56 protein-coding genes are annotated in these 55,599 nt (G+C 63.6%); 25 read left to right on the forward strand and 31 right to left on the reverse strand.

The window, feature by feature from the left end; genetic code table 11:
* Positions 1 to 238: 238 nt before the first annotated feature.
* The gene (locus PVW51_RS19715; protein ID WP_274576998.1) at positions 239 to 1,063 is read right to left on the reverse strand and encodes a zinc-ribbon domain-containing protein; all 825 of its coding nucleotides are present in this window, start codon (positions 1,061 to 1,063) and stop codon (positions 239 to 241) included.
* Positions 1,064 to 1,235: 172 nt separating this feature from the next.
* Between PVW51_RS19715 and PVW51_RS19720 the strand changes: the two genes are divergently transcribed.
* From PVW51_RS19720 to PVW51_RS19735, 4 genes are read left to right on the forward strand one after another with little or no spacing between them, the layout of a single operon-like run.
* Positions 1,236 to 1,913 carry a cell division ATP-binding protein FtsE gene (locus PVW51_RS19720; protein WP_269362252.1) on the forward strand — a complete coding sequence of 226 codons (678 nt, stop codon included), beginning with the start codon at positions 1,236 to 1,238 and terminating at the stop codon, positions 1,911 to 1,913.
* Positions 1,910 to 2,815, forward strand: coding sequence for a cell division protein FtsX (locus tag PVW51_RS19725; protein WP_274576999.1), 906 nt, complete (start codon positions 1,910 to 1,912; stop codon positions 2,813 to 2,815). Before PVW51_RS19720 ends, PVW51_RS19725 begins: the two co-directional genes overlap by 4 nt.
* Complete coding sequence (locus PVW51_RS19730) at positions 2,815 to 3,540, forward strand: lysophospholipid acyltransferase family protein (protein ID WP_269362248.1); 726 nt, start codon at positions 2,815 to 2,817, stop codon at positions 3,538 to 3,540. The genes PVW51_RS19725 and PVW51_RS19730 overlap by 1 nt, the downstream gene beginning before the upstream one ends.
* Positions 3,527 to 4,132, forward strand: coding sequence for a pyridoxamine 5'-phosphate oxidase family protein (locus PVW51_RS19735; protein WP_274577000.1), 606 nt, complete (start codon positions 3,527 to 3,529; stop codon positions 4,130 to 4,132). Before PVW51_RS19730 ends, PVW51_RS19735 begins: the two co-directional genes overlap by 14 nt.
* 104 nt (positions 4,133 to 4,236) lie before the next feature.
* On the opposite strand, the gene lpdA is transcribed toward PVW51_RS19735, so the two are convergent.
* The 17 genes from lpdA to PVW51_RS19820 form a co-directional block, all read right to left on the reverse strand.
* Positions 4,237 to 5,625, reverse strand: coding sequence for a dihydrolipoyl dehydrogenase (gene lpdA / locus PVW51_RS19740; protein WP_274577001.1), 1,389 nt, complete (start codon positions 5,623 to 5,625; stop codon positions 4,237 to 4,239).
* Between the two features lie 101 nt (positions 5,626 to 5,726).
* Entirely contained in the window at positions 5,727 to 6,122 is a 396-nt protein-coding gene (locus PVW51_RS19745) for an MAPEG family protein (protein ID WP_269362244.1), read from the reverse strand.
* Positions 6,119 to 6,382 carry a hypothetical protein gene (locus PVW51_RS19750; protein ID WP_269362242.1) on the reverse strand — a complete coding sequence of 88 codons (264 nt, stop codon included), beginning with the start codon at positions 6,380 to 6,382 and terminating at the stop codon, positions 6,119 to 6,121. The genes PVW51_RS19745 and PVW51_RS19750 overlap by 4 nt, the downstream gene beginning before the upstream one ends.
* An 11-nt stretch (positions 6,383 to 6,393) precedes the next feature.
* Positions 6,394 to 6,777, reverse strand: a complete 384-nt coding sequence (locus tag PVW51_RS19755) for an MAPEG family protein (RefSeq protein ID WP_269362240.1) — start codon at positions 6,775 to 6,777, stop codon at positions 6,394 to 6,396.
* A 67-nt stretch (positions 6,778 to 6,844) separates the two neighbouring features.
* A complete protein-coding gene (odhB, locus tag PVW51_RS19760) occupies positions 6,845 to 8,377 on the reverse strand; it encodes a 2-oxoglutarate dehydrogenase complex dihydrolipoyllysine-residue succinyltransferase (RefSeq protein ID WP_274577002.1) in 1,533 nt (510 codons plus the stop codon).
* A 3-nt stretch (positions 8,378 to 8,380) separates the two neighbouring features.
* Positions 8,381 to 11,344: a 2-oxoglutarate dehydrogenase E1 component gene (locus tag PVW51_RS19765; RefSeq protein WP_274577003.1), complete on the reverse strand. Its 2,964-nt coding sequence runs from the start codon at positions 11,342 to 11,344 to the stop codon at positions 8,381 to 8,383.
* 43 nt (positions 11,345 to 11,387) lie between these two features.
* A complete protein-coding gene (locus tag PVW51_RS19770; protein ID WP_274577005.1) occupies positions 11,388 to 12,614 on the reverse strand; it encodes a hypothetical protein in 1,227 nt (408 codons plus the stop codon).
* 122 nt (positions 12,615 to 12,736) lie between these two features.
* Complete coding sequence (gene sucD, locus PVW51_RS19775) at positions 12,737 to 13,624, reverse strand: succinate--CoA ligase subunit alpha (protein WP_269362231.1); 888 nt, start codon at positions 13,622 to 13,624, stop codon at positions 12,737 to 12,739.
* Between the two features lie 42 nt (positions 13,625 to 13,666).
* Positions 13,667 to 14,299 (reverse strand): hypothetical protein, encoded by a 633-nt coding sequence (locus PVW51_RS19780; RefSeq protein WP_274577007.1) that lies wholly within the window; start codon positions 14,297 to 14,299, stop codon positions 13,667 to 13,669.
* A gap of 16 nt (positions 14,300 to 14,315) precedes the next feature.
* Positions 14,316 to 15,110, reverse strand: a complete 795-nt coding sequence (locus tag PVW51_RS19785; protein WP_274577008.1) for a class I SAM-dependent methyltransferase — start codon at positions 15,108 to 15,110, stop codon at positions 14,316 to 14,318.
* The gene (locus PVW51_RS19790) at positions 15,107 to 15,628 is read right to left on the reverse strand and encodes a hypothetical protein (RefSeq protein WP_274577010.1); all 522 of its coding nucleotides are present in this window, start codon (positions 15,626 to 15,628) and stop codon (positions 15,107 to 15,109) included. The genes PVW51_RS19785 and PVW51_RS19790 overlap by 4 nt, the downstream gene beginning before the upstream one ends.
* Positions 15,629 to 15,650: 22 nt before the next feature.
* Positions 15,651 to 16,844 carry an ADP-forming succinate--CoA ligase subunit beta gene (gene sucC / locus PVW51_RS19795; protein WP_269362226.1) on the reverse strand — a complete coding sequence of 398 codons (1,194 nt, stop codon included), beginning with the start codon at positions 16,842 to 16,844 and terminating at the stop codon, positions 15,651 to 15,653.
* Between the two features lie 272 nt (positions 16,845 to 17,116).
* On the reverse strand, positions 17,117 to 18,004 hold the full coding sequence (locus PVW51_RS19800; RefSeq protein WP_274577013.1) for a sulfotransferase domain-containing protein: 888 nt from the start codon (positions 18,002 to 18,004) through the stop codon (positions 17,117 to 17,119).
* A 286-nt stretch (positions 18,005 to 18,290) separates the two neighbouring features.
* Positions 18,291 to 19,322: a MaoC family dehydratase gene (locus PVW51_RS19805; protein WP_274577016.1), complete on the reverse strand. Its 1,032-nt coding sequence runs from the start codon at positions 19,320 to 19,322 to the stop codon at positions 18,291 to 18,293.
* Entirely contained in the window at positions 19,322 to 19,525 is a 204-nt protein-coding gene (locus PVW51_RS19810; protein WP_269362222.1) for a DUF1737 domain-containing protein, read from the reverse strand. The genes PVW51_RS19805 and PVW51_RS19810 overlap by 1 nt, the downstream gene beginning before the upstream one ends.
* A 17-nt stretch (positions 19,526 to 19,542) precedes the next feature.
* Complete coding sequence (locus PVW51_RS19815; protein ID WP_269362219.1) at positions 19,543 to 20,100, reverse strand: NnrU family protein; 558 nt, start codon at positions 20,098 to 20,100, stop codon at positions 19,543 to 19,545.
* 4 nt (positions 20,101 to 20,104) lie between these two features.
* Positions 20,105 to 20,962: an HpcH/HpaI aldolase/citrate lyase family protein gene (locus PVW51_RS19820; RefSeq protein ID WP_269362217.1), complete on the reverse strand. Its 858-nt coding sequence runs from the start codon at positions 20,960 to 20,962 to the stop codon at positions 20,105 to 20,107.
* 348 nt (positions 20,963 to 21,310) lie between these two features.
* On the opposite strand from PVW51_RS19820, the gene PVW51_RS19825 reads away from it, so the two are divergent.
* The gene (locus PVW51_RS19825) at positions 21,311 to 21,631 is read left to right on the forward strand and encodes a hypothetical protein (protein WP_443288490.1); all 321 of its coding nucleotides are present in this window, start codon (positions 21,311 to 21,313) and stop codon (positions 21,629 to 21,631) included.
* Between the two features lie 60 nt (positions 21,632 to 21,691).
* Here the strand turns inward: PVW51_RS19825 and PVW51_RS19830 are convergent, their stop codons facing one another.
* Positions 21,692 to 22,447, reverse strand: a complete 756-nt coding sequence (locus PVW51_RS19830) for a sulfite exporter TauE/SafE family protein (RefSeq protein WP_269362215.1) — start codon at positions 22,445 to 22,447, stop codon at positions 21,692 to 21,694.
* 114 nt (positions 22,448 to 22,561) lie between these two features.
* Between PVW51_RS19830 and PVW51_RS19835 the strand changes: the two genes are divergently transcribed.
* The 11 genes from PVW51_RS19835 to PVW51_RS19885 all read left to right on the forward strand — a co-directional run bounded on the left by PVW51_RS19835 (position 22,562) and on the right by PVW51_RS19885 (position 32,626).
* Complete coding sequence (locus tag PVW51_RS19835) at positions 22,562 to 23,488, forward strand: PRC-barrel domain-containing protein (RefSeq protein WP_274577022.1); 927 nt, start codon at positions 22,562 to 22,564, stop codon at positions 23,486 to 23,488.
* Positions 23,489 to 23,657: 169 nt separating this feature from the next.
* Positions 23,658 to 24,620: a malate dehydrogenase gene (mdh, locus tag PVW51_RS19840; protein WP_114274756.1), complete on the forward strand. Its 963-nt coding sequence runs from the start codon at positions 23,658 to 23,660 to the stop codon at positions 24,618 to 24,620.
* 690 nt (positions 24,621 to 25,310) lie between these two features.
* A complete protein-coding gene (sdhC, locus tag PVW51_RS19845) occupies positions 25,311 to 25,694 on the forward strand; it encodes a succinate dehydrogenase, cytochrome b556 subunit (RefSeq protein ID WP_274577025.1) in 384 nt (127 codons plus the stop codon).
* Positions 25,695 to 25,704: 10 nt separating this feature from the next.
* A complete protein-coding gene (sdhD, locus tag PVW51_RS19850; RefSeq protein ID WP_269362208.1) occupies positions 25,705 to 26,076 on the forward strand; it encodes a succinate dehydrogenase, hydrophobic membrane anchor protein in 372 nt (123 codons plus the stop codon).
* A 28-nt stretch (positions 26,077 to 26,104) separates the two neighbouring features.
* Positions 26,105 to 27,910 (forward strand): succinate dehydrogenase flavoprotein subunit, encoded by a 1,806-nt coding sequence (gene sdhA / locus PVW51_RS19855; protein WP_269362206.1) that lies wholly within the window; start codon positions 26,105 to 26,107, stop codon positions 27,908 to 27,910.
* Position 27,911: 1 nt separating this feature from the next.
* Complete coding sequence (locus PVW51_RS19860; RefSeq protein WP_274577027.1) at positions 27,912 to 28,241, forward strand: hypothetical protein; 330 nt, start codon at positions 27,912 to 27,914, stop codon at positions 28,239 to 28,241.
* Between the two features lie 3 nt (positions 28,242 to 28,244).
* Positions 28,245 to 29,045 (forward strand): FkbM family methyltransferase, encoded by an 801-nt coding sequence (locus PVW51_RS19865; protein WP_274577028.1) that lies wholly within the window; start codon positions 28,245 to 28,247, stop codon positions 29,043 to 29,045.
* 73 nt (positions 29,046 to 29,118) lie between these two features.
* Positions 29,119 to 29,898 carry a succinate dehydrogenase iron-sulfur subunit gene (locus PVW51_RS19870; protein WP_274577029.1) on the forward strand — a complete coding sequence of 260 codons (780 nt, stop codon included), beginning with the start codon at positions 29,119 to 29,121 and terminating at the stop codon, positions 29,896 to 29,898.
* Positions 29,899 to 29,966: 68 nt separating this feature from the next.
* Entirely contained in the window at positions 29,967 to 30,182 is a 216-nt protein-coding gene (locus PVW51_RS19875) for a hypothetical protein (protein ID WP_274577030.1), read from the forward strand.
* 41 nt (positions 30,183 to 30,223) lie between these two features.
* A complete protein-coding gene (locus PVW51_RS19880; RefSeq protein ID WP_274577031.1) occupies positions 30,224 to 30,943 on the forward strand; it encodes a hypothetical protein in 720 nt (239 codons plus the stop codon).
* 30 nt (positions 30,944 to 30,973) lie between these two features.
* Complete coding sequence (locus PVW51_RS19885; RefSeq protein WP_274577033.1) at positions 30,974 to 32,626, forward strand: FAD-binding dehydrogenase; 1,653 nt, start codon at positions 30,974 to 30,976, stop codon at positions 32,624 to 32,626.
* A 2-nt stretch (positions 32,627 to 32,628) separates the two neighbouring features.
* Here the strand turns inward: PVW51_RS19885 and PVW51_RS19890 are convergent, their stop codons facing one another.
* The gene (locus tag PVW51_RS19890; RefSeq protein WP_274577034.1) at positions 32,629 to 33,099 is read right to left on the reverse strand and encodes a hypothetical protein; all 471 of its coding nucleotides are present in this window, start codon (positions 33,097 to 33,099) and stop codon (positions 32,629 to 32,631) included.
* Between the two features lie 126 nt (positions 33,100 to 33,225).
* Here PVW51_RS19890 and PVW51_RS19895 point away from each other — a divergent pair, with 126 nt between their 5' ends.
* Positions 33,226 to 34,071, forward strand: coding sequence for an urea carboxylase-associated family protein (locus PVW51_RS19895; RefSeq protein ID WP_274577036.1), 846 nt, complete (start codon positions 33,226 to 33,228; stop codon positions 34,069 to 34,071).
* 724 nt (positions 34,072 to 34,795) lie between these two features.
* On the opposite strand, the gene PVW51_RS19900 is transcribed toward PVW51_RS19895, so the two are convergent.
* Entirely contained in the window at positions 34,796 to 35,137 is a 342-nt protein-coding gene (locus tag PVW51_RS19900; protein ID WP_269362192.1) for a winged helix-turn-helix transcriptional regulator, read from the reverse strand.
* Between the two features lie 91 nt (positions 35,138 to 35,228).
* On the opposite strand from PVW51_RS19900, the gene PVW51_RS19905 reads away from it, so the two are divergent.
* Complete coding sequence (locus PVW51_RS19905; protein WP_274577037.1) at positions 35,229 to 35,945, forward strand: MBL fold metallo-hydrolase; 717 nt, start codon at positions 35,229 to 35,231, stop codon at positions 35,943 to 35,945.
* A gap of 263 nt (positions 35,946 to 36,208) precedes the next feature.
* Here the strand turns inward: PVW51_RS19905 and deoD are convergent, their stop codons facing one another.
* The 4 genes from deoD to PVW51_RS19925 form a co-directional block, all read right to left on the reverse strand.
* Positions 36,209 to 36,919: a purine-nucleoside phosphorylase gene (gene deoD / locus PVW51_RS19910; RefSeq protein WP_274577038.1), complete on the reverse strand. Its 711-nt coding sequence runs from the start codon at positions 36,917 to 36,919 to the stop codon at positions 36,209 to 36,211.
* Positions 36,920 to 37,084: 165 nt separating this feature from the next.
* Positions 37,085 to 37,423 (reverse strand): H-NS histone family protein, encoded by a 339-nt coding sequence (locus PVW51_RS19915; protein WP_274577039.1) that lies wholly within the window; start codon positions 37,421 to 37,423, stop codon positions 37,085 to 37,087.
* 80 nt (positions 37,424 to 37,503) lie between these two features.
* Positions 37,504 to 39,498 (reverse strand): protein meaA, encoded by a 1,995-nt coding sequence (locus tag PVW51_RS19920; RefSeq protein ID WP_274577040.1) that lies wholly within the window; start codon positions 39,496 to 39,498, stop codon positions 37,504 to 37,506.
* A gap of 99 nt (positions 39,499 to 39,597) precedes the next feature.
* Positions 39,598 to 40,182, reverse strand: coding sequence for a GNAT family N-acetyltransferase (locus PVW51_RS19925; RefSeq protein WP_274577041.1), 585 nt, complete (start codon positions 40,180 to 40,182; stop codon positions 39,598 to 39,600).
* A gap of 66 nt (positions 40,183 to 40,248) precedes the next feature.
* Between PVW51_RS19925 and PVW51_RS19930 the strand changes: the two genes are divergently transcribed.
* The 6 genes from PVW51_RS19930 to PVW51_RS19955 all read left to right on the forward strand — a co-directional run bounded on the left by PVW51_RS19930 (position 40,249) and on the right by PVW51_RS19955 (position 47,223).
* Positions 40,249 to 41,643, forward strand: coding sequence for a 1-acyl-sn-glycerol-3-phosphate acyltransferase (locus PVW51_RS19930; RefSeq protein WP_274577043.1), 1,395 nt, complete (start codon positions 40,249 to 40,251; stop codon positions 41,641 to 41,643).
* Positions 41,644 to 41,756: 113 nt separating this feature from the next.
* The gene (gene ccrA, locus PVW51_RS19935; RefSeq protein ID WP_274577044.1) at positions 41,757 to 43,037 is read left to right on the forward strand and encodes a crotonyl-CoA carboxylase/reductase; all 1,281 of its coding nucleotides are present in this window, start codon (positions 41,757 to 41,759) and stop codon (positions 43,035 to 43,037) included.
* A gap of 370 nt (positions 43,038 to 43,407) precedes the next feature.
* Positions 43,408 to 44,127, forward strand: a complete 720-nt coding sequence (locus PVW51_RS19940; protein ID WP_269362178.1) for a helix-turn-helix transcriptional regulator — start codon at positions 43,408 to 43,410, stop codon at positions 44,125 to 44,127.
* Between the two features lie 185 nt (positions 44,128 to 44,312).
* Entirely contained in the window at positions 44,313 to 44,948 is a 636-nt protein-coding gene (locus PVW51_RS19945; protein WP_274577046.1) for an acyl-homoserine-lactone synthase, read from the forward strand.
* A 41-nt stretch (positions 44,949 to 44,989) separates the two neighbouring features.
* Complete coding sequence (locus tag PVW51_RS19950; protein WP_269362175.1) at positions 44,990 to 46,531, forward strand: ATP-dependent DNA helicase; 1,542 nt, start codon at positions 44,990 to 44,992, stop codon at positions 46,529 to 46,531.
* Positions 46,528 to 47,223, forward strand: a complete 696-nt coding sequence (locus tag PVW51_RS19955) for an SDR family oxidoreductase (RefSeq protein ID WP_274577047.1) — start codon at positions 46,528 to 46,530, stop codon at positions 47,221 to 47,223. Before PVW51_RS19950 ends, PVW51_RS19955 begins: the two co-directional genes overlap by 4 nt.
* Before the next feature lie 349 nt (positions 47,224 to 47,572).
* Here the strand turns inward: PVW51_RS19955 and PVW51_RS19960 are convergent, their stop codons facing one another.
* Both PVW51_RS19960 and PVW51_RS19965 read right to left on the reverse strand, forming a co-directional pair.
* Positions 47,573 to 48,340 carry a TIGR02186 family protein gene (locus tag PVW51_RS19960; protein ID WP_274577048.1) on the reverse strand — a complete coding sequence of 256 codons (768 nt, stop codon included), beginning with the start codon at positions 48,338 to 48,340 and terminating at the stop codon, positions 47,573 to 47,575.
* Positions 48,337 to 49,251: a sulfite exporter TauE/SafE family protein gene (locus tag PVW51_RS19965; RefSeq protein ID WP_269362169.1), complete on the reverse strand. Its 915-nt coding sequence runs from the start codon at positions 49,249 to 49,251 to the stop codon at positions 48,337 to 48,339. Before PVW51_RS19965 ends, PVW51_RS19960 begins: the two co-directional genes overlap by 4 nt.
* Positions 49,252 to 49,423: 172 nt before the next feature.
* Here PVW51_RS19965 and PVW51_RS19970 point away from each other — a divergent pair, with 172 nt between their 5' ends.
* Entirely contained in the window at positions 49,424 to 50,563 is a 1,140-nt protein-coding gene (locus tag PVW51_RS19970; RefSeq protein ID WP_274577050.1) for an endonuclease/exonuclease/phosphatase family protein, read from the forward strand.
* A 121-nt stretch (positions 50,564 to 50,684) separates the two neighbouring features.
* Here the strand turns inward: PVW51_RS19970 and PVW51_RS19975 are convergent, their stop codons facing one another.
* The 4 genes from PVW51_RS19975 to PVW51_RS19990 are packed head-to-tail and all read right to left on the reverse strand — an operon-like array spanning position 50,685 to position 55,410.
* Positions 50,685 to 51,653, reverse strand: a complete 969-nt coding sequence (locus PVW51_RS19975) for an ABC transporter permease (protein ID WP_274577051.1) — start codon at positions 51,651 to 51,653, stop codon at positions 50,685 to 50,687.
* Positions 51,653 to 52,783: an ABC transporter permease gene (locus PVW51_RS19980; RefSeq protein WP_274577052.1), complete on the reverse strand. Its 1,131-nt coding sequence runs from the start codon at positions 52,781 to 52,783 to the stop codon at positions 51,653 to 51,655. Before PVW51_RS19980 ends, PVW51_RS19975 begins: the two co-directional genes overlap by 1 nt.
* A gap of 1 nt (position 52,784) precedes the next feature.
* Entirely contained in the window at positions 52,785 to 54,410 is a 1,626-nt protein-coding gene (locus tag PVW51_RS19985; protein ID WP_274577053.1) for an ABC transporter ATP-binding protein, read from the reverse strand.
* Positions 54,411 to 54,414: 4 nt separating this feature from the next.
* Complete coding sequence (locus tag PVW51_RS19990) at positions 54,415 to 55,410, reverse strand: BMP family lipoprotein (RefSeq protein ID WP_274577055.1); 996 nt, start codon at positions 55,408 to 55,410, stop codon at positions 54,415 to 54,417.
* Positions 55,411 to 55,599 lie beyond the last annotated feature (189 nt).

Here is a 55,599-nt window from a genome sequence, read left to right on the forward strand (position 1 = left end):
GCACTCTGATGAAGGCACTCTGATGAAGGCACTCTGATGAAGGCACTCTGATGAAGGCACTCTGATGAAGGCACTCTGATGAAGGCAGGCTGCGCGTCACCCCAAAACCCGGTGGCCCGCGCCCGGAACATTGCCCGTACCCGGAACAATGGTTCGCAGCTGCGCTAAGTGTTTGAGCCGGCCCGCAGACACCGGCCCCGTCATGGGCGTTATTCAGGCCGGGGACCGGGAAACACCCTCAGGGTGTGGATTGCGCCGCCAGTGAATCCAGCCAGATCAGCAGGTCCTGAACATTCCGGTCAAGCCAGAGCCGGAGCTGGTCAATGCCGCTGACATAGGAGGACAGATAGGGGTCCACCTGCGGCACCGCGCGGGCGATCTGCGGGGCAAAGACATAGATGGCAATCAGGATTGCCGCGCAGAGGATCACCAGCACGAAGCCACGGCCGAAACCGCCCCCGCGCGCGGTGACCGGCAGATCACCCTCGCCCGGCGCGCTCTGGGGGGTGCCGCGCTCATGATCGCTGCGCAGGGTGGAGTTGATCTCTTCGATGTCGGGCAGCAGTTCCCGGCGCGAGGACATGGCGGCGGCGCGGGCCTCTTCCTCTGACAGCGGTTCGGGCTCGCCCCGCATCCGCGCCATCCGGCGGCGGGCCTCCAGCGCGCGGCGTTCGCGGTCGTCTTCGGGGTCGGCCACATCCAGCCCCAGATCGGGCTGGCTTTCCAGCGGCTGCGCCTGCTCCTGGCGGCGTTTGCGCGCCTCATGCTCGGCTTCCGCTTCCTGGCGCAGGATGTCGGCCACCGCCGGATCCAGCTTGCGCCGCTCCGGCGCCGGGGCGGGCCGGGCAGGTGGCGGCGGGGGTGCGGTTTCCTCGTCCGGTGCCGGGGCATCGGGCGGCGGCACCTCGACGGCGTCTTCACTTACCTCTTCGGGGGCATGGTCCGGGTGATGCTGAAACCAGGTCTGGCCGCAATTGGAACATTGCACATCCCGCCCGGTTGCCGGCATGACGTCATCGGGCACTTCATATTGTGCATCGCAATTCGGACAGGTCAGCCTCATTGATGTTCCCGCTGCTCTCCATGGTCCCGTTTCGGGCCGTTAACCATTTTCGACCAGCATAGTGCAAGATTTCCGCAGGAAAAGTGCAATCTCGACGCTGGACCCCGATGTGGTGCATTGAATCCCCGGCGGTGCTCAGGCACAACAGGTCGACAAAACCCGGGGAACCTGCGTGATCGAGCTGGAAAATGTGGCCTACAGCTATGGCGGCGGCGAATTGCTGTCGGACATAACGCTGAAACTCGCGCCCGGGTCCTTTCATTTCCTGACCGGCCCCTCGGGTGCGGGCAAGACAACCCTGATGAAGCTGTGCTACGGTGCGCTCTTGCCCACGGCGGGCCATGTGCGCCTGTTCGGGGCGGATGTGCGCGGGCTGGGCCGGGATGACATTGCCATGGTGCGCCGCCGGGTCGGCGTGGTGCATCAGGATGTGCAGTTTCTGGACCATCTGGATGTGTCGGAAAACGTCAACCTGCCGCTGACCGTCTCGGGTCGCAACGCCGAGGCCGCGGGCGGTGACCTGGCCGAGCTGATGTCCTGGGTCGGGCTGACCAACCGGGCCAATGCGCTGCCGCCGGAGCTGTCGGGCGGCGAACGCCAGCGCGCCGCCCTGGCGCGGGCCGTCATCATGTCGCCCGACGTGGTGCTGGCGGATGAGCCCACCGGCAACATCGACTGGGACATGTCGCAACGCCTGCTGCGGCTGCTGATCGAGCTGAACAAGATGGGCAAGACCGTGCTGATTGCCACCCATGACCTGAGCCTGATCCGCGCCACCAAGGCGCATGTACAGGCCCGCGTGCTGCGCATCGCAAACCGCCGCGTCCAGCTGGCGGGGGCGGACCTGTGAAGCCGGGGGCAGGCAGCCTGCGCGCCCTTTTGGCGGGAGACCGGCAGGCGGACCGGGTGGTGCCGCCTTCGGGCTTCACCGCGCAGCTGACCCTTTTCGCGGCCGGTGCCATGGCGTTTCTTGCGGTCTTTGCGCTGGCGCTGTCGCTGGCGGCGGGCCGTCTGGCGGAACGCTGGGGGTCGGAGCTTGCCCGCACCGCCACCGTGCGCATCGTGGCCCCGCTTGACCAGCGCGCGGCCCAGACCGAGGCGGCGCTGCGCATTCTGGAAACCACCAGGGGGGTGGCAACCGCCCGCGCCCTGACGGATGCGGAACAACAGGCGCTGCTGGCCCCCTGGTTCGGCCCGGACCTGGCGCTGGACGCGCTGCCGGTGCCGCGGCTGATCGAGGTGATCGAGGACAGTGACGGCATGGATGCCGCCGGCCTGCGCCTGCGGCTGGCCGCCGAGGTGCCCGGTGCGGTGCTGGACGATCACGGGCGCTGGCGCGAACCGCTGGTGCAGGCGGCCTCGCGGCTGCGGCTGATCGGCTGGGTCTCGATCGCGCTGATCGCGGCGGCGGTGGCGGCGATGATCACCCTTGCCGCACAGGCCGCTCTTGCCGCCAATGCGCAGGTGATCGCGGTGCTGCGTCTGGTGGGGGCGACCGATGATTACATTGCCCAGGCCTTTGTCCGCCGGTTCACCCTGCGGGCACTCTCGGGGGCGGCGGCCGGCACGGTTGTGGGCCTGATCGCCGTGGTGCTGCTGCCCAGCGCCTCCGAAACCGGCGGCTTCCTGACCGGGCTGGGCTTTCGCGGGCTGCACTGGCTGCTGCCCGTCCTGATTCCGCTGCTGGCGGGGGGCGTCGCCTTTGCCGCGACGCGGGCCGCGGCACGGCGCACCTTGAGAGGGCTTTCGTGATGCTGCAATGGATACGGTCGATCCTTTACGTGGTGCAGGTGACCTTGGCGATGCCGCTTGTCGGCCTGGCCTTCGCCCCCTGGGCCATGTTCTCCAAACGCGGCGCCTATACCGCCTGCAAGACCTATGCCGCCTGGTGCATGTGGTCGGCGCGCTGGCTGATCGGGCTGCGCTGCGAAGTGCGCGGCCCGGTGCCGCAGGGAGAGGTGCTGATCGCGGCCAAGCACCAGTCCTTCCTCGACATCATCATGATCTTTCACGCCCTGCCGCGGGCCAAGTTCATCATGAAGCGCGAGATCCTCTGGACCCCGGTGATCGGGCAATACACCAGGCGGATGCAGATGATCGCGGTGGACCGGGGCAAGCGCGGCAAGGCGATAGCCAAGATGATCGCGGATGTGGAGGCGGGCAAGATCGAGCCGGGGCAGATCGTGATCTATTCCCAGGGCACCCGGGTGGCGCCGGGCAAGCGCATTCCCTACAAGATCGGCAGCGCCGCGCTCTACGAGCAGTTGCAGCAGACCTGCATCCCGGCGGCGACCAACGCGGGCTATTTCTGGCCGCGCCGGGGGCTGTACCGGCGGCCGGGGGTCGCGGTGGTCGAATTCCTCGACCCGATTGCGCCGGGGCTGGACCGGGCCAGCTTCATGCAGCGGCTTGAAGAGGTGGTGGAACGCCGGTCGGACGCGCTGTTGCAGGAGGCGGGCTGGCGTGCGGCGGATTGAGAATATCGCGGCGCTTGAGGCGCTTTACGGCAGACCCGGCGCGCCGTCGCTGCGCAAGGTGGCGGACCGGCTGACGCCGCTCTACCGCAAATGGATCATGGCGTCGAAGCTTTGCATTCTGACCACGGTGGGGCCTGACGGCACCGATGGCAGCCCGCGCGGCGACGATGGCCCGGTGGTGCTGGAACTGGATCCGCAGCGGCTGGCGCTGCCCGACTGGCGCGGCAACAACCGGCTGGATTCACTGCGCAACATCGTGGTGGATGGCCGGGTGTCGCTGATGTTCCTGGTGCCGGGGTCAAACAACGTGGTGCGGGTGAACGGCACCGCGATCCTGACCGACGATGCCGATCTGCGCGCGCGCTTCGACAAGTCCGGCCGCCAGCCCGCCACGGTGATCGTGATCACCTCCACCGAGATCTATACCCAATGCGCCCGCGCGCTGATGCGGGCAGGCACCTGGGCCGGTGTGGACGAAAGCACCGGGTTGCCCAGCGTGGGAGAGATCCTGGCGGAGATGACCAGCGGCGAAGAGGGCGGCGCGCCCTATGACGATGCCTGGGGCGCACGGGCCGCCAGGACGATGTGGTAATGGCAACCTCTGCCCCATAGCAAAAGGGGGCCTGTATCGCGACACGCCCCCCTCTCTTTTTGGCTCTTAAATATCCCTGCGCAACGCGTGCCGCGCCCGCCACCTCACATGTGGATCGGGCCATCCCCGCAGGCCAGCGCGGCTTCGCGGACCGCTTCGGAATAGGTCGGATGCGCGTGGCATGTCATCGCGAGGTCCTGCGCCGAGGCGCCGAATTCCATCGCCACGCAGACCTCGTGGATCAGATCGCCGGCGCCGGGGCCGATGATATGGGCGCCCAGGATGCGGTCGGTCTCCTTGTCCACGATGATCTTGACGAAACCGTCGCCTGCAAAAACCGCCTTGGCCCGGGCGTTGCCCATGAAGGAGAACTTGCCCACCTTATAGGCGCGGCCCGCTTCCTTGAGGGTGGCTTCCGTCTCGCCCACCGATGCGACCTCGGGGTGGGTGTAGATCACGCCGGGGATCACGCCATAGTTCACATGGCCGTGCTTGCCCGCGATCACCTCGGCCACGGCCATGCCCTCGTCCTCGGCCTTGTGGGCCAGCATCGGGCCTTCGATCACGTCGCCGATGGCATAGATGCCCTTGACGGAAGTGGCCCAGTGGTCATCGACCGCGATCTGGCCGCGCTTGGTCAGCGCGATGCCCAGGGCATCGAGGCCGACGCCGTCGTGATAGGGTTTGCGCCCGGTGGCGACCAGCACCACATCGGCGTCGATCACATGTTCGCTGTCGTCCTTGCGCAGCTTGTAATGCACCTTGGCCTTGGTCTTGGTCGCCTCTGTCTTCTGCACGGCGGCCCCCATGATGAAGTCCAGCCCCTGCTTTTTCAGCATCCGCTGGAAGGTCTTCTGCACCTCGGGGTCCATGCCCGGTGTGATCGCATCGAGGAATTCCACCACGGTGACGTCCGATCCCAGGCGCGCATAGACGCTGCCCAGCTCCAGCCCGATCACCCCGGCGCCGATGACCACCATCTTCTTGGGCACCTTGCCCAGTTCCAGCGCGCCGGTGGAGGTGACGACGACTTTCTCGTCGACCTCGACGCCGGGCAGGGACGCCGCCTCGGACCCGGTGGCGATGATGATGTTTTTCGCCTCATGCACCTCGTCGCCGACCTTGACCTTGCCGGCCTCGGGGATGCTGCCCCAGCCTTTCAGCCAGTCGATCTTGTTCTTCTTGAACAGGAATTCGATGCCCTTGGTATTGGTGTCGATGGTGGATTGCTTGTAGCTCAGCATCTGTTTCCAGTCGACCGAGGGGCTTTTGCCCTTCAGGCCCATCTCGGTAAAGTTGTGCTCTGCCTCATGCAGCATATGGGAGGCATGCAGCAGCGCCTTGGAGGGGATGCAGCCGACGTTCAGGCAGGTGCCGCCCAGGGTGTCGCGCCCCTCGACGCAGGCGGTCTTCAGGCCCAGCTGCGCACAGCGGATGGCGGCGACATAGCCGCCAGGGCCGGAGCCGATTATGATAACATCATAGGTGGACATGTGTGTCTCCTTGGGTGTTGAGCGTGTTGACAGCGAGGGTAGGGGGGCCAGCCCCCCGGCGCAAGCGCCTCCCCCCGGTGGTATTTACTGGAACAATGAAATCAAAAGAGCGCCACCAGCAGCATCAGCAGGGTGGCAATGAAACCGGCAAACCAGATCAGCGACCGCCAGGGCCGCCAGCCCAGCGCATAGGCAGGCACATAGAGCAGCCGCGCGATCAGGTAGACCCAGCCGCAGAGCGCGGTCAGCGCATTGTTCTGCCCCGACATCTGGATCACGCCCACGGCGATGGCAAACAGGATCAGCCCCTCGAAGTGGTTGTCAAAGGCGCGGCCCAGACGCGCGGTGCGGTCGGTCAGCGTGTTGTTGGGCGGCCGGTCGCGGGCGGACATGGTGAAGCCGGGCCCGAGCTCGCGGTTGGCGGGCACCGCGTAGAGCGCGAATTGCAGGTATTGCAGGATCGCGGCGAGGGTGAGGGCGGTGAGTTCCGGGGTCATTTGGTGTCCAGAAAATACGCCGAAGAGGAGGTGACCGTGCCGCCATCGTCCGAGGCCAGGGCGTTGGACCTTTCGATCCAGGCCTGCGCCTTGTCGCGGTCATTGACCTTGAGCAGGAAGAAGGCATGGGTGTCGCTGTCGGCGTCCTTCCAGACCTGCAGCACGGTCAGCCCCGCGTTGCGCCGCGCCTCGTCATCCTTGTCGAAGGCGGCTTTCCAGTCGGCGAAGGAGGTGACGTGCTGGTGGACGATCATCTGCATGGCAAGTCCTTTCAAAGCGCCTGGAGATAGAGGACGGCAGTGGCGATGAAACCCGCCAGCCAGGCCAGCGTGCGCACCGCAGGCACGCCAAGGGCATAGACCGGCAGGTAGATGATCCGCGCGATCATGAAGACCTGTGCGGCCAGCAGGGTGGTGGCATTGGTCTTGTTCAGGACCTCAAGGATCAGCACGGCAGGAGCAAAGAGGGTCATTGCGACGAGGGAGTTGTTCAGCGCCCGTTCGATGCGCGCCACCATGCCCCGGGTGCCGCGGTTGTCGTCGCGCGAGGACATGATGTAGCCCATGGAAAGCTGGTTCATGGCGCCCATCACCTGCAACAGGATGGTGATCATGACCAGCAGGCCATAGGCGATGAGGATGGTGATTTCGGTCATTGGATGCGATCCTTGATTAGGACATGTGGTGGATCGGTAGGGTGGGGTTTTCCCCCACCCTGTCGGTTTACAGATCCATCAGCAAGCGGCGCGGGTCTTCCAGCGCTTCCTTGACGCGCACGAGGAAGGTCACCGCCCCCTTGCCGTCGACGATGCGGTGGTCGTAGCTGAGGGCGAGGTACATCATCGGGCGCACCACGATTTCGCCGTTCACCACCATCGCGCGGTCCTGGATCTTGTGCATGCCCAGGATGCCCGATTGCGGCGGGTTCAGGATCGGCGAGGACATCAGCGAGCCATAGACGCCGCCGTTGGAGATGGTGAAGGTGCCGCCCTGCATGTCGGCCATGCTGAGCTTGCCGTCGCGCGCCTTGACGCCCAGGGTGTTGATTGTTTTCTCAATCTCGGCAAAGGACATGGCGTCGGCGTTGCGCACCACCGGCACCACAAGGCCGGTGGGTGTGCCCACGGCGATGCCCATGTGGACATAGTTCTTGTAGACCACATCGGTGCCGTCGATCTCTGCGTTCACGTCCGGCACTTCGTTCAGGGCGTGGCAGCAGGCCTTGGTGAAGAAGGACATGAAGCCCAGCTTCACCCCATGTTTCTTTTCGAAGAGCACCTTGTATTCGTTGCGCAGGTCCATCACCGCGGTCATGTCGACCTCGTTGTAGGTGGTCAGCATCGCGGCGGTGTTCTGCGATTCCTTGAGACGGCGGGCGATGGTCTGGCGCAGGCGGGTCATCTTGACGCGTTCCTCGCGGGCGGCGTCATCGGCGCTGGAGGGCGCGCGGGGGGCGGATTTCGCCTCCGGTGCCGAAGCGGCGGAGGTGCCTGCGGCGATGGCCTTGAGAACATCCTCTTTCATCACCCGGCCATCGCGGCCGGTGCCGGTGACGGCATCGCGGCTGATGTTGTTTTCCGCCATCGCCTTTTTCGCGGAAGGCGCGTCTTCGACATCCTTGCCGCCCTTGCTTTCGACGGCGGGGGCTGGTGCGCTTTGCTTTGCGGGGGCGGCGGCGCCGGCGCCTTCGCCACCGGAGATCACCGCGAGCTTTCCATTGGCCTCGACGGTGCTGCCTTCCTCGGCCAGGATCTGGGTCAGGGTGCCTGCGGCGGGGGCCGGGACCTCGACGCTGACCTTGTCGGTTTCCAGCTCGCAGAGCATTTCATCCTGCGCGACGGTATCGCCGACCTGTTTGAACCAGGTGCTGACGGTGGCCTCTGTCACGCTTTCGCCCAGGGTGGGGACCATGACATCGACATCATCGGCGGGGTCGCGGGGTTTCATTTCCTCGGCCCCGGCATCGACGGATTTCGGTGCCTCCTTGCCGGAGTCAGCCGCCTTGCCCCTGGGCGCTTCATCCCCGGCGGAGATATTGGCCAGCAGGGCATCGACGCCCACGGTTTCGCCTTCGGCGGCGACGATGTCGGCCAGGGTGCCTGCCACCGGGCTGGGCACTTCGACGGTGACCTTGTCGGTTTCCAGCTCGCAGAGCATTTCATCGACCGCCACGCTGTCGCCGGGTTTCTTGAACCAGGTGGCGACGGTTGCTTCGGTCACGGATTCGCCCAGGGTGGGCACACGTACTTCGGTCATGGGTTACTTTCCTTTGATGGTCAGCGCTTCGTCAACGAGAGCGGCTTGTTGTGCTTTGTGCTGGCTCGCCAGGCCCGTGGCGGGAGAGGCGGCGGTGGCGCGGCCGGCATAGGCCGGGCGGCCGTGTTTTGCACCGATGCGGCCCAGGACCCATTCGATGTTCGGTTCGATAAAGCTCCAGGCACCCTGGTTCTTGGGTTCTTCCTGGCACCAGACCATTTCGGCATTCTTGAAGCGTTCCAGCTCCTTCACCGCGGATTGCGCGGGGAAGGGGTAGAATTGTTCGAAACGCAGGATGTAGATATCGTCGATCCCGCGGTTGTCGCGTTCTTCCAGCAGGTCGTAATAGACCTTGCCGGAGCACATGACGACGCGCTTGATCTTGTCATCGGCGACCAGCTTGGTCTCTGAATTGCCCTTTTCCGCGTCGTCCCACAGGACCCGGTGGAAGCTGCTGCCGGTGGTGAATTCCTCGGCCTCGCTGACCGCCATCTTGTGGCGCAGCAGGGATTTGGGCGTCATCAGCATGAGCGGCTTGCGGTAGCTGCGGTGCAGCTGGCGGCGCAGCAGGTGGAAGTAGTTGGCGGGCGTGGTGCAATTGGCCACGATCCAGTTGTCGCCGCCGCACATGGTCAGGAAGCGTTCCAGCCGGGCGGAGGAATGTTCCGGCCCTTGCCCTTCGTAGCCGTGGGGCATCAGGCAGACGAGGCCGGACATGCGCAGCCATTTGCTTTCGCCCGAGCTGATGAATTGGTCGAACATGATCTGCGCGCCGTTTGCAAAGTCGCCGAACTGTGCTTCCCACAGGGTCAGGGCGTTGGGTTCGGCCAGCGAATAGCCGTATTCGAAACCCAGCACCGCATATTCCGACAGCATGGAATCGATGACCTCGTATTCCGCCTGCCCCTCGCGGATGTGGTTGAGGGGGTAATAGCGGTCTTCGGTCTCCTGGTTGATCAGGGCGGAATGGCGCTGGCTGAAGGTGCCGCGGGCGCTGTCCTGACCGGCAAGGCGGACCTTGTAGCCTTCGGTCAGCAGGGAGCCAAAGGCAATCGCCTCGGCGGTGGCCCAGTCAAAACCCTTGCCATCCTTGAACATCGCCGCTTTCGCCTCAAGCAGACGGCCCACTGTCTTGTGCAGGGGGAAATCCTCGGGCGCGGTGGTCAGCGCCTTGCCGACTTCGGCCAGGGTTTCGCGGGAAATGGCAGTCTTGCCGCGCTGGTATTTCTTTTCCTTGGACTTATCGAGATGGGACCATTTGCCATCCAGCCAGTCGGCCTTGTTGGGGCGGTAATCCTTGCCCGCCTCGAATTCCTCGTTCATCTTTTTCTGGAAATCGGCCTTCATGTCCTCGATCTCGCCCTCGGGGACAAGGCCGTCCTTGACCAGCCGGTCGGAGTAGAGGCTGAGCGTGGTCTTCTGGCCCTTGATCTTCTTGTACATGATCGGGTTGGTGAACATCGGCTCGTCGCCTTCGTTGTGACCGAAGCGGCGGTAGCAGATGATGTCGATCACCACATCCTTGTGGAACTTCTGGCGGAATTCCGTGGCGACGCGGGCGGCGTGAACCACTGCCTCCGGGTCATCGCCGTTGACGTGGAAGATGGGCGCCTCGACCACCAGGGCATTGTCGGTGGGATAGGGCGAGGAGCGCGAGAAATGCGGCGCGGTGGTAAAGCCGATCTGGTTGTTCACCACGATATGCATGGTGCCGCCGGTCTTGTGACCGCGCAGGCCCGAGAGGGCGAAACATTCCGCCACCACGCCCTGACCGGCAAAGGCCGCATCGCCGTGCAGCAGGATCGGCATCACCTTGGTCCGCTCGCGGTCGTGCAGCTGGTCCTGCTTGGCGCGCGCCTTGCCCAGGACAACGGGGTTCACCGCCTCCAGGTGGCTGGGGTTGGCGGTCAGGCTCAGGTGGACGATGTTGCCGTCGAAATCGCGGTCGGACGAGGCCCCGAGGTGGTATTTCACGTCGCCCGAGCCATCCACGTCTTCGGGTTTGAAGCTGCCGCCCTGGAATTCGTTGAAGATCGCGCGGTAGGGTTTCTGCATCACATTGGCCAGCACCGACAACCGGCCCCGGTGGGGCATCCCGATGACGATGTCCTTGACCCCCAGCTGGCCGCCCCGCTTGATGATCTGTTCCATCGCGGGGATCAGGCTTTCTCCGCCATCCAGGCCGAAGCGTTTGGTGCCCATGTATTTGACATGCAGGAACTTCTCAAAGCCCTCGGCCTCGACCAGCTTGTTCAGGATCGCCTTGCGGCCGTTTTGGGTAAAGGAGATTTCCTTGCCATAGCCTTCGATCCGTTCCTTGAGCCAGCCGGCCTCTTCGGGGTTGGAAATATGCATGTATTGCAGCGCAAAGGTGCCGCAATAGGTGCGTTTCACGATGTCCACGATCTGGGCCATGGTGGCCACTTCGAGGCCCAGCACGTTGTCGATGAAGATCGGGCGGTCCATGTCGGCCTTTTCAAAGCCATAGGCCCTGGGGTCCAGTTCGGCATGGGTGCCGGTGTCGCGCATGCCCAGCGGGTCCAGGTCGGCGGCGAGGTGCCCGCGGATCCGGTAGGCGCGGATCAGCATCAGGGCGCGGACCGAATCCAGCACCGCGCTGCGCACCTGCTCCTCGGTGATCTGCGCGCCTTGTTCGGCGGCTTTTTCCTTGATCTTGCGGCCTGCGGCCTCAGCCTCGACCGGTTCGGGCCAGATGCCTGTCAGCGCGCCGATGTTGTCGCCCATGGGTGCCGGGGGCCAGTCGCTGCGCGCCCAGGAGGGGCCTGCCGCCTCTGCCTTGACGGCTTCGCCGTCGTCGCCCATGGCCTTGAAGAAGGCCGCCCATGCCGCGTCCACCGCATTGGGGTCGTTGGCGTATCTGGCATACATCTGTTCAAGGTATTCTGCGTTTTCACCTTCCATGAAGGATGACGCGTGGAACTGTTCGTTTCCGGGTTGTTCGGTCATGATGTGGCCTCGTTCGGGCGGGGGTTATGGTCAAATTCGGTTTCTAGAGGGCTTGCCTCAACGGCCTTCGTCCGTCGGGTGCGGCTGCGGCCCAGGTGCCCCCAAGGCAGGGGGCGGTCTGCTGCGGCGCGCTGTGCACCCCTGGCGGGGAGGCGTCAAGGTCACTCAGCGTGGCGGGGTCGATCAACTGGCGCAGGCGGTTGTCGCGCTGAACCTGGGCGGCGATGCCGCGCAGCCATTGGTCGATGCGGTGACGCTCATGCGTGCCAAGATCGTTGCGCGACAGGGGTGACTGGGCGCGATGCGCGGGAAAGCTGCCTGCGATGTCGGCGGCGGTCAGCCCCTGCGCCCAGGGTTCGATGCCGTCCAGATGGCGGCGCTGACGGGCGGCAATTGCGGCGGCCTGATCCGGGGCGAACAGGGTCAGCGGGCCGTCACCTTCGACATTTGCGGCGCGGGTGATCGCAAAGAGACGCCGCCGCAGCTGGTCCGCCTCGGCGGCATCCGGTGTCGGGGAAAGGGTTTCGAGGTGCCAGAACACATGGCCCAGGCCGATCGTTGTCAGATAGCCCGGTGATACATTCACGCGCGGGACATCACAGGTCACGCGGCCCTTGAGCGGGCCGTCAAAGCCGGCCATCGCCATCAGGCGTTCGGGCAGCGCAAGTGCGCGGTCCGGGCTGTGGTAGGGGGCGGCGATGACATGGAAGCCGAGGTCTGAAAGCTGCCGGAAACTTTCGGCATAGCGCTGGACCGGAAACGCCTCCAGCCCGCGCGCGCCGAGATCCAGGCGGGCGTTCATGGTCTTGAGTTTCTGAACATAGGCGCTGGTCAGAAAACCGGCCTGTTCGCGGATCAGGACCAGAAGATCAATCCGGTCGAAGCCGAGCGTGGATACCGCGTCATGCAGGTGGCGCGCCGCGCGTTGGCGGCGGGAGTCGCTCTCGCGGGGGTCGAATTCGTTTCGGAAGCTGCCGTCGACCAGCAGCATCCGTGACAGCCGCTCTGCCGAGAGGATGACCGAGGCGTCCGGATGTGCCGCGCAGAACTGGCCAAAGCGGTCGACCAGATCGCTTTGTTCCGCCGTGCGGTCCTCCGGGGCGGCCAGAAAGGCATGGGCCAGCGGTTCGCCATTGGCATTGGGGTTCAGCAGGTCCAGCGGCAGGACCAGACCGGCATCCGCCAGCACGGCGGCATTGCCCCGGAGCCAGTGCTGAAAGCTGCTGGTGCCCGTCTTGAATGGCCCGATATGCAGGATCAGCCGGCGCATCACAGGATGCTCGGTCGGGGGCGGACGGTAAGGGCGGGCGGCTGTCGCATCATGTCTCGCGGGTTGGATGGGGGGCGAAGGGCCGGCCTGCTGTCGGCCCTTCGCCTGGTTCGGGCAGGGGATCAGCCCTTTTCGATCGCGGCCTTCACGGCCTCGCCCAGGGTGGCGGGGCTGTCGGCGACAACGATACCGGCGGATTTCATCGCTTCGATCTTGTCCTCGGCACCGCCCTTGCCACCGGCGACGATGGCACCTGCGTGGCCCATGCGGCGACCCGGAGGGGCGGTGCGGCCCGCGATGAAACCGGCGGTGGGTTTCCAGCGGCCCTTCTTGCGTTCGTCGGCCAGGAATTGTGCGGCTTCTTCCTCGGCGGAGCCGCCGATTTCGCCGATCATGATGATGCTCTCGGTCTCATCGTCGGCCAGGAACATTTCCAGCACGTCGATATGTTCGGTCCCCTTGATCGGGTCGCCGCCGATGCCCACGGCGGAGGATTGGCCATAGCCGAGATCGGTGGTCTGCTTGACCGCCTCGTAGGTCAGGGTGCCGGAACGGCTGACCACGCCGCAGGAGCCGCGCTTGTGGATGTGGCCGGGCATGATGCCGATCTTGCAGGCGTCGGGGGTGATGACACCGGGGCAGTTCGGCCCGATCAGGCGGGATTTCGACCCTTCCAGCGCGCGGGCGACGCGCATCATGTCCAGCACCGGAATGCCTTCGGTGATGCAGACGATCAGCTCCATCTCGGCGTCGATGGCTTCAAGAATGGAATCGGCCGCGAAGGGAGGCGGCACATAGATGACGGAGGCATTGGCCCCGGTGACATGGCGCGCCTCGTGGACGGAGTTGAACACGGGCAGGTCCAGGTGGGTCTGGCCGCCCTTGCCGGGCGTCACGCCGCCGACCATCTTGGTGCCATAGGCGATGGCCTGTTCGGTGTGGAATGTCCCCTGCGAGCCGGTGAGGCCCTGACAGATGACTTTGGTGTTTTCGTCTACAAGTACGGCCATATTGGTTCCTTTGGATAGTGTTCTTGGTTGGCGAAGTGCCGGTCAGTTCTGTTGCAGCAGGAAGGCGTGTTCGTTCACGCCAAAGGCTCCGCCCTGGAATTCCTGATGTTTGAGGATGGATTTCTTGCCATTCACGACAATCTGCGCCACGCCGTTGCGGTGCGGGGTTTGCAGCGCGTTGAAAAAAGCTTCCCGCACATTGGTTGTGTTCTTTTGGTCCACCACGACGGTGACGGCGCATTCATGGGCAAAACGGGTGTTCACATTGACCTGAAATGACACGGGTGTCGCGCCGGTGAACTGTGCGCCGTAAATCGACTTGCCCTCACGCTCCAGGTCGCTGAACCCAGCGTCTTTGGCGGCAGAAAACAGCGCGCCAAGGTCCGGGGCATGTGCCATACAGGTCCGGGCAAAGGCGCGAATGGGGCCTGCGATACCGGCATCGGCCTTGACGTCGGGGAATATTACATCGGTCACATTTGCGGGGGAGATGCCAGCCACCGCGACAGGGGCACCGGCGCTGGTCCGCTGCGCCAGTGCCGAGGTGCTGGGGTGCACGGCTTGCGGCCCGTTGCGGATACCATCGTTGGCGGTGTTGTAATTGCACCCCGACAGCGCGGCACCCAGCAGGAGGATACCGGCGAGGCCTGCGGGAGTCTGTTTCTTGTGGTTCATCATTCTTTCCATTGTGTCAGGCGGCCGACTTGCGCAGCAGGACCGAGATATTGTCGTCGACCGGCAGGGTAAAGCGGTTGACCAGCCAGGTCCTGAACCCGATCTGCGCGGCGCATTTGCGCAGGCTGGACAGGGTGAAATAATTGACGTGGTCGGGGTAGCGGAAGCCGCACCATTTCGGGCCGATCACGCGGCGGTTCAGCGAGGCGAAGTTCGGCACGCGGATGAAGACCCCGCCGTCGGGTTTCAGCGCCCGGTGCGCGCCCTTCAGCACGCCGGTCACATCGGTCTCATGTTCGAGATAGGAGAACATGACGATGCCGTCGAACTGGCCCTTGTCGAAATCCCAGATCGCCTCGGCGCCCGCGCCATGCAGGCAATAGCCGCCCTGCGCGCGCATCCGTTCGTCCGAAATCCTGTGCAGCGCGGTGGACAATTCGATGCCGTAAGGTGTCATCGGTGCCGTGATCCGCTGGCCCCAGCCCGACCCGATGTCGAGCACATGGCCATCGTTGAACCAGCGCCGGAAGCTGTTGGTCTTGTCACGGTACATGCCCAGCGCATTGCGCAGTCTGCGCACATAGGGGCTGAACCGGGTCGATCCCCTGGAGGCGGCTTTCTTGTCCTCATAGGTCTTTTCCCAGGCGAAATCCTCTTCCAGCGCCTCGTAGGCGGGGGGATTTTGCAGATAGGTCATGGTGCAGAGGTTGCAGGTGGCCACCTGCCAGGGGTCCGGCGAATAGGCGGGCAGCGGGGTGGCATCCGTGCCGTGGCAGACCGGGCAGGGACGCGGGGCGCTTTGATCCATCATGACCCCTCCGGCAGGCCAAGCCCGTCATAGAGGCGGTCAACCGCCATGAAGGTCACCGGCGCATGGGGCGCGTTGCGCAGGCCCACATGGACCACGGCAACCCGGCCGCGCAGCAGTTCGCGCCCCTCGATCAGGGTGGTGCCGGGGGTGACCGCATGGGTATCGGGCAGCGGAATCGGGGTGCCGAAGACCGGCGGCGTCGCCATCTGGATGCGCAGCGCCTCGATGGCTGCGGCGGTATGATCGCCGTCAAAGGCCACTTCGCAGCGCCGTTCGACGCCGCGCTGGGCATCCGCCGGGCGCGGCTCAAGACTGTCGTCCCAGAAGGTCAGGGTGAAGGGGGCGGTTCCCGCGCGCATGTTGTCGCGGGCCTGGGCCTCCGTCTGGCCGGCCTTGAAGCACCAGGCGTTGAAGCTGTCGATGGCCAGTTTCGCCTCGTTTCCGGACGCCAGAACCGGCCCTGCCGCAAGATATGCGGTCAGGGTTACGGTCAGGGTCACAAGGCGAAGGGAGCGCATCAGATGGCCTTTGGTTCGGGACTTAGCCTTTGACGGCTTTCACGATCTTTTCGGCACCGTCCTTGAGATCGTCAGCGGCGATCACATCGACATCGGAGTTGTTGATGATCTCCTTGCCCTTTTCGACATTGGTGCCTTCGAGGCGGACCACCAGCGGCACCTTGAGGCCCACTTCCTTGACCGCGGCGATCACGCCCTCGGCGATGACATCGCAGCGCATGATGCCGCCGAAGATGTTCACCAGGATGCCTTTGACCTGCGGGTCGGAGGTGATGATCTTGAAGGCTTCGGTCACTTTTTCCTTGGTCGCGCCGCCGCCCACGTCGAGGAAGTTGGCAGGCTCGGCCCCGTAGAGCTTGATGATGTCCATGGTGGCCATCGCCAGGCCGGCGCCGTTGACCATGCAGCCGATCTCGCCGTCCAGCGCGATGTAGTTCAGGTCGTATTTGGAGGCTTCGAGTTCCTTGGGGTCTTCCTCGGTGGTGTCGCGCAGTTCCGCGATGTCGGCGTGGCGGTAGATCGCGTTGCCGTCAAAGCTGACCTTGGCGTCCAGCACCTTGAGGTCGCCACCGTCGGTGACGATCAGCGGGTTGATCTCCAGCATCTCCATATCTTTTTCCAGGAACGCCTTGTAGAGCAGGCCCATCAGCCCGACGCATTGCTTGACCTGCTTGCCTTCCAGCCCGAGGGCAAAGGCGATGCGGCGGCCGTGGAAGGCCTGGTAGCCGGTGGCCGGATCGACGGAGAAGGACAGGATTTTCTCGGGCGTCGATGCGGCGACTTCTTCGATGTCCATGCCACCCTCGGTGGAGCAGACAAAGGAGACGCGGGAGGTCTGGCGGTCCACCAGCAGGGCAAGGTAGAGTTCGGTTTCGATGCCGGAGCCGTCTTCGATGTAGATGCGGTTGACCTGTTTGCCCGCCGGGCCGGTCTGATGCGTGACCAGGGTGCGGCCCAGCATCTTCTTGGCCTGTTCGGCGGCCTCTTCCACGGATTTGGTCAGGCGCACGCCGCCTGCGTCACCGGCATCTGCTTCCTTGAACTTGCCCTTGCCGCGGCCGCCTGCGTGGATCTGCGCCTTGACCACCCAGAGCGGGCCATCCATCTCGCCTGCGGCGTTCTTGGCGTCCTCGGCCTTGAGGACCACGCGGCCATCGGAGACGGGCGCGCCGTAGCTGCGCAGGAGGGCTTTGGCCTGGTATTCGTGGATGTTCATCGCAAAAGGATCCCGTAGTTGGTTCAAGAGCAGGGCGCAGCGCGCGCGAGTCTTATCTGTCGGGAACCAGACTTTCTCAGTTGCGGGGATATTGAAAGTGGAAACTGCTGTTTGTGATCACACGCGGAAAAGGTGTGATCACAAAATCGGCGACTTTAAGCGGATGTCAATGAAACATGGGTGAACCCGGGTCTGGAGTTCACTTTTTACCCCCTTGGGGTTCGGTGCGGGCCGCGGGGATTCTGTGCGCCGGGGCCGCGCCGCGCCACCTGTCATCCGGCGGAACTGCCCTGCGCGCCGTGCTCCAGCCAGGCGCGGTCCTGTGGCCCGAGACGGGCGTCCATCATGGCGTCATAGGCTGCCAGTTCGGCATCGCTGAGCTTGCCGATCCATTTGCCGCCACTGGCGCTGTGGAAGAAATCGGAATCCTTCTTCATGAAGCCGGTGCCGCCGCCCGGTGCATACCGCGCGGCATGGGCTTTCATGTTGTCGAAGGTGGCGGCCTGGATCAGCGCCTCCATCAGCGCGGCGGGGTGCGTTATGCCCAGCAGCCCGGCCACCCTCGCAAAGGTGCCGGGCAGATCGCGGGTCATGTCGGCATAGTGGAACAGCGCGACATTGGGGCGCTCGGCGAGGGAAGCGGCGGCCTTGTAGTGTTGCAGGATATGCGCAAGCGGCATGGCATCGGTATCGAAGCCCTCGGCCCCGCCGTCCAGGAAGCGGCGGAAGGTGGTGCCGTCGCGGTCATCCTCCGGATACCAGAAGTCGAGCAGGTGCATGGGGATGTTGCGCAGGTGTTTGCGGTAGGAGAAATGCGCATCCAGCGGGTGGCGGAAGACGCAGATATATTGCGCATGGTCATCCAGCGGCAGACCGTCCATTGGCGTGTGGCTTTTCAGGCAGCGCCGATGGGACATGGCTTCGAGCCGCGCGGCCACCTCCGGCAGTTCGCGCAGGCGGATGTCGACCCATGGCATCCGGAGGGCGACTTCGGTTTCGACATCGGGGTCGCCGGAGAACAGCAGGGCGATGATGGTCTGCATCCAGGTGGTGCCGCATTTCGGCGGGGAGGCGACGATGACGTCGTCGGGGCGGATATTGACACTGTCCCAGCGGCGGTTGTCGGTCAGGGCACCGAGGTAGAGTTTTCGGCGGGTCATGTCTGGGCCTCCTGCAGGGTCCGGTACAGGGAAAGTGCTGTGCGGGCAGAATGCAATGGTAAAATGGCCGGGGGGGCTGTGCGAGGTGTAGCTGCCATGCCATTGGCGCTCAGGCCCGGAACAAGCCGAAGGCGCCGGGCCATCGCCTGCCCGTGCCCCGGGTAGGCGATTTAGTGAGGCTGGGCGTGTCCCCGATGGGGCTCATCACGGTTGAGAAATAAAGTGGCATGAACCAAGGTCAGCATCGCCCACCCCGGGCAGGCGACGGCCCGGCTTGCGCCACATCTCACACCGGCATCAGCGCCCAGTAGTCGAGGTCGAGCAGGACTTCGGGCAGGTATTTGCCGTCTTCGCCTTTCAGCCTGAAGGGCTCGCCCCCCCTGGTCGCCACCAGCCGCAGGCGGATGGCGCCGACGCCGGGGGTGGATGTTTCGGCCTTGTCCAGCACTTCGGACCAGGCGCGGATCGTGTCGCCTGCAAGGCAGGGGTTGGCATGTGCCCCGCCGTTCAGGCCCACGACCATCTGCGCATTGGCCAGCCCGTTGAAGGACAGCGCCCGGGCCATGGAGATCACATGGCCGCCATAGATCAGGCGGCTGCCGTCGGGGCGGGCGGAGGTGTCGAAATGCACCTTGGCGGTGTTCTGCCACAGGCGGGTGGCCAGCATGTGTTCGGCCTCTTCCACCGTGACGCCATCGACGTGGTCGATCTGCTCGCCCACCTGGTAGTCGCCCCAGCGGTGCGGCTCGCCCGCCAGTTCGAAATCGTAGTGCGTGAAATCAAGCCCCTTGGGGATCACCAGATCGCCCGCGTCCAATGCGGCGGGCAGCTCGGGGACAATCGTGTCGGGCGCGGGGGCGTCGAGGTTCCTTTTGCGCACCATGACCCAGCGGACATATTCCAGCACCGTTTCGTCATGTTGGTTCAGCCCGGTGGTGCGCACATAGACCACGCCGGTCTTGCCGTTGGAGTTCTGCTTGAGGCCGATCACCCGCGATTCGCTGCGCAGGGTGTCGCCGGGCCAGACCGGGCTCAGCCAGCGGCCCTGGGCATAGCCGAGATTGGCCACGGCGTTCAGCGAGACATCCGGCACGGTTTTGCCAAAGACCACATGGAAGGCGATCATATCGTCCAGCGGGCTGAAGGGCAGGCCGCAGCCCTGCGCGAACTGGTCGGAGGAATAGAGCGCGTGGCGCGCGGGGTAGAGCATGTGGTAGAGCGCCCGTTCGCCCGACGTGACGGTGCGCGGCACTGCGTGGCGAATGGTCTCGCCCAGGGTGTAATCCTCGAAGAAACGCCCGGCGTTGGTCTTGGCCATCAGTGGTCCCCCAGCCTGGTGTCGGGGGTATAGGTGCCTTCGACCTCTTTCACGACCGACTGGCCGCAGCGCATGACTCCGGCGGCGTGATCCCATGTCTGGGTGGGTGAGCCGTAAAGTTCCCAGCCCTTGTTCAGGGCAGCGGTGACCTTGTGGCAGAAGGCGGAGGTGTCTTCTTCGGACAGGAAGCGATAGAGTTTCATGCAGGCTCCGTGCGGGTTCAGGAGGGGAAGGGCGAGACGCCCAGCCAGCTGTGGATCGTCACGACCACGGCAAAGATGACGGCGGTGATCACCACCAGCCGGATATAGGTGGCGCGCCCGGCATGGGGGGGCGGGGTCCAGCCGGGTTCGGCGCGGTTGATCAGGATGACGCTGACCACGGCCCAGGCCAGCAGCCCGCCGAAGAGGATGATCGAGGCCAGATCGCCGTTCACCAGCAGGTGCGCCACGGCCCAGGTCTTGACCGCGAGCAGCTGCGGATGGCGGGTCCTGTAGGCGGGCCAGGCCTTGGCCCCCTTGGCGGCGGAAGAACCGAAGATCCAGAAGGCCAGCAGCATCAGCAGGTTGTTGATATGGACCATGAAGGCGGGCGGGTTCCAGACCGGGATGAAGTCGGCACCGCGGTAGCCGATGATCATCAGCGCCACGCCGGCCACGATCAGAACCGCCACCAGCCCCTTGCCGGGTTCGCCGAGTTTCGCCCGGGCATCGGGGGCGAGGCGTTTGAAATAGTGTGCGCCCACCCAGAGGATGAGACCGAGGATCAGAAGGAACATGGCGCTACTCCGCGCTGAGGGCTGCGATTGCCTCCAGTTTTGCCAGTGTTTCGCGGGCAGTTGCAACATGCAGGTTTTCCACGATCTTGCCGTCCACCACCGCGACGCTCTGACCGGAAGCGATGACTTCCTCGTAGGCGGCGATCTGGCGGCGGGCGAGATCGGCTTCTTCCTCGGTGGGAGAGAAGGCCGCATTGGCCACCTCAAGCTGTGCCGGGTGGATCAGTGTCTTGCCGTCAAAGCCCATGTCGCGGCCCTGATCGCATTCGGCGCGCAGGCCCTCGTCGTCCTTGAAGGCGTTATAGACCCCGTCGATGATGGCGCAGCCATGGGCCTTGGCCGCCAGCACGCAGAGGCCGAGGCCGGTCATCAGCGGCAGGCGGTCGGCGCGGAACCGCGTTTGCAGGTCCTTGGCCAGATCGTTGGTGCCCATGACCATGGCCTGCAATGACCGGTGCGCGGCGATGGCGGGGGCGTTCAGCATGGCGCCGGGGGTTTCCATCATCGCCCAGAGCGGCCTGTCACCGACGATTTCGGCCAGTGCTTCAAGGTCGGCGGGGCTGCCCACCTTGGGCAGCAGGATCGCGTCGGCATCCATGTCGCGGGCGGCCTGCGCGTCGTCCTTGCCCCATTCGGTGTCCAGCGCGTTGATGCGGATCACCTTGAGCCGCGCGCCATAGCCGCCTTCGCCGAGCGCCCCGGCCAGGGTGGCGCGGGCGGCGGATTTCTCGTCCGGGCTGACCGCATCCTCAAGGTCAAAGATGATCGCATCGCAGGGCAGGCTGCGGGCCTTGTCCAGCGCGCGGGGTTTGGAGCCGGGAATATAGAGCGCGGAACGCAGGGGGCGGGTGATCTTGGACATGGGGCCTCCGATGGGGTTGGCCGCGCCGGGCGGCGGCGTGTGGACATATTGTTGCGCGCAGATGCTCATTTTTGATTGAAAAGTTCAAGGGGAAACACGCCGCAGCGCAGCGAAAATCAAATTGAACAGGTTCCGTACGCATCGTTAACCAGTATTTCAGGGAGTTGCCCGCATCCTTTGCCCCGTCGCCTGTCCAGGGGAAGATGGTTCCGGCAGGGCCGCCGGACACCCGGTCAGCAGGCACATTGGCACGTAACCTGGCCCACCCAGGTCGCACGGGCAGAGCCCGGACAGGTCCGCCGATCAGGGTGCAGCCTTTCGAATGAAGGCAGTGAAATGAAGCAGATGATGAAAATCTTCAATCTGGCCGCGCTGACGGCGGGGGCGGTGGCCTATCTGGCTGCAACCACGGATGTGGCCGCGCAGGCCCGGCGCAACTGCGGGCCGCGCGATGTGGTGGTGGCGCGGCTGGCGGAGGGATATGGCGAGACGCGCCAATCCATCGGGCTGGGGGCGAACAATGCGGTGGTCGAGGTCTTTGCCTCTGACGAGACGGGAAGCTGGACGATCACGGTGACAATGCCGGGCGGGATGACCTGCCTTGTGGCCTCCGGTCAGGCCTTCGAACAGGTGGCGGAGGCGCTGCCCGCCCGGGGGCAGGATGCCTAAGGGCGGAAAATTTTCAGAAAAGTCATATGTCAGGTGACATATGAATGGGGTGGTCCGGCGTCAGGTCAGGCCATCCCAGATCAGCTTGGTCCCGGTGATCAGAAGCAGGGCATAGGTGATGCCAAAGAACAGTTTTTCCGGCACCACGTGATGTGCGCGCACCCCCGCCCAGGTGCCCAGCAGGGCGAAAGGGGCCAGCAGGAGATTGGCCGTAAAGGTCTGGCTGGTGAACATCCCCAGCGCGGCATAGGGGAAGAACTTGATCAGGTTGAAGACGCAGAAGATCAGGACGGTGGTGGCCTGGAACTGTGTCTTGGTCAGACCGCGTGTCAGCAGGAACACCGCCGCCGGGGGGCCGCCCGCATGGCTGACGAAGGTGGTGAACCCGGTGACCGAGCCGATGAACAGCCCGGCGCGATCGGAAAACCGCAAATTTGTCAAGGGAAGCCAACCCCTTGCAAGGCTGACCTTCCAGAACACGAACCCGACGGAGACACCGCCGATCAGCAGGCGGAACACATCTGGTGAGGCGACCCGGTAGAGCGCCGCGCCCAGGGCGATGCCGGGCAGCCCGCCGAGGATCAGCAGCCTGGCGTCGCGGGTGCTCCATTTCTTCCAGTAGGGTCTGAGCGAACTGGCGTCGATCAGCATCAGCAGCGGCAGCATCACGCCAAGTGCCAGGCCGGGTTCGACAACCAGCGCCAGGATGGTGGCAGCGGCAAAGGCCGCGCCCGAGCCGAAGCCCGCCTTGGACACCCCGGCAAAGAAGACCGCAGGCCCGGCGACCAGAAAGAAGAACAGATCGAAGGTCAGCATGTCTTAGTTTATACCCACCTGAAATCAGTGGATTTTCCGTGGAACTTGCCTGGCATCTGTCAGTTCGTCCTTCAATCGGTGCGTGACACCGGACACATACGAAGGAGTAGTATTATGAAACGCTTTCTGAGCACAACTGCCGTCATCCTTGCCCTGACGGGCGGCGCCTATGCGCAATCAACCGCAGAGGTGAACACCAACATGGGTGCGGTCGAATTCGAGCAGGGCGATTTCTATGCCAGCAACCTGATCGGCATGCGCATCTATAATGCGGAACAGGGTGTCGATGCGGACCAGCCCGTTGCGGCGGGGGCCGAGGCCGAATGGGACGACATCGGTGAGATCAACGACATCATCGTGGCCCAGAATGGCAGCGTGCGCGCCGTGATCCTTGGCGTTGGCGGGTTCCTCGGGCTGGGCGAACGTGACGTGGCCGTTTCGATGGACGACATCACGGTTGTCCGGCAGGACGGTGACATGAATGACCGGTTCCTCGTGGTTTCCACCACCAAGGAAGCGCTGGAAGCCCTGCCGGAGTTCGACCGCAACATGGGCGATGAAACCCTGAACGGCGAGACCCTGGAGCAGAACGCGGAAGCCACGGCGCAGGACGCTGAAAACATGGCTGAAAACGCGGCTGAGGCAACCGAGCAGACGGCAGAGGACGCCGGGGCCGCGGTTGCCACCACCGCCGACAACATGCAGGACGAGATGACCCGTCCGGCCTATGAGCGCGAGGGGTATCAGAATGCCGAGATGGCCGAGGTCGAGAAGCTGACGGCGGAAGAGATCAACGGCTCTTACGTCTATGGCTCCAATGACGAGACCGTGGGCGAGATCGACAACCTGATGGTCGGCGATGACGGCAAGCTGACCGAAGCCGTGATCAATGTGGGCGGCTTTCTGGGGATTGGCGAAAAGCCGGTTCTGGTGAGCTTTGACGACATCCAGGTGCTGAAAAGCGAAGATGGCAGCGACTATCGCTTCTACATCAACAGCACCAAGGAACAGCTGGAACAGATGCCTGAATATCAGGACTGAACGCCCGGAACATGACTGAAAACCGGTCATGCTGTTCGAAAAGGTCGCCCTTTTGGGCGGCCTTTTTCTGTCGGGCGGTCCGGAACGGGGTGGTTGAAAGGCCGAACTTGCAGCACGGGCCGCATTTCGCTATGCCGCAACGAAATGCAACCCTGACGGAGAACATACCATGGCCAGACCCAAAATCGCGCTGATCGGCGCGGGGCAAATCGGCGGTACACTTGCACACCTCGCGGCACTGAAGGAACTGGGCGATGTCGTTCTTTTCGACATTGCCGAAGGCACGCCAGAAGGCAAGGCGCTGGACATCGCGGAATCGGGCCCTGCGGGCAAGTTTGATGCGACCCTGTCAGGAACGCAGGATTACGCGGATATCGCCGGTGCCGATGTCTGCATCGTGACCGCCGGTGTCGCCCGCAAGCCGGGGATGAGCCGCGACGACCTGCTGGGCATCAACCTCAAGGTGATGAAATCCGTGGGCGAGGGCATTGCGGCCCATGCGCCCGACGCTTTCGTGATCTGCATCACCAACCCGCTGGACGCGATGGTCTGGGCGCTGCGCGAATTCTCCGGCCTGCCGCATGAAAAGGTCTGCGGCATGGCGGGCGTGCTTGATTCGGCGCGTTTCCGGCATTTCCTTGCCTCCGAGTTCAACGTGTCGATGAAAGATGTCACAGCCTTCGTGCTGGGCGGCCATGGCGACACGATGGTGCCGCTGGTGCGCTATTCCACCGTTGCCGGCATCCCACTGCCGGATCTGGTAAAGATGGGCTGGACAAGCCAGGAGAAACTGGATGCGATCGTGCAGCGTACCCGTGATGGCGGCGCCGAGATCGTGGGCCTGCTGAAGACCGGTTCGGCCTTTTATGCGCCCGCGACCAGCGCCATCGAGATGGCCGAAAGCTATCTGAAAGACCAGAAACGCGTCCTGCCCTGCGCGGCCTATGTGGACGGTGCCTATGGTCTGGACGGTTTCTATGTCGGCGTGCCGACAGTGATCGGCGCAGGCGGCGTGGAGCGTGTTGTGGAGATTTCCATGAACAAGGACGAACAGGCGATGTTCGACAATTCCGTCAAGGCGGTCAAAGGCCTGGTTGACGCCTGCAAGGGCATCGACAGCAGCCTGAGCTGATCGCTGGAGAGACGCCAGCCGCTTTGGTCTGGGAGGATGATGTGCAATGCCCCCGCAGATATCTGCGGGGGCATTTGCGTTTGGGGCGTACGTTGTCATGGCCAGGCAAAACCGACCTTTGCGTCACTTCGCTTCCCCGGAGCGTGGCGCTACGTCCGAAGGAGGGGCGGGGGCCATGCGGACATTCTTGAAAAATGCTGCGAACGGCGGGAAAGAGCCCCGAGTGACATGAGACACAAGCCGGGCCAGCGCCTGCCCGGGGTGGGCGATACTGACCTTGGTTCATGCCACTTTATTTCTCAACCTTGATGAATCCCATCGAGGGTACACCCAGCCTCACCAAATCGCCTACCCGACCGGCGGGCAGGCGATGGCCCGGCGCCTTCGGCTTGTTCCGGGCTTTGGTTGCCAATGATTAACGGCAGCAAAGTCCGCACAGCGGACCCTCGCGCGTCTCACAGGCGCAGGTCTGACGTCAAAATGGGCAAGTGAGTCGCAGGTCTGTGATCACACAAAATATCCGTGTGATCACAAAACGAAAATTCTTGCGGATTTCTGCATTTTTCCGCCAAGCTTCCCCATAAAACCGCGTGTTAGCCTGTTCAGCCCTCGTGACACTCCTGCAAAAACCGCTATCACTAGGTCAGCCAAGGACCAAAATACAGCCACTCACATCAAAGGACCAGACTTATGGCCGATGTAAACCGGGGCAACCGCCCGCTGTCACCGCATCTGACAATCTACCGCCCGCAACTGACCTCCATGACGTCGATCCTGACGCGCATCACCGGCAATGCCATGCTGGTCGCGGCGCTGCTGATCGTCTGGTGGTTCCTGGCGGCGGCGACCAGCGAAGCGTATTTCGACGTGGTCAACGGTTTCGTGACCAGCTGGTTCGGCGATCTGATCATGTTCTTCAGCGTGCTGGGGCTTTGGTATCACACGCTGGCCGGCATCCGGCACCTGATCTGGGACAACGGCTATGCGCTGGATGTGCCCACGGCGGAAAAGCTGGGCTGGGCCTGCATCGGCGGTGCGGTGCTGCTGACGGTGCTGACCGTCATTATCGTGTAAGGAGAGACTGATGGCTTATCTGACAGACCGCAAACGCGCCACCGGCCTCGGCTCCGCCAAAACCGGGACCGCCCATTTCTGGGCGATGAAGGTCAGCTCCGTCGCGCTGCTGATCCTGATCCCGCTTTTTGTCTTTACCTTCGGGTGCGCGCTGGGCGGCACCTATGAAGAGATCCTGGCCTATTACAGCCGTCCGGGCCCCGCGATCATCGCGGCGCTGACGCTGGTTGTCGGCTTCAAGCACTTCAACGACGGGGTGCAGGTATTGATTGAGGATTACGTGCACGGGACGGCGCAGAAACTTGCGATCATCCTGATGACCTGCCTCAGCTACGGCGCGGCGGCGGTGGGCGTTTTCGCCATCGCGCGCCTGGCGCTCTGATCCATTCATTCCCGAGGGGAGACCGAACATGGCTGCATATGAGTATGAAACCCACGAGTATGACGTGGTTGTTGTTGGGGCGGGCGGTGCAGGCCTGCGCGCGACATTGGGGATGGCGGAGCAGGGGCTGCGCACGGCCTGTATCTCCAAGGTGTTCCCGACCCGGTCGCATACCGTGGCCGCACAGGGCGGCATTGCCGCGTCGCTGTCCAACATGGGCCCCGACAACTGGCAGTGGCACATGTACGACACGGTGAAGGGCTCCGACTGGCTGGGCGACACCGACGCGATGGAATACCTCGCCCGCGAGGCGCCCAAGGCGGTCTATGAGCTGGAACACTACGGCGTGCCGTTTTCGCGGACCGAAGAAGGCAAGATCTATCAGCGGCCCTTTGGCGGCCATACCACCGAATTCGGTGAAGGCCCGCCGGTGCAGCGCACCTGCGCCGCCGCCGACCGCACCGGCCATGCGATTCTGCACACGCTCTATGGTCAGAGCCTGAAACAGAACGCGCAGTTCTACATCGAATATTTCGCCATCGACCTGATCATGTCCGAAGATGGCGTGTGTCAGGGTGTGCTGTGCTGGAAGCTGGACGATGGCACCATGCACCTCTTTGCGGCCAAGATGACGGTGCTGGCGACCGGCGGCTATGGCCGCGCCTATTTCAGCGCCACCTCGGCGCATACCTGCACCGGCGACGGTGGCGGCATGACCGCGCGGGCCGGCCTGCCGCTGCAGGACATGGAATTCGTGCAGTTCCACCCAACTGGCATCTATGGTGCCGGCTGCCTGATCACCGAAGGTGCGCGGGGCGAGGGCGGATACCTCACCAACTCCGAAGGCGAGCGGTTCATGGAGCGTTATGCGCCCACCTACAAGGACCTTGCCAGCCGTGATGTGGTCAGCCGCTGCATGACCATGGAGATCCGCGAAGGCCGGGGTGTGGGCGAGAACAAGGACCACATCCACCTGCACCTGAACCACCTGCCGCCCGAAACGCTGGACCTGCGCCTGCCGGGGATCAGCGAATCCGCGCGTATCTTTGCCGGGGTGGACCTGACGAAAGAGCCGATCCCGGTGCTGCCGACGGTGCACTACAACATGGGCGGTATCCCCACGAACTATTGGGGTGAGGTGCTGGCCCCGACCAAGGACAAGCCCGACAATGTCTCGCCCGGCCTGATGGCCGTGGGCGAAGCTGGCTGCGCGAGCGTGCACGGGGCCAACCGCCTCGGCTCGAACTCGTTGATCGACCTGGTGGTCTTTGGCCGCGCCGCCGCGATCCGCGCCAAGGAAGTGGTGGATGCCAATGCCCCGGTGCCGGTGCCCAACAAGCGCTCGGTCGAAGCGGCGTTCAGCCGGTTTGACGGGCTGCGCTATGCCAGTGGCCATGTGCCGACAGCAGAGCTGCGCCTTGAGATGCAAAAGACGATGCAGGCCGATGCCGCCGTCTTCCGCACCGACAAGACCCTGGCCGAGGGCGAGGAAAAGATGAAGAACGTGGCGGGCAAGCTGGATGATCTGCATGTCACCGACAAGTCGCTGGTGTGGAATTCAGACCTGATGGAAACGCTGGAGCTGACCAACCTGATGCCCAATGCGGTGGCCACGATCACCGCCGCTGCGGCGCGCAAGGAAAGCCGGGGCGCCCATGCCCATGAGGATTATCCCGACCGCGACGACGAGAACTGGCGCAAGCACAGCCTGATCTGGTTCAAGGGCAATGAGGCATCGCTGGGCTTCCGTGGCGTGCATCTGAAGCCGCTGACCAGCCATAACGAAGGCGGCATCGACCTGAAAAAGATCGCCCCCAAGGCGCGGGTGTATTGAGATGCGCCTTGCAGGCATCGCTGTTCTTGCCCTGGTCATAGCGGGCTGTACCGAAGTGACCGAGGCGGTGGACAGCACCGCGCGGGCGGGGGCAAAGGGGGTTGTCACCGAAACCCTTGCCACCCGTTTCCCGCAGGTCCCCAAGAAGCTGATCACGCCCTTCACCGATTGCATCATTGATTATGCCGATGCGCTGGAAGTGCGCGAATTCGCCCGTGCCGCCGTTGTCGGCGTGGACGATTCGACCGTGACCATCGTACGCAACATCCTGGCGCGGCCCGATACGCAGACCTGTCTCAAGGCGCGCACCCTCGAAGCCGGGTTGAGCTGACCCATGAACGCCCTGCCGCATCCCACCTTCGAGCCGGTCGCGGAATCGCTGACCCTTGAGGCGATGCGCGCGGCGTTTCGGGCGGCGGACCGGCCGCTGCGGCAAAAGCTGATGGCGGCACTGCCGCCTGCGGTGGTCGAATTCGCGGGCATCCGCATGTATGTGGACCCGCGCGACAATTACACCGACCGGATGATCTGGCTCTATGGCCAGCCGCCCGAGATGAAATCGCTGACCGCATTGACCGAAGTGGTCGAGGGCAAGAATGCCTTCATCCTGGATATCGGGGCCAATTGCGGGGCCTTTGCCGTGCCGCTGGCGGTGGCGGCGGGCAAGGGCAGCCGGGTGATCGCCTTTGAGCCGAACCCGGTGATGATCGGGCGTCTGGGCCATAACGTGCAGCTGAACGGGCTGGGCCATATGGTCCGGATCGAAGGTTGCGCGCTGGGCGCGGAACGCGGCGAGGCGATGCTGAACTTTCACGGAAACAACTTTGGCCAGGCCTCGCTGCTGCCGGTCAAGCGGCGGTCGCGCAGTGGCGGCAGGCTGGTGCCGGTGCGTCCCCTGCTGGATTTCGTGCAGGAGGCGGCGGGTCACGATGTCTCGGTGCTGAAGATAGACGTCGAGGGCGCGGAGCCTGCGGCCCTTGGCCCGCTGCTGGCGGCGGGCGGCTGGCTGCCGGATGTGATGCTGGTGGAAACCGATCACGCCGCGGATTGGGACAGCGACCTGCTGGGCATGATCGAAGGTCTGGGCTTCAGGGCCGCGATGCAGGCCGAACAGAACACATTGTTTGTCCGTTAGGGCAGGCGGAATTGAATGCCCCCTGGCGGGGTCTGATTGAAACCGGCGGCGACGCCAGAACAGGAGATGCTACATGGTTCAGCTGACGCTCCCCAAGAATTCCCGCATGACCAGCGGCAAGACATGGCCCAAGCCCGAAGGGGCCGGCAACCTCAAGGAATTCCACATCTACCGGTGGAGCCCGGATGACGACAAGAACCCGGCGCTGGACACCTATTTCGTGGACATGGACAGCTGCGGCCCGATGATCCTGGACGCGCTGATCAAGATCAAGAACGAGATCGATCCGACCCTGACCTTCCGCCGGTCCTGCCGCGAGGGGATCTGCGGCTCCTGCGCGATGAACATCGACGGGATCAACACGCTGGCCTGCACCTATGGCGTGGCCGAGGTGAAGGGCGTGGTCAAGATCTATCCGCTGCCGCATATGCCGGTGGTCAAGGACCTGATCCCGGACCTGACCCATTTCTACGCCCAGCATGCTTCGATCCAGCCCTGGCTGGAGACCGAGACACCGGCCCCCGCGAAGGAGTGGAAGCAATCCACCGACGACCGCGAGAAGCTGGACGGTCTGTATGAATGCATCATGTGCGCCTGCTGCTCGACCTCCTGCCCCAGCTACTGGTGGAACGGCGACCGCTATCTCGGGCCGGCCGCGCTGCTGCACGCCTACCGATGGATCATCGACAGCCGCGACGAGGCCACGGGCGAGCGTCTGGACGACCTTGAGGACCCCTTCAAGCTCTACCGCTGCCACACGATCATGAACTGCGCCAAGACCTGCCCCAAGGGGCTGAACCCGGCCAGGGCGATTGCGAACATCAAGAAACTGATGGTCGAACGGACCGTTTGATCCTGAACAATTGAAGATATGGGCGCGCGGCGGCTGTCATATCCCGCCGCGCGTCTTACGTCAGAACCATGCTTGCACCGATCTTCTTTGTCATCGCGGTCATTGCCGTCGCCATCTATGCCCACCGCCACGCCGGCACCCGGCAATGCCGCTGGCGCGAGGACCGCGCGGGGGCCAGGGGAGCGCTGATGAAATACAATTGCGTCACCTGCGGGGCCGAGGCCTTTCGCGCCAAGGGCAAGCCGGATCGCTGCCTGGCAAGGCTGAACCGGCCCGGTCTCTGAACACAGTTGCTTTCCGGTCCTGACCCGCGCAGGCTGCGGTCATGACCAAGATCGAATTCCTCTGCCCGCCCGACCTGCTGGGCCGCATCCCCGCGCCGCAGCCTGCGGCGAAATTCCTGCCCGAATGGTTTCGCGATCTGGACCGCGAAATGGATATGAAGGATGCCCATGGGCTGCCCGGGCTGACGGTGCGCGCCTGTCTGCCGGTGGCCGATGTGATGGCACAGGGCTGGATCATTCCGACCCCTTTCGACATCTGGACGGTGGTTGACCCGCAGACCCGCGCGATGGAGTTTCGCTGGGCTTCCGATCTGCCCTTTGCGCCGATTGATGCCCATCACCCCGGCCAGATCGGCGCGGAATATCCGCCCTTCGAGGGGGCGCAGCCGCTCAAGCTGATCAACCCGTGGCGGGTGGTCCTGCCGCCGGGCTGGTCGGCCAGTTTTCTGCATCCGGTCAATCACTTTGAACTGCCCTTTGCCGCGTTCAACGGGACAGTTGACTGCGATGCGCTGGATGTGCCCGTCAATGTCCCGTTTCTGTGGACCAGCACCCGGGGGGCGCTGCGGATGCCCGCAGGCACGCCGATGGTGCAGGTGATCCCCTTTGAACGTGCGGCCCAGATGCGGCAGGCCGAGGTGCGCGCGGAAACCGCCGAGGAACAGGCGCGCCGACAGGCCGCCAACAGCCGCAAGCACAGCGAGGAATCGGTCTATGCCCGCGAATGGCGGCGGCGTCATGAAAAGTCGCCTTCGGGGTGACGGTGGGCAGGATAGGCAAAGGGGGAGGCCATGACACAGACATCTTTCAAGGCAGATGTGATCATCGTGGGGGCGGGGCTGGCCGGGATGGTCGCCGCCCATGAGGCGGTGCTGCGGGGGCGCCGGGTGCTCCTGCTGGATCAGGAGGGGCCGCAGTCGCTGGGCGGGCAGGCCTTCTGGTCGCTGGGCGGGTTGTTCATGGTCGACACGCCGGAGCAGCGCCGTCTGGGAATCCGCGACAGCGCCGAGCTGGCGCTGAGCGACTGGATGGGATCGGCACAATTCGACCGGGAAGAAGATGCCAACCCCCGCGCCTGCGCCGAAAGCTTTGTTGATTGGGCGGCGGGGGGCATGCGCCAGTGGTGCCACGATCTGGGGATGCGCTGGTTTCCGGTGGTGGGCTGGGCCGAGCGGGGCGGCGCGCTGGCGGGGGGGCATGGCAATTCGGTGCCGCGTTTCCACATCACCTGGGGCACCGGCACCGGCGTGGTGAAACCCTTTGTCCGGCTGATGACGGAACATGCCGCCGCAGGGCAGCTGAAACTGGCGTTCCGGCACCGTGTGACCGGGTTGATCACCCGTGATGGCGGCGTGACCGGGGTGCAGGGCGATGTGCTGGAGGACAGCACCGCGGCGCGGGGGGAAAGCACCTCGCGCAGGGTCACGGGGCAGTTCGAATACGGGGCAGAGGCCATTGTGCTGACCACCGGCGGCATCGGCGGGAACCATGCGCTTGTGCGGGCCAACTGGCCGCGCGACAGATTGGGCGCGCCGCCTGCGCGGATGGTGTCCGGGGTGCCGGATTATGTGGATGGCAAGATGCAGGGGATCGCGGTGCAGGCCGGGGCAGGCACGATCAACACCGACCGCATGTGGCATTACTGCGAGGGGATCGAGAACTGGAACCCGATCTGGCCCAACCATGGCATTCGCATCCTGCCGGGGCCATCCTCGCTCTGGTTCGATGCGCGTGGCACCCGGATGGAAGCGCCTTGTCTGCCCGGTTTCGACACGCTGGGGACGTTGAAACGCATCCTGCAGGCGGGGGAGCACAGCTGGTTCATCCTGACGCAGAAGATCATCGAAAAGGAATTCGCCCTGTCCGGCTCGGAGCAGAATGCCGATCTGACCGAAGGCGGCTGGCGCGAGGTCCTGCAGGCGCGGCTGGGCAAGGGGGCAACCCCGGCGGTGGAGGCCTTCAAGGAGAAGGGCGCGGATTTCGTGGTCGCCGATGATCTGGAGAGGCTGGTGGCGGGGATGAACCGGCTGACGCCGCAACATCCGCTGGAGCTGGAGCAGATCCGCGCGCAGATCAGGGCGCGCGACCTGCAGCTGACCAACCCGTTTTCCAAGGATGCGCAGATCACCGCGATCCGGGGGGCGCGGGCCTATCGGGGCGACAGGCTGATCCGTACCGCGAAGCCCCATGCGATACTCGACCCCGCCAACGGGCCGCTGATCGCGGTGCGGCTGAACGTGCTGACCCGCAAGTCGCTGGGGGGATTGCACACCGATGTGCAGGGCCGCGTCCTGACGCCCTCAGGCGCGGTGCTGCCTGGCCTTTATGCGGCCGGAGAGGTCTGCGGCTTTGGCGGCGGCGGGTATCACGGATACAACGCGCTGGAAGGGACCTTTCTGGGCGGTTGCCTGCATTCCGGCCGGATGGCGGGGCAGAACGCCTGAGGTCAATACAGGCGCTGCGCCTGCCCGGTGGTCAGATCAATGCGCCACATCGCCTCCTGCGTGGGGCAGCAGCGCGGCTCGCCGGGGCCGGGCATGGTGGTCAGCAGCTGAAGCTGCCCGTTCTGGAACTGCGGCGCGCGGGGCTCGTGACCAAAGAGGTTGTAGACGGGTGTGGAGAGCTGCCAGCCCTGCGCCGTCTGCCGGAATACCCCGGCCCCAAGTGCGACGTTGCCCGCCGAACCCGGGATATGGACATAGGCAATGCCAAGGCTGACCCGGGCCTGTGCGGGATCGGGGCTGTCGGGCATCCAGTAAGACGCCTCCATGCTGCCGGTGGTCGACAGGTTGCCGAGCAGCAGCGCATCGAGGTTGCCCCAGCCTTCCTGCGCCAGGGCGCCCTTTGCCGCCAGCAGCAGCGCCAGCATCGCTCCGATGATCCGCATCCCGTCCTCCGTCCCTTGATCCCGGGCCATGATTGCGCCCGCCGCAGGATCAGGCAAGCCCTTTGCACCGGGGGCGGGCTGGGCTGTGATGCTGAGGCATCTTTACTCTGCCCGCGCGCGGGGGCAGCTTTGCCAGGACCAAACCGGAGATCCGCCATGTCCCTTGCCCCGCCTGACGCCGATGCCCGCCGCGAGGTGGCACCCGTGATCTGCTATCCGGTGGAGACCCTGCCGCCGCCGGACATGGCGCTTTATGATGCCGCGCGCGCCAGTCTTGCAAAGACGGCGGAAGTCATCGTGCCGCCGCGCGAGGCGGGTGTTTTCACGGTGCCTGCGGGCCATTTCTTTCGGATCACCAGCGTCGAGGGGCCGCAGGTGGGCGACCTGAACCTGTGGCATCTGAATGACCTTTCCGAGCGGTTCTATTCCGGCAAGACCCGCGCTCTGCATGGCACCCATCTGACGCGGGGCGATCGCATGTGGTCCGCCTTTCCCCATCTGCGGCCGCTGGCCACGATCACGGCGGATACGCTGGGCTGGTACGGCATCGACAGTTACGGCGGGTCGGTGCATGATGTGATCGGCACCCGCTGCGATCCCTATACCCACAATCTGCTGTCAGGCGGCCAGTATCACCATTGCTGCCATTCCAACCTGACCCGCGCCCTTGCCGCGCATCTGGGCATGGACCTCTCGGAGGCGGAGCGCCATGTTCACGACGTGCTGAATGTCTTCATGTGTACCGGTTTCACCCGCGACACCGGGCAATATTTCATGAAGGCAAGCCCGGTGCGGCCCGGCGATTTTCTGGAGTTCTTTGCAGAGGTGGACCTGCTGGGCGCGCTCAGCGCCTGCCCGGGGGGCGATTGTTCGACCCTGCATTCCTCGGATATTGCCAGTTGTCATCCGCTGCTGGTGGAGGTCTTTGCGCCGGAGCCTGCGGCCCTGACCGGATGGCAAAGCCCCGCGCGGAATGCTTATGCAGGCGGGCACGGCAGCTGAGCCGTTGTCAGTGGTCGCGCCCGGGGTGTTGCCTTCATCCGGTTCGTAAAGCGCTGCAACCTCTTGGAAACGCTTATCCGGGGCGCCCGGAAGCGGTTCCCGTTTTTGGCTTTATGCGCCCGGTGCTGATCCGCAAATGAAGACATGTCAAAAATGACATGTCAGTTTGCTGACAAACCCGGAAACGGCTGCCGCCGGAGGTAAATCGTTCTTCTGCGCTTTGCGTTCCGTTTTCGAACGAAGGGCCGCGCCCGAGCCTGGGAGGGCGCATTGAGACGCGCATTCGGAGCGCCTCCCTTACAAATATCAATGTTGTCAGTGTGATACGAGAAGTCACCAAAAGCGCCCTCCCGGGGGGAGGGTCGGGCGCGGCCCGGGCTGACACCCGGGCCAAGGCTTGTGGCTGGCGTCGTGGAAGAACGATTTCGTTGTTTCGGGGGGAGCGGGTGCAGGAACGTGCTTTTTCAGCAATCTGACATGTCAAAAATGACATGTCTTCATTTGCAAAGAACCGGGGGGCGGGCAGGTGGAAAACATCGGGGGCTGTGGCAGGTCGCGTAACTGGGAGGCTTCCCGGCGCATTTTCTTAATCCCGTCAACAGGCCGCGCCGGGCTATCCTGACCCGGCTGCCAGGCATTTCCGGCCCGGACCGGACATTGATCATACCGAACCAAAGCACTGCTGTGGTCGCCAAGGCAAGGCAGGGAGCCGCGTGGAAATCCGTCAACCGAAGGTCTGTTTCCAATCGTAGAGTTGTCCGAGAATATCACCAAGCGCGGATCCTTTGCGCGTCAGGGAGTATCCGACACGTTGACGCGCGTCACCTTTGGGGGTTCGCGCAACCATCCCGTTTTCCTCGAAGTCTTTCAACTGGGCCCGCAGCACCTTTCGGCTGACGCCTTCCATCTCCCGCTGAAGCTCAAGAAAGTGACGCTCTCCTGCGGTGAGGCAATGAAGGATTTTTGGCCCGTGCTTTCCGCCCAAAATGCGCAAAGTCTCTGCCACCGGACATTGCCCGGTCACCGGGTCAGCCCATGGGCGGGTCGTTGGAGTTGCGTCTTTCATCTCTGATCTCCGGTTACAAAAAGGTGCCCAATTTCGCGCCCCCTCGGTTCAGGGCAATGTCGCCTGACCTTAGCAACAGCGGACCGCGCTCATGACCAGGCCCCAGATCGAGACTATCCCAATTCTGCCTTTGGGGATGCTTAATTCCTTCCTCATAATACACGGAGAGGATGCCATTCTTGTGGACACGGGGCTACCCGGGTCCGAAGCAAAGATTTTCAAGAGGTTGAAGAAACTTGGCCTGAGTTGGCTCAATGTAAAATTGATCGTTCTGACGCACGCGCATATTGATCATGCCGGGTCTGCCATCGGGATAAAGGCTTTGACCGCCGCTCCGATCTGTGCCCATGCGCTTGAAGTTCCATATTGTTCTGGTCAGCCGCCCAGGCTTGCGGCAACGGGTCCGTTCGGTAGGGCATTCCAAAAGACCGGAGCAATTGAAAGACCGTTTTCCTATTTCAAACCGGATGAGATCATGACGGCAGGGGAGATGAGCCTTGAGGATCGCGGGTTTCCACTGAAAATCATTCACACTCCCGGGCACACGCCGGGATCGGTTTCGGTGCTGTTGGAAGATGGCCGTGTCATTGCGGGAGATTTGGCAGCTTCCGGCGTGTTGCTCGGTGGTATTTTGATGCGCAGCAAACCCAAGCGCCCGCCTTTTGAAGAAGACCAATTGGCGGTGGCAGCCTCATTGGAGCACTTGTTGCAGCGCGGGTGCAAGACGTTCTACCTTGGCCATGGAGGACCTTTGAGCGCGGATCGGATAAAGGAACACATGTCAGCTCTGAGACGCGTTCAAGTGTGATCCATGCGTCGCCACGTGCCAAGACCTCCTTCGCTGCCACCACGTAGCACGGTCAATATGGGCTCTTTCCGGACTTCCGCAGCGACATCCATGAACCTGCGCCATGCGCCGGTCCGGAGACGCAAATGAAGACATGTCAAAAATGACATGTCTTCATTTGCAAAGTACCGGGGGGGCGGGCAGGTAAAGTTCCGGGGGGCTGGCATGTCGCGGCAAACCTGAACCGCCCATGCCCTGCCGTTCGGCACCGGTCCCCATTGCACCTAACCGCCGTCAAACGCCGCCTTCAGCGCAATCTCGACCATGTCGCCGAAACTGCGCTCGCGCTCCGCGGCGGGCAGGGCCTCTCCGGTTTGCAGATGGTCCGAGACCGTCAGCACCGCCAGCGCACGGCGGCCGTGACGTGCGGCGAGGGTGTAAAGCTCTGCCGCCTCCATCTCGACCCCCAGGATGCCATGGCGCACCATCTGTTCGTCCAGATCGGGACGTTCGGCATAGAAGACATCCGATGAATAGATGCCGCCGACATGGGTCGTGACCGCCTTGGCCTCCGCCGCGGCCACGGCGGCGCGCAGCAGCGACCAGTCGGCACAGGGGGCAAAATTCACCTCCCGGAAGATGCCGGAGGAGGGCGATGTGATTGTGGTGGCCGTCATCGCGATGATGACATCGCGGATGCCCACATGGGGCTGCATCCCGCCGCAGGATCCGATGCGGATCAGGGTCTGCGCATTGTAATCGCGGATCAGCTCGTTGGCATAGATCGACAGCGAGGGCATGCCCATGCCGGAGCCCTGAATGGTGACGGTATGGCCCTGCCAGGTGCCGGTGAACCCCAGCATCCCGCGCACTTCATTGACCAGCCGCGCGTCTTTCAGAAACGTCTCGGCGGCCCATTTCGCGCGATAGGGATCGCCCGGCATCAGGACAGTTTCGGCAATATCTCCGGGCTTTGCGCCGATATGAATGGTCAAGGCGTTCTCCTGTGTTGTCTGGGGACAAGCATGCAGAACCCGCAGGGCGGGGGCAAGTTGCAATGGCGGTTTGCAGTCTGATCCGGTTTCCGGGAATTGGCGGTTCCTGCGCCAATTCCCGCTGTGCTTTGACTACAGCAGCCGCCAGGACCAGGGGGGCTGACCTCAGATTTTCATTTTCGCAGGGTCGGTGCCTTTTTCAACTTCAGCGCGATACCAATTCGGCTGACGGCCTTTTCCTGTCCAGGTTTGCGACCGGTCCGCAGGGTTTGCGAATTTCGGCCTGGAGGCTGCTTTCGGCTTTGCCGCCTTCTTTGCCTTGCGCGCGGGTTTCTCGTCATCGGTCAATTCGCTCAGCGAGAAGCCGAATTCCGCAGCCGCCTTTTCTGCCGCCTTGCGTGCTTCACGACGGTCGCGGGCCTGCGCATTGGCCAGCGCCTTTTTTACGTCAGAAAGGATCTTCTCCAATTCCTTCGCGCTTTTTGATTTAAAATCCAATTCCATTGGTTCTTCCTTTTAGTCTGTCTAGACCTCAAGGCTGTAATACAAATGGCAGAGGATTCCAGTTCAAATTTGTGTCAGAGCTATTGCGCTGCAACCGCTGCGGGATCCACCAGGGTCACGATATCGGCCATGATGGTATTCAATTCGAAATCCTTTGGGGTATAGACCCGCGCAACGCCCATCGCCTTGAGCCGTTTTGCGTCTTCCTCGGGAATGATGCCGCCCACGATCAGGGGTATTTCGCCCAGGCCCGCTTGACGCATCTGCCCCAGCAGGTCCTCGACCAGCGGAATATGAGAACCCGACAGGATCGACAGGCCAATGACATGCGCCTTGTCGTTGCGCGCGGCTTCGACGATTTCGGCGGGAGTCAGCCGAATGCCTTCATAGGCGATGTCCATGCCGCAGTCGCGGGCCCGCACGGCGATCTGTTCGGCGCCGTTGGAATGGCCGTCCAGCCCCGGTTTGCCCACCAGGAATTTCAACCGGCGGCCCAGCCGGTCGCTGACGGAATCCACCGCGGCGCGCAGGTCGTCCAGCCCTTCGGTCTTGTTCGACTGGCCTTTTGCAACGCCGGTGGGGCCGCGGTATTCGCCATGGACGGCGCGCATCTGTGCGGCCCATTCGCCGGTGGTCACCCCGGCCTTGGCGGCTGCGACCGACGCGGGCATGACGTTGCGCCCTTCTGCTGCGGCGGCGCGCAGGTCCGCCAGTGCCGCCTTGACCGCACCCTCGTTGCGCGCTGCGCGCCAGGCGTTCAACCGCTCGATCTGTTCGGCCTCGGTTGCCGGGTCCACTACCATGATGCCGCCGTCGCTGGTCATCAGCGGCGAGGGCTCACCCTTTTGCCATTTGTTCACCCCGACCACGATGGTTTCACCGGCCTCGATCCGGGAAAGACGTTCGGAATTGGATTCGACCAGCCGGCCTTTCATATAGTCGATGGCAGAAATTGCCCCGCCCATGCCGTCGAGATTGGCCAGTTCGGCGCGCGCGCCCTGTTTCAGCAATTCCACCTTGGCATCGACTGCCGGGTTGCCGTCAAAAAGATCGTCGAATTCCAGCAGGTCGGTTTCATAGGCCAGGATCTGCTGCATCCGCATCGACCATTGCTGATCCCAGGGGCGCGGCAGGCCCAAAGCCTCGTTCCAGGCGGGCAATTGCACGGCACGCGCACGGGCCTTTTTCGACAGGGTCACTGCCAGCATTTCGATCAGAATGCGGTAGACGTTGTTTTCCGGCTGCTGTTCGGTGAGCCCCAGGGAATTGACCTGCACGCCATAGCGGAAACGGCGGTGTTTCGGATCTTCGACACCATAGCGTTCGGCGCAGATTTCATCCCAGAGATCGACAAAGGCGCGCATCTTGCACATTTCGGTGACAAAACGGATGCCCGCATTCACAAAGAATGAAATGCGGCCCACGAGTTTCGGGAAATCCTCTTCGGCCACGCGGGGCCGCAATTGGTCGAGCACGGCGGTGGCGGTGGCCAGGGCAAATGCCAGTTCCTGTTCCGGCGTCGCGCCGGCCTCTTGCAGGTGATAGGAACAGACATTCATCGGGTTCCATTTCGGCACATGGGTATAGCAGTATTCGGCCACATCCGCGATCATCTTGAGCGAAGGGGCAGGGGGGCAGATATAGGTGCCCCGGCTGAGGTATTCCTTGATCAGGTCGTTCTGCACCGTGCCCTGCAATTGCGAAACATCCGCCCCCTGTTCCTCGGCCACGGCGATATATAGCGCCAGCAGCCAGGGGGCGGTCGCATTGATGGTCATCGAGGTGTTCATCTGTTCCAGCGGGATCTGGTCAAAGAGCGCGCGCATGTCGCCCAGGTGGCTGACCGGCACGCCGACCTTGCCGACCTCGCCCCGGCTCAGCACATGGTCGCTGTCATAGCCGGTCTGCGTGGGCAGATCGAAAGCCACGGAAAGTCCGGTCTGTCCCCGCTCAAGATTGGAGCGGTAAAGCGCGTTGGAGGCGGCGGCGGTGGAGTGGCCGGCATAGGTCCGGATCAGCCAGGGGCGGTCTTTCTGGGTCTCGGTCATCGGTCCATCCTTGAATCGGTTCGGCAATATTGTTGCGTTGACCCGTATCTAGAGGAAACTTTGCGCAACTGTCAATTCGCTGCGTTGCGGCATTTCCATCTCACCTCAAACCCCGGACCGGCCCTGTCAGATGTGACAGATCATCCGTGTCGCGCTGCGAAAACCAAAGATCAGGCGGAAAGGGCCAAGGTGTTCCTGGCCCGTGGCTTCAAAACCGAACCGTTCATAAAGCGCGCGGGCGCGCGGGTTGGTGTCGATGACATCAAGCCGGATGGATGATTTGCCCTGCGCCTTTGCCGTCTCCCTGATCGCATTCAGCAGCGCGCTGCCAAGCCCCTGACCACGGGCTTCCCCTGCGACGCAGATCCCGTTCATCAGCAGCGTGTCATCCGACAAGTCCCGTTCGACAAGGCCCAGCAGCGGACCGCGCCAGCAGGCGGAGAGGAAACCGTAGCTGCGCGCGATGTCCCGCAGGTTGCCGCCGATCAGCGATCCTTCGGCGGTCTTGAAGCCCGCAACGCCCTGCACCCTGTGACCGGCGTCGCGGGCCACCAGGGCAAATGCCGGGTTCAACTGGTCGGACAGGAACCGAAGCGCCTTTGCGGGCGGGCCCAGAACATAATGCAATTTGCCGGAAAAGGCGGCCCAGTAGAGATCGGCGACGCGGCTTCGCTCATCCTCCGAAAAGCCTTTCGATATGGTGAATTCCATTGCGCTGCCTTTCCTGTCCCCCAATTACATATTGTCCTTGCCCCCTGCCGCTGCAAGGGTGCGCCCATGACGCAGATTGTCGAACTGCCGCTGTGGCTCTTTATCCTGATATTGCTTTTTGCCGCAGTCACGGCATTGAGCCACTTGCTGCTGCCCTCTGTCCGCTGGTTTTTCCGTCTGCGGCTGGAACGGGCGGTCAAGCGGCTGAACCGGCGGCTGAAACGCCCCATCGAGCCGTTCAAGCTGGCGCGGCGGCACGACATGATCCAGCGGCTGATCTACGACCCGGATGTCACCCGCGAGATCGTCAATTACGCGGCCAAGAACCGGGTGCCGGAAAACGTGGCCTTTCAGAAAGCCCGTGAATACGCGCGGGAGATCGTGCCCAGTTTCTCGGCCTTTGCCTATTTCAGTTTCGGGATCCGGGTGGCGCGGCTGCTGGCCAATTCGGTCTACCGGATCAAGACCGCCGACAGCAATGATGCGACTTTCGATGCGATCCCCAAGGATGCGACAGTGGTTTTCGTGATGAACCACCGGTCCAACATGGATTACGTGCTGGTGACCTATCTTGCGGCGCGGGATTCGGCGCTGGCCTATGCGGTGGGGGAATGGGCGCGGGTCTGGCCGCTGAGCTGGCTGATCAAGTCGCTGGGGGCATATTTCATCCGCCGCCGGTCGCGCGGCGCGCTCTATCGCAAGGTGCTGGCACGCTATGTGCAGCTGGCCACGGCAGGGGGCGTCAACCAGGCGATGTATCCCGAAGGCGGGCTGAGCCTGACCGGGGCGCTGCAACCGCCGAAGATGGGGCTGCTGTCCTATGTGGTGGAGGGGTTCGACCCCGAAAGCGAACGTGACGTGGTGCTGATGCCGGTGGCGATCAACTATGACCGGGTGCTGGAGGACAAGGTGCTGATTGCGGCCGACCAGCGTGGTGACAGACGCTTTGGCGCGCGGATCACGGTGGTGGTGGGGTTCATCCTGCGCAAGCTCTGGCAGCGGCTGACCCGTCAGGAAACCCGGTTCGGCACGGCAGCGGTGGCATTCGGCGCGCCCCTGTCGCTGCGCGAGGCGGGGGCGGATGCGACGGTCGAGGCCTTGTCGGACGAGCTGATGGCGCGGATCTCCGGTGCCATGCCGGTGCTGAGCGTGCCGCTGATCAGCACCGTCCTGCTGGAGGGCCAGGCGCTGGAGACGCAGGCTCTGCTGGACCGGGCCGCCCAGGTGCTCGGCCAGGTGCCGCTGGCCAACCGGGCGGTGGATGCATCGGAGCTGGAAACCGAATTGCGCCAGGCGCTGAACGGGCTGCGCGCGCGCGGCGTGGTGCTTTGTGACCAATCGATCTGGCGCGCCAACCCGGAGGAAGTGGCGGTGCTGCGGTTCTATGCCAATTCGATTGCCCATCTGCTGCCGGAGAATGCTGCGCCCGCATTGGATGTTTCTGCGACTGCGAGGTCATAAAATTACAAAAATGACCCCTGAGAGGTTGCATAATTGCGCAACCAGTCATATTCCGTCCTGACAACCGGCGATTCTGCATCGCGGCACAATTGATTCACGGACAGGAGGCCCGCATGGCACTCGACAAGACCATCGCGCAATACGACGCACCTGAGAAGGACCTCTACGAGATGGGCGAAATGCCCCCGATGGGGTATGTTCCCAAACAGATGTATGCCTGGGCGATCCGCCGGGAACGTCACGGCGACCCGGACAAGGCCATGCTTCAGGAAGTGGTCGATGTGCCGAAGCTGGACAGTCAGGACGTGCTGGTCCTGGTGATGGCGGCGGGCATCAACTACAACGGGGTCTGGGCCGCGCGCGGTGTGCCGATCAGCCCCTTCGACGGCCACAAGCAGCCCTATCACATCGCGGGGTCGGATGCTTCCGGCATCGTCTGGGCCGTGGGTGACAAGGTCAAGCGCTGGAAAGTCGGGGATGAGGTGGTGATCCACTGCAACCAGGACGACGGCGATGATGAACATTGCAACGGCGGCGACCCGATGTATTCGCCCAGCCAGCGGATCTGGGGATACGAGACACCGGACGGGTCGTTCAGCCAGTTCACCCGCGTGCAGGCCCAGCAGCTGATGCCGCGTCCCAAGCATCTGACCTGGGAGGAATCGGCCTGCTATACCCTGACGCTGGCCACCGCCTACCGGATGCTCTTCGGCCACGAGCCGCATGATCTGAAGCCGGGCCAGAACGTGCTGGTCTGGGGGGCGTCGGGCGGTCTGGGTTCCTATGCGATCCAGCTGATCAACACCGCCGGTGCCAATGCGATTGGCGTGATCTCGGATGAATCCAAACGCGACTTCGTGATGGATCTGGGGGCCAAGGGCGTGTTGAACCGCAAGGATTTCAACTGCTGGGGGCAATTGCCCACGGTGAACACCCCCGAATATGCCACCTGGTTCAAGGAGGCCCGCAAGTTCGGCGCGGCGATCTGGGAGATCACCGGCAAGGGCAACAATGTCGACATGGTGTTCGAACACCCCGGCGAGGCGACCTTCCCGGTGTCCACATTTGTGGTGAAAAAGGGCGGTATGGTTGTGATCTGCGCCGGCACCTCCGGTTTCAACCTGACCTTTGACGTGCGCTACATGTGGATGCACCAGAAGCGCCTGCAGGGCAGCCACTTTGCCCATCTGCAGCAGGCGGCCTCTGCCAACAAGCTGATGCTGGAGCGGCGGCTGGACCCCTGCATGTCGGAGGTCTTTACCTGGGCCGACCTGCCCGAGGCGCATATGAAGATGATGCGCAACGAGCATAAACCCGGCAACATGTCGGTGCTGGTGCAGGCGCCCACCACCGGGTTGCGCACCCTGGAGGACGCGCTGGACGCCCACGGCTGATCGCGCGCCCCATTTCCGTCATTTCCGACGCCCGCGAATCACTCTCGATTCGCGGGCGTTTTCCGTCCCCGCGCGGTGCCCTGTTTCATTCCGGGGGGTTGGCATTTCCGCCCCCCGCCATTTCTGGGGAGGGGAAAGCGGCGAATTTTCGTCAAAATCTCCTACATGCTATGATTGAATTAACCTGCAATTAACCATTTGGAAGCGAGGCTGTGCATGCGTAGTGACTGGATTTTGGACGTTCTTGCCGACCTCAGGACTTTTGCCTTGTCAAGCAACCTGCCCGCCCTTGCGGAGCAGCTGGATGACACGGCGCTTGTGGCCATGGCCGAGATCGCCGCTCTGGAACAGGGAACGCAGGGTACGGTGAATGGTCAAGACACGGCAGATAGATTTCATAATGGAGGCGCTGGAGCAGGCTGACTCCCACGCCGGATTGCAAAGCGCGACGGAGGCGCTGCGTGATCTGCTGGGCATTGACCATGTGCTGTATCACTGGGTCGATTCAACAGGCGAACAATACGGCTGCGGCACCTATTCGGTCGCCTGGCAGGAACGTTACATCGCGCAGAATTATCTGCGCATTGATCCGGTGGTGCTGGGCTGTTTCCAGCGCTTTCACCCGGTCGACTGGAAACAGCTGGACTGGTCGTCCAAGACCGCAAGGGCGTTTTTCGCCGAAGCGCTGGAATATGGGGTCGGCAATCAGGGGCTGTCGGTGCCGCTGCGCGGCCCGAATGGCCAGTTCGCGTTGTTCACGATCAACCACAGCTGCATGGATGCGGAATGGGAGGCCTTTGTCGCGGAGCACCGGCACGAGCTTATCCTGATTGCGCATTTCCTGAACGAAAAGGCGCTGGAATTCGAACCGGACCGGCTGCCGGAAACCGCGCAGGCCCTGTCGCCGCGCGAGGTGGATGCGATGACCCTTCTTGCCGCCGGGCAGAGCCGCGCGCAGGTGGCCGACCAGTTGCAGATCTCGGAACATACGCTGCGGGTCTATATCGAAAGCGCGCGGTTCAAGCTGGGGGCGCTGAACACCACCCATGCGGTGGCCCGCGCGTTGAGCCGGGGATTGATCGTGGTGTGATCCTGGGGGGCGCGCGGGTGCAGGGGGCGCTGCCCCCGCAGCCTTTGGCTGCCCCCCCGGGAATATTTAAGGCCAAAAAGAGTGAAAGGTGTTGCGCCTGTCCGGTGAACTGTGTGCGCAGCGTCAACACAGTATTAACGGGCCTGCGGCTAGGGCTTTGGCATCTTGTCAGAGCGGAGAAGCCCATGCTGCGTTACCTTTATGCCGATCAATTGCACCACCACCCCCAACTGGCCCGGCAGATGTTCCGGGACCGGGCCGATCAGTTTCGCACCCGGCTGGGCTGGGAGGTGCAGGTCGATGCAGCGGGCGAGGAGCGGGATGCTTATGATGCGATGAACCCGCTTTATGTGATCTGGGAACAGGCGGATGGCAGCCATGGCGGGTCGATGCGGTTTCTGCCCACCACCGGGCCGGTGATGGTGAACGATCATTTCGCGCATCTGCTGTCGGGCCCGCTGCGCAGCCCGCTGATCTGGGAATGTACGCGGTTCTGTCTGGCGCGCAGGGCGGATGCCCATGTGGCGGCGGCGCTGATGCTGGGCGGCGGCGAGATCATGCGCGGCTTTGACATCCGGCATTTCGTTGGGGTCTTTGATGCGCGGATGGTGCGGATTTACCGGATGATCGGCTCCAGCCCCGAGGTTCTGGGCAGTGCCGGGCAGGGGCGTGACAGGATCAGCGTGGGTCTGTGGCACTATAGCGAAGCGGCACAGGCGCAGGTGGCGCAGCGTGCCGGGATCAGCCCGGAGCAATCGCGGTTCTGGTTCGATCAGGCTTTTGGCAGCCGGATGCCCGTGGTTTTGCAGCAAAGCGCCTGAACCCGCTGGCCCCCGCTGGCGGGCTCGCCTAATGTCGGCGCATGACTCTGCCCAGCCTTACATATTCCGACGATCAGGCCACCGCCTATGACGGTGTGGCCGAGATGCTGCGCGGCGCCGGGATCGACCTGGAAGACAGCCTGCTGATGCCGCCGCCCGGCGGGGCCGACCAGGTGATGGCGGTGACCGGCAAGGCGGGATCGGGCAAGACGCTGCTGCTGGCGGAGCTTTACAAGGCGCTGGAAGAGGCCGGGGTCGAGGTGGTCTCGGGCGATTACGAGAGCCGCAAGCGCCGCGACAAGCGCACGCTGGCGATTCTCGCGCCCACCAACAAGGCGGCCTCGGTGCTGCGGCTGCGCGGGGTGCCCGCGACCACGATTCACCGCATCCTCTATACCCCGGTCTATGACCCGGAATACGAGCGGATCGCGGAATGGCTGGCGGGCAATGGCGAACGGCCCGTGGATGTGGAAGGGCTGACGGAACTGGCGCTGGACCGCGCCGCGGCCTTTTATGCGGGCAACAAGTCGATCCCCGGCGCATTGGCAGCGGCGGGGCTGCGCGGCTCGGATTTCATCACCGGCTGGAAACGGCGGGAGGAACCGCTGGACATCGGCTTTGTCGATGAGGCCTCGATGCTGGATGACAAGCAGTTCGAGGACCTGAAAGAGATTTTCCCGACCCTGCTGTTGTTCGGGGATCCGGCGCAGCTGGCGCCGGTGAACCAGTCCGGCACCATGGTATTCGAAAAGCTGCCGCAAAAGCGGGTGATGAACCTGAACCGCATCTTCCGGCAGGATGCGGATAATCCGATCCTGGATCTGGCCCATGCGCTGGCTGATCCGGACCTCGGCTTTGAACAATTCGAACGGATGGTGGAAGAGACCGCGCGCCGCGACGACCGCGTGGTCTGGGGTCAGCGGGTCGAGGTGGACCTGATGGCGCGGTCCCCGGTGCTGGTCTGGCGCAATGCCACGCGGATCCGGCTGATCAATGCTTTCCGCAACGTGCATGGCGCGCCCGAGGATGCGCTGCTGGAGGGGGAGCCGCTGATCTGCGACGGGCTGGAACTGCCGCTCAAGCACCGCAAGAAGCGGCTGGACCTGGAGGCGCGGGGCCTGATCAAGGGGGCGCAGGTGATCTACCTCGGCGCGGGGCGCAAGCCCGGCTTCAGCCGGTTGCACGTGATGGGGGCAGAGGACCCGCAGGTGAGCGCCGCCAGCATCGTGAAGATCGAAAAACCGGATGAGGAAGAACCTTTCATCCCCTTTGCCGCGCGCATGGGGGCGACCTTTCTGCATGGGGCCGCGGTGACCATTCACAAGGCGCAGGGCAGCCAGTGGGAAACGGTGCAGGTCTTTGCCCCCGATCTTTACGCCGCCGCGCGCATGGGCCGGATGGAGGCGGGACAGCCGCTGTGGAAGCGGCTGGCCTATGTGGCCATCACCCGCGCGCAGGAGCGGCTGATCTGGGTGGTGCGCAACCGGTTGTCGAAACCTGGCGGGCCGCTGGTGGTGGACGACCTGCGCAGCCAGCCTGTGGCACCCCTGTCGCTTGAAACCACCACGGAGGATTTCGGATGAAGAGCATCATTGTCACCGGCGCCAGTTCCGGGATCGGCAGGGCCACGGCGGAGCTGTTCCTGGAAAAGGGCTGGCGCGTGGGGCTGATCGCGCGGCGGGCGGAGCTGCTGGCGGAGATGGCGAAGGCCCATGCCAATGCGGTGGCCCTGCCTGCGGATGTCACCGATGCCGGTGCCATGGCCGCGGCCTTCGACACTTTCGGAAGGCTGGACGTCCTGTTCAACAATGCGGGCAGCTTTGGCAAGGCAGGCCCGATTGACGAGATCCCGCTGGAAAACTGGGAGCAGGTGCTGGGCGTCAACCTGCATGGCATGTTCATCGCGGCAAGGCTGGCCTTTGGCGCGATGCGGGCGCAGGGCGGCGGGCGGATCATCAACAACGGCTCGCTCTCGGCCCATGTGCCGCGCCCCGGATCGGTCTGCTATACCACCACGAAACACGCCATCACCGGGCTGACCCGGTCGCTGTCGCTGGACGGGCGGCCCTTTGGCATCGCCTGTGGCCAGATCGACATCGGCAATGCGGAAACCGATATGGTGGCGGCGCTGAAGGTGGATAATCCGCAGATGGACACGATGGAGGTGCGGCACGCGGCGGCATCGGTCCTGCATATGGCCGAACTGCCGCCGGAGGCGAATGTGCAGTTCCTGACAGTGATGGCGACGAACATGCCCTTTATCGGGCGCGGCTAGGGGCGACCAAAGGGAAACACCCTTTGCGCCGCCGTTCTGCGGTGCCTTGCGCAGGAGAGAGCTCTGTGGTGTCGCGGTGGAACGACATCATCCTTCTGCAAATGAAGACATGTCAAAAATGACATGTCTTCATTTGCAGATACGCCGTCGGGGAAAGGCAGGGTTGCCTGCAAGCCGGTGTCGGCGCGCAGGCGTTTCACCAGCGGCTGCGCTCCAAACCCCGGGTCAGGAAATTCCACTGACTCGTGTAACGCGGCCGCAGAGATTTTCGAAATGCCCAATAGCCCCGGTCGAAATACCTGAAACACCAGGCATGACGTAACGCGAGTCAGGTTTTTCACATGACGCTTTAGCGGCGCAACATGTTGAAGATGGCGGAGGCGCCCCAGCCTGCGCCGATGGCGATGACCAGCGACATCAGCCCGTAGAGCAGGGCGTTTTCCCGCGACAGGTTGAACAGCCAGCGTTCCAGGCCGACCTTGCGCACGTCGATGACGGTGTCGTATCTGGCCACGACCCTGCCGGCCCGTGTCAGGAAGATGCGGGCGGCATAATCGCCCTCTGTCAGGGCGGCGGGCAGGCGCACGGCGGCGCGGAACAGCGTGTCTTCGTCCAGTTTCACACCGCCCTCGATCACCTGGTACTGATCGGAGCGGGTGCGGATGCGGATCAGGGCCTCGGTAAAAAGCGTGGCATTGGAGATATGCATCGGCGCGCCGACAGAGCGGATCGCGCGGGGGATGGAGATCTTGTGGCGCAGGTCCTCGACACGGGTCAGGACGCGGTTCAGCGGCCCGGAGGTGACAACGGCATAGTAGCTGGGCGCGCGGTCGACCTCGACCGCATCGGTGTTGAGCCAGATGCCGAATTTCTTTTCCTTGCGCCGCACCAGCACCGGGACAGAAGGGCCGGAGACGGTCACGACCACCCCGAGCGGGCCGATGTCCGGCGGCGGGGCGTCGCGTTTGACCGCGCCATAGACCAGGATTTCGGAGCCGTCGAAATTGGTGGTGATGGAGACTTCGGCCTGGCTGAGGCGCAGCACGATTTCTTCTTCCTGGGCGGAGAGGGACATGGGCATCAGCAGGGACACCAGGGTGGCGACCAGACGCATCATGTCAGTTTCACCGGGGAGATGGAGTAAAGCTCTGCCGGTTCCAGCAGCAGTTCGAGCGCCAGTTTGCCGCAGACCACCAGCACCAGCAGGGCCAGCAGGATGCGCAATTGCTCGGCCTTCATCTTGACCCCGATGCGGGTGCCGACCTGGGCACCGATCACCCCGCCGATCAGCAGCAGCACCGCCAGCACCACATCGACGGTATAGTTGGTGGTGGCATGCAGCATGGTGGTGAAGGCGGTGACGAAGATGATCTGGAACAGCGATGTGCCGATCACCACCTTGGTGGGCATGCCCAGCAGGTAGATCATGGCAGGCACCATGATGAAGCCGCCGCCGACCCCCATGATCGCGGCGAGAATGCCAACCAGAACCCCCACCATCAGCGGCGGAATCACCGAGATGTACAGCCCCGAGATCCGGAAGCGCATCTTGAAGGGCAGCCCGTGCACCCAGTTGTGCTTCTTGCGCGGTGCAAGTTTGCCTTTCCTGACATTGCGCAGGGCACGCAGGGATTCCGCGAACATCAGCGCGCCGATGATCCCCAGAAAGACGACGTAGAACAGCCGGACCAGCAGATCCACCTGGCCAAGCGACCTGAGATAGTTGAACAGGATGATCCCCAGCGCGGCCCCGACCAGCCCGCCGATCAGCAGCACCGATCCCATGCGCAGGTCCACCGTGCGTCGCCTGAAATGCGCCAGTACCCCGGAAAAGGAGGATGCGACGATCTGCGTGGCGCCGGTGGCAACCGCCACGGCGGGGGGGATGCCGATGAAAAACAGCAGCGGGGTGAGGAGAAAACCACCCCCCACACCAAACATGCCCGAAAGCACGCCGACCAGCCCGCCCAGTCCCAGCACGAGGAAAGCATTGACCGAGACTTCTGCAATGGGGAGGTAGATTTGCATGCGCTCCATTAGCGCAGGTCATTTGACAAAATCAACTGTCCTCGCTGCTGCGCAGCAATAAGGACCGATGAAATGCAATGATCTGGCCCTATGTGGGAGGGTGAAATTCAACCTGAGGTCTGGTGCGGATTCGTGTTATCCTGCGGCCATTCAAAGCCAAGGGATTATCCAGATGCGTATTGCAGCCTATAACGTCGAGAACCTGTTCGACCGCGCCCGTGTGTTCAACGACGACAGTGGCAGTCACCAGCAGGTTCTGGATGCCCATGCCGAGATCAACACGCTTTTCGAAAAGCCGGTCTATTCGGAGGCCGACAAGGCGCGGATGCTGGAACTGCTGAGCATGCTGGGGATGCTGAATGACAACGAGGGCCCCTTTGTGCGCCTGCGCAAGATCCGCGGCCAGCTGATCCGGCGTCCGCGCGACCGCAGCAAGCCGCGCGAGATCGTGGCGGCAGGGCGAGAGGACTGGATCGGCTGGGTGGAGCTGAAGACCGAAACCGTGGATGCCACCGCGATCCTGCTGACCGCCCGGGTGATCTTTGATGCCGGGGCGGATGTGCTGGCGATGATCGAGGCAGAGAGCCGTCCGGTGCTGAAGACCTTTCAGGAGATCATGGCCAGGAAGCTGAACCTGCCGGAGACCTATGCCCATGTGATGCTGATCGACGGCAATGACCAGCGCGGCATTGACGTGGGGCTTGCCACCCGCGCGGGTTTTCCCATCGGGCGGGTGCGCAGCCATGCGGATGACCGCAGGCCGGACGGGAATGCGATTTTCAGCCGCGATTGCCCGGAATACGAGGTCACGACCCCGTCGGGGGCGGTGATCATGGTGCTGGCCAACCATTTCAAGAGCAAGTTCGGCGGCAATGATCCCACCTCGCGGGCCAGGCGGCTGGCGCAGGCGCAGGCGGTGGCGGGTTATTACCGGCGGCTGCGCGACGAGGGGTTTGAACATATCGTGGTGCTGGGGGATCTGAACGACACGCCCGACAGCGCGGAGCTGGCGCCGCTGCTGGCCAGTGATCTGCGCGATGTGTCGGAACATCCCAATTTCACCGATTTCGCCTTCAATGCGAACAACGGGCAGCGCGGGATCGGGACCTATGCCCTGGGCAACGACGATGACAAGATCGACTTTCTGCTGTTGTCGCCCGCACTGTTTGACCGGGTGACCGGCGGGGGAATTTTCCGCAAGGGCGCATGGCCCGGGTCGCGCCCGCCGCGCTGGGAGGTCTATGCGGAGCTGACGGCGCGGCATCACGCGGCGTCGGACCATCATCTGATCTGGGCCGACATCGACATTTGAGCGGCGGCACCGAATTATTGGAATAATTCGGACCGGAGTTTTGCAAAACTCCGGCACCCCGAGGTGTCAGCGCGCGCAGGGACGGCGGGATTGGATATTTGGGGCCAAAAAGAGCAGGGGCTCAGCGTTCCTTGACATAGGGTTCGCCCCCGGCGCGCGGCGGGATCGCCTTGCCCACGAAACCGGCGAGGATGACAACCGTCATGACATAGGGCAGCCCGCCCAGCAGGGGGCCGGGCACCTTGAGGCCGATCACCGCCTGGATCACGTCGGGGCGGGTTTCCAGCGCGCCGAAGAGCCCGAAGAGCAGGGTTGCCCAGAGCGCGTACCAGGGCCGCCATTTGGCAAAGATCAGCGCGGCCAGGGCGATGAAACCGCGGCCTGCGGACATGTCCTTGACGAAGCCCGCCTGCAGCGCGGTGCTGAGGTAGGCGCCCGCAATGCCGCAGAGCACGCCGCAGATCATCACGGCGGCATAGCGCAGCCCGACAACCGAGACACCGGCGGTATCGACGGCGGCGGGGTTTTCCCCCACCGCGCGCAGGCGCAGGCCAAAGCGGGTGCGGAACAGCACCCACCAGGTCAGCGGCACGGCGAGGAAGGCAATATAGACCAGCACCGAATGGCCCGAGATCAGATCGGCATAAAGCGGGCCGATCACCGGCACATCGGCCAGGGCTTCGGCCCCGGGCAGGGTGATCCCCTCGAAGCGGGCATTGCCGGCCAGCGGCGGGGTGCGTCCGCCCTGGCGGAACCAGTCCTGGGCGATCAACACCGTCATGCCGGCGGCCAGAGCATTGATCGCGACGCCGGAAATCAGCTGGTTGCCGCGAAAGGTGATGGAGGCGACCCCGTGGATGCCCGCCAGCACCAGCGAGGCCGCGATGCCGCCCATCAGGCCGATCCAGGCCGATCCGGTCAGCGAGGCGACGGCGGCGGTGAAGAAGGCGGCGGCCAGCATCTTGCCTTCCAGCCCGATGTCGAAGATGCCCGCACGTTCGCTGAACAGGCCCGCAAGGCAGGCCAGCAGCAGCGGCGTGGCAAAGCGCACGGTGGAATCGAGCAGTTGGATGAGGGTGGTGTAATCCATTATTTCGCAGGCTCCGCCGGTTTGCGTTCGGGGCCGGGCGCGCGGCGCAGGCGGGCGGTGAGGAACATGCGTTCAAGCGGCATCCGCACCATGTTGTCCAGCGCCCCGGTGAACAGGATCACCAGCGCCTGGATCACCACGATCAATTCGCGCGGGATGCTGGTCCAGAGCGCCAGTTCGGCACCGCCCTGGTAGAGAAAGCCAAAGAGGATCGCGGCGATCACCACGCCCACCGGGTGGCTGCGGCCCATCAGCGCCACGGCGATGCCGATGAAACCTGCCCCCTCGGTCGAGTTCAGCAGCAGTTTCTCGCTTTCGCCCATGACGGTGTTCACCCCCATCAGCCCGGCCAGCCCGCCCGAAATCAGCATGGTGATCACGGTGATGCGCACCGGGTTGATGCCCGCGTATTTCGCCGCCGATTCCGAATGGCCGAAGGCGCGGATCTCATAGCCCAGCCTGGTGCGCCACATCAGCACCCAGACTGCCACGGCGCTGGCCAGGGCGATCAGGAAGGTGACGTTCACGCTGTCGTCCTTGGAGGCCTTGATGCCCATGCCGGTCAGCACGGAATTCAGCGTCGGCAGGTCAAGATGGTCGGCAAAGCGCGCGCTGGAAGGGTCGGCCTGGCCCACGGGTTTGAGGAATTCGTTCAGCAGATAGATCAGCAGGGCGGAGGCGATGAAGTTGAACATGATCGTGGTGATCACGATATGGCTGCCGCGTCTGGCCTGCAGGTAGGCCGGGATTAAGGCCCATGCCGCCCCAAAGACCGCAGCCCCCAGCGCGGCGGCAATCAGACCGATGGTCCAGTGCGGCCAGGGGATGAACAGCAGCGCCAGCGCCACGCCAAGACCGCCCAGCATCGCCTGGCCCTCGCCGCCGATGTTGAACAGCCGCGCATGGAAGGCCACGGCAACCGCAAGCCCGGTAAAGATGAAATTCGTCGCGTAATAAAGCGTATAGCCCCAGCCGCGCACCGATCCGACGGCCCCTTCGACCATCAGCTTGGTCGCCGCCACCGGGTCTTCGCCGATGGCCAGGATCACCAGCGCCGAGATGATCGCCGCCAGCAGGAGCGAGATCAGCGGGACAAGGACCACTTCGGCCCATTTTGGCATCACGTCCATGTCAGATTCCCTTTTCCGCAGCGTGGACATGGGCGAGATTGGCTTCGATCTCTTCCACGGAATGCGCGTGTTCTGTGTCGGTGATGCCGGCCATCAGCAGGCCCAGTTCCGCCTCATTGGTCTGGTCGGGCAGGCGTTCGCCCATGATGCGGCCGTCGAACATCACCGCGATGCGGTCGGACAGGGCGAGGATTTCCTCAAGCTCGACCGAGACCAGCAGGATCGCCTTGCCCTGATCGCGCAGGGCGACGACCTGTTGGTGGATGAATTCGATGGCGCCGATGTCCACGCCGCGCGTGGGCTGGCCGATCAGCAGCAGGTCGGGGTTCCGCTCGATCTCGCGGGCGAGCACGACCTTTTGCTGGTTGCCGCCGGAGAAATTCTTGGCCGCCAGCCGCGGGTTCGGGGGGCGCACGTCGAAACGTTCCATTTTTTCGGCGGTATCGGCGCGGATCGCGGCGTTGTTCATCAGGATGCCGCTGCGGTAGGCGGGATCGTCGTGATAGCCGAAGGCGGTGTTTTCCCAGGCCTGGAAATCCATGATCAGCCCTTCGCGCTGGCGGTCTTCGGGCACATGGGCGATGCCGTTCCTGCGCCGGGTCTTGCCATCGGACTGGCGGCCCGTCAGGTCCAGCGGCTGGCCGTTCAGCATGACCTTGCCCTGACCGGTCTGCATGCCGCCCAGCACTTCGAGCAGTTCCGATTGCCCGTTGCCCGCGACGCCCGCGATGCCGACGATCTCGCCGGCGCGGACCTGCAGGTCGATGCCGCGCAGGCGTTCCACCTTGTGTTCGTCGATGACCCGCAGGCCCTGCACATCCAGCACGACATCGCCCGGTGTGGCGGGGGTTTTATCCACCCGCAACAGGACCTTGCGGCCCACCATCAGTTCGGCGAGTTCAGCGGGGGAGGTTTCCGCGGTCTTGACCGTGGCGGTCATTTCGCCGCGCCGCATGACGCTGACGGTATCGGTGATCTCCATGATCTCGCGCAGCTTGTGGGTGATCAGGATGATCGTCTTGCCCTCTTCGCGCAGCCGGGCGAGGATGCGGAACAGCTGATCCGCCTCTGCCGGGGTCAGCACGCCTGTGGGTTCGTCCAGGATCAGGATATCGGCCTGCCGATAGAGCGCCTTGAGGATTTCCACCCGCTGCTGCATGCCGACGCCGATGTCTTCGATGCGGGCGTCCGGATCCACGTTCAGCCCATAATCCGCCGCCAGTTCCACCAGCGCGCGGCGCGCCTTGGCCAGCGAGGGTTTGAGCATGCGCCCGTCTTCGGCCCCCAGAATGATGTTTTCGAGGACGGTAAAATTTTCAACCAGTTTGAAGTGCTGGAACACCATGCCGATGCCGCTGGCGATGGCCGCCTGGCTGTCGGTGATATTGGCCTTGCGGCCGGAGATGAAGATTTCGCCCCTGTCAGCCTTGTAGAAGCCGTAGAGGATCGACATCAGCGTGGATTTGCCCGCGCCGTTTTCGCCGATGATGCCGTGGATCGTGCCAGGCATCACGCGGATGGAAATGTCCTTGTTTGCCTGGACCGGGCCGAAAGCCTTGGAAATGCCCTTCAGCTCGATGGCCGGGGCAGCCGTTTCCGGCTGCCCCGTGTTCTTGTCCGCTTCCATGCGCTTAGAAGTCCAGCGCCGGGCAGGTGTCGTCGGACATGTAGTCGTGGACCTGAAGCGAGCCATCCGCAATTTGTGCCGCTGCGGCGTCCACGGCGGTCTGCATCTCTTCGGTCACCAGGTCGGCGTTGTTTTCGTCCATCGCATAGCCGATGCCGCCATTGGCAACGCCCATGACGTTAAAGCCCTTTTCCATGCCGGGGCCGTCGGTGAAGGCCTGATAGACCGCGTTGTCGACGCGCTTGAGCATGGAGGTCAGGACCTTGCCGGGGTGCAGGTGGTTCTGGTTGCTGTCCACACCGATGGAGAGGATCCCCTCATCGGCGGCGGTCTGCAGAACGCCCACGCCGGTGCCGCCGGCCGCGGCATAGACCACGTCGACACCCTGGGAGATCTGCGCCTTGGTCAGTTCGGAGCCTTTCACCGGGTCGTTCCAGGCGGCGGGTGTGGTGCCGGTCATGTTGGCGACGACTGTTGCATCCGGATTGGCCGCCTTGACGCCCTGTGCATAGCCGCAGGCGAACTTGCGGATCAGCGGGATGTCCATGCCGCCAATGAAGCCGACGGTGTTCGATTCGGAGGCCATGGCCGCCATCATGCCGACCAGATAGGACCCTTCGTGTTCGTTGAACACGACGGAGCGGACGTTGGGCTGATCCACCACCATGTCGATGATCGCGAAATCGGTTTCGGGATAATCCGGCGCGACCTGGCTGAGCACGTCACCAAAGGCAAAGCCGGTCATCACGATGGGATTGTTGCCCGCTTCGGCGAAACGGCGCAGGGCCTGTTCGCGCTGCGCTTCGGATTGCAGTTCGATTTCGCGGAAGGTGCCGCCGGTTTCCTCGGCCCAACGCTGCGCACCGCCAAAAGCGGCTTCGTTGAAGCTTTTGTCGAATTTGCCGCCAAGGTCAAAGATCAGTGCGGGTTCGGCCAGTGCGGCACCGGCGCAAAGCGCGGTGGCGGCGACGGCACCCATGAATTTGGTCATAAGGGTCATATCAGTCTCCCAGTTTTTCATGTTGGGGCGGGGCGCCTGTGGCACCCTGCCCAAGATCAGATGATCAGGATCAATTTAGGGCGCAGGCAGGGGGGAGGGTCAACAGCTTTCTGTGACCATGGGGGCTTAATCGCTGAGCTTCGGCTCTGGACCCATTAATCTTATATGCTCAGCGGCGATTTCGCGAAA

Origin of the sequence: Sulfitobacter sp. PR48, assembly GCF_028807335.1 — a bacterium.
Classification (GTDB): Bacteria; Pseudomonadota; Alphaproteobacteria; order Rhodobacterales; family Rhodobacteraceae; genus Sulfitobacter.

Bases quoted from the DNA above. Each gene is read 5' to 3' on its own strand.
- PVW51_RS19715 (WP_274576998.1), bottom strand. From the start codon at position 1,063: ATGAGGCTGACCTGTCCGAATTGCGATGCACAATATGAAGTGCCCGAT.
- PVW51_RS19730 (WP_269362248.1), top strand. From the start codon at position 2,815: ATGCTGCAATGGATACGGTCGATCCTTTACGTGGTGCAGGTGACCTTG.
- lpdA (WP_274577001.1), bottom strand. From the start codon at position 5,625: ATGTCCACCTATGATGTTATCATAATCGGCTCCGGCCCTGGCGGCTAT.
- PVW51_RS19745 (WP_269362244.1), bottom strand. From the start codon at position 6,122: ATGACCCCGGAACTCACCGCCCTCACCCTCGCCGCGATCCTGCAATAC.
- PVW51_RS19750 (WP_269362242.1), bottom strand. From the start codon at position 6,382: ATGCAGATGATCGTCCACCAGCACGTCACCTCCTTCGCCGACTGGAAA.
- PVW51_RS19755 (WP_269362240.1), bottom strand. From the start codon at position 6,777: ATGACCGAAATCACCATCCTCATCGCCTATGGCCTGCTGGTCATGATC.
- odhB (WP_274577002.1), bottom strand. From the start codon at position 8,377: ATGACCGAAGTACGTGTGCCCACCCTGGGCGAATCCGTGACCGAAGCA.
- PVW51_RS19765 (WP_274577003.1), bottom strand. From the start codon at position 11,344: ATGACCGAACAACCCGGAAACGAACAGTTCCACGCGTCATCCTTCATG.
- PVW51_RS19770 (WP_274577005.1), bottom strand. From the start codon at position 12,614: ATGCGCCGGCTGATCCTGCATATCGGGCCATTCAAGACGGGCACCAGC.
- sucD (WP_269362231.1), bottom strand. From the start codon at position 13,624: ATGGCCGTACTTGTAGACGAAAACACCAAAGTCATCTGTCAGGGCCTC.
- PVW51_RS19780 (WP_274577007.1), bottom strand. From the start codon at position 14,299: ATGAACCACAAGAAACAGACTCCCGCAGGCCTCGCCGGTATCCTCCTG.
- PVW51_RS19785 (WP_274577008.1), bottom strand. From the start codon at position 15,110: ATGATGGATCAAAGCGCCCCGCGTCCCTGCCCGGTCTGCCACGGCACG.
- PVW51_RS19790 (WP_274577010.1), bottom strand. From the start codon at position 15,628: ATGCGCTCCCTTCGCCTTGTGACCCTGACCGTAACCCTGACCGCATAT.
- sucC (WP_269362226.1), bottom strand. From the start codon at position 16,844: ATGAACATCCACGAATACCAGGCCAAAGCCCTCCTGCGCAGCTACGGC.
- PVW51_RS19800 (WP_274577013.1), bottom strand. From the start codon at position 18,004: ATGACCCGCCGAAAACTCTACCTCGGTGCCCTGACCGACAACCGCCGC.
- PVW51_RS19805 (WP_274577016.1), bottom strand. From the start codon at position 19,322: ATGGCCAAGACCAACGCCGGGCGTTTCTTCGAGGATTACACCCTGGGC.
- PVW51_RS19810 (WP_269362222.1), bottom strand. From the start codon at position 19,525: ATGAAACTCTATCGCTTCCTGTCCGAAGAAGACACCTCCGCCTTCTGC.
- PVW51_RS19815 (WP_269362219.1), bottom strand. From the start codon at position 20,100: ATGTTCCTTCTGATCCTCGGTCTCATCCTCTGGGTGGGCGCACACTAT.
- PVW51_RS19820 (WP_269362217.1), bottom strand. From the start codon at position 20,962: ATGTCCAAGATCACCCGCCCCCTGCGTTCCGCGCTCTATATTCCCGGC.
- PVW51_RS19825 (WP_443288490.1), top strand. From the start codon at position 21,311: ATGAAAATCTTCAATCTGGCCGCGCTGACGGCGGGGGCGGTGGCCTAT.
- PVW51_RS19830 (WP_269362215.1), bottom strand. From the start codon at position 22,447: ATGCTGACCTTCGATCTGTTCTTCTTTCTGGTCGCCGGGCCTGCGGTC.
- PVW51_RS19835 (WP_274577022.1), top strand. From the start codon at position 22,562: ATGAAACGCTTTCTGAGCACAACTGCCGTCATCCTTGCCCTGACGGGC.
- mdh (WP_114274756.1), top strand. From the start codon at position 23,658: ATGGCCAGACCCAAAATCGCGCTGATCGGCGCGGGGCAAATCGGCGGT.
- sdhC (WP_274577025.1), top strand. From the start codon at position 25,311: ATGGCCGATGTAAACCGGGGCAACCGCCCGCTGTCACCGCATCTGACA.
- sdhD (WP_269362208.1), top strand. From the start codon at position 25,705: ATGGCTTATCTGACAGACCGCAAACGCGCCACCGGCCTCGGCTCCGCC.
- sdhA (WP_269362206.1), top strand. From the start codon at position 26,105: ATGGCTGCATATGAGTATGAAACCCACGAGTATGACGTGGTTGTTGTT.
- PVW51_RS19860 (WP_274577027.1), top strand. From the start codon at position 27,912: ATGCGCCTTGCAGGCATCGCTGTTCTTGCCCTGGTCATAGCGGGCTGT.
- PVW51_RS19865 (WP_274577028.1), top strand. From the start codon at position 28,245: ATGAACGCCCTGCCGCATCCCACCTTCGAGCCGGTCGCGGAATCGCTG.
- PVW51_RS19870 (WP_274577029.1), top strand. From the start codon at position 29,119: ATGGTTCAGCTGACGCTCCCCAAGAATTCCCGCATGACCAGCGGCAAG.
- PVW51_RS19875 (WP_274577030.1), top strand. From the start codon at position 29,967: ATGCTTGCACCGATCTTCTTTGTCATCGCGGTCATTGCCGTCGCCATC.
- PVW51_RS19880 (WP_274577031.1), top strand. From the start codon at position 30,224: ATGACCAAGATCGAATTCCTCTGCCCGCCCGACCTGCTGGGCCGCATC.
- PVW51_RS19885 (WP_274577033.1), top strand. From the start codon at position 30,974: ATGACACAGACATCTTTCAAGGCAGATGTGATCATCGTGGGGGCGGGG.
- PVW51_RS19890 (WP_274577034.1), bottom strand. From the start codon at position 33,099: ATGGCCCGGGATCAAGGGACGGAGGACGGGATGCGGATCATCGGAGCG.
- PVW51_RS19895 (WP_274577036.1), top strand. From the start codon at position 33,226: ATGTCCCTTGCCCCGCCTGACGCCGATGCCCGCCGCGAGGTGGCACCC.
- PVW51_RS19900 (WP_269362192.1), bottom strand. From the start codon at position 35,137: ATGAAAGACGCAACTCCAACGACCCGCCCATGGGCTGACCCGGTGACC.
- PVW51_RS19905 (WP_274577037.1), top strand. From the start codon at position 35,229: ATGACCAGGCCCCAGATCGAGACTATCCCAATTCTGCCTTTGGGGATG.
- PVW51_RS19915 (WP_274577039.1), bottom strand. From the start codon at position 37,423: ATGGAATTGGATTTTAAATCAAAAAGCGCGAAGGAATTGGAGAAGATC.
- PVW51_RS19925 (WP_274577041.1), bottom strand. From the start codon at position 40,182: ATGGAATTCACCATATCGAAAGGCTTTTCGGAGGATGAGCGAAGCCGC.
- PVW51_RS19930 (WP_274577043.1), top strand. From the start codon at position 40,249: ATGACGCAGATTGTCGAACTGCCGCTGTGGCTCTTTATCCTGATATTG.
- ccrA (WP_274577044.1), top strand. From the start codon at position 41,757: ATGGCACTCGACAAGACCATCGCGCAATACGACGCACCTGAGAAGGAC.
- PVW51_RS19940 (WP_269362178.1), top strand. From the start codon at position 43,408: ATGGTCAAGACACGGCAGATAGATTTCATAATGGAGGCGCTGGAGCAG.
- PVW51_RS19945 (WP_274577046.1), top strand. From the start codon at position 44,313: ATGCTGCGTTACCTTTATGCCGATCAATTGCACCACCACCCCCAACTG.
- PVW51_RS19950 (WP_269362175.1), top strand. From the start codon at position 44,990: ATGACTCTGCCCAGCCTTACATATTCCGACGATCAGGCCACCGCCTAT.
- PVW51_RS19955 (WP_274577047.1), top strand. From the start codon at position 46,528: ATGAAGAGCATCATTGTCACCGGCGCCAGTTCCGGGATCGGCAGGGCC.
- PVW51_RS19960 (WP_274577048.1), bottom strand. From the start codon at position 48,340: ATGATGCGTCTGGTCGCCACCCTGGTGTCCCTGCTGATGCCCATGTCC.
- PVW51_RS19965 (WP_269362169.1), bottom strand. From the start codon at position 49,251: ATGCAAATCTACCTCCCCATTGCAGAAGTCTCGGTCAATGCTTTCCTC.
- PVW51_RS19970 (WP_274577050.1), top strand. From the start codon at position 49,424: ATGCGTATTGCAGCCTATAACGTCGAGAACCTGTTCGACCGCGCCCGT.
- PVW51_RS19975 (WP_274577051.1), bottom strand. From the start codon at position 51,653: ATGGATTACACCACCCTCATCCAACTGCTCGATTCCACCGTGCGCTTT.
- PVW51_RS19980 (WP_274577052.1), bottom strand. From the start codon at position 52,783: ATGGACGTGATGCCAAAATGGGCCGAAGTGGTCCTTGTCCCGCTGATC.
- PVW51_RS19985 (WP_274577053.1), bottom strand. From the start codon at position 54,410: ATGGAAGCGGACAAGAACACGGGGCAGCCGGAAACGGCTGCCCCGGCC.
- PVW51_RS19990 (WP_274577055.1), bottom strand. From the start codon at position 55,410: ATGACCCTTATGACCAAATTCATGGGTGCCGTCGCCGCCACCGCGCTT.